Source organism: Serratia sp. 14-2641 (genome assembly GCF_001692375.1).
Classification (GTDB): domain Bacteria; phylum Pseudomonadota; class Gammaproteobacteria; order Enterobacterales; family Enterobacteriaceae; genus Chania; species Chania fonticola_C.
This window is the reverse complement of record NZ_LXKR01000028.1, coordinates 115,529-173,199: the sequence shown is the minus strand read 5'-3', so window position 1 is coordinate 173,199 and position 57,671 is coordinate 115,529. Positions and strand designations below refer to the sequence as shown.

Genomic DNA, 57,671 nt, shown 5'->3' with positions numbered 1-57,671 from the left:
ACTACCTAAAAATACGTAAGGTGTGGGGAGTTTTTTTGACGCAGCGCGCCCCGAGCACGCTGGGTAAGTGTGAATTTAACGCAGCTGATGTTGCAAGTGAGAGATCAATGTCGAATAAACCGTTCCATTATCAAGATCCGTTCCCGCTGAAGAAAGACGATACCGAATACTATCTGCTAAGCCGTGACCACGTTTCCGTCGGCGAATTTGCCGGCCAGGAAGTCCTCAAGGTTGACCCGCAAGCCCTGACCCTGCTCGCCCAGCACGCTTTCCACGACGCCTCGTTCATGTTGCGCCCTGCGCACCAGCAGCAGGTGGCGGATATCCTCAATGACCCCGATGCCAGTGAAAACGACAAGTACGTTGCGCTGCAATTTTTGCGTAACTCAGAAATCGCCGCCAAGGGTATTTTGCCAACCTGCCAGGATACCGGCACGGCGATCATCATGGGTAAAAAGGGCCAGCGCGTCTGGACCGGTGGTGGGGACGAAGAAGCCCTGTCGCGTGGGGTATACAACACCTTTATCGAAGACAACCTGCGCTATTCGCAAAACGCCGCGCTGGATATGTACCAGGAGGTCAATACCGGCAGCAACCTGCCTGCGCAGATCGATCTCTACAGCGTAGATGGTGACGAGTATAAATTCCTGTGTATCGCCAAGGGCGGTGGTTCGGCCAACAAAACCTATCTGTATCAGGAAACCAAGGCGCTGCTGTCCCCAGGTAAGCTGAAAGACTATCTGGTCGACAAGATGCGTACTCTGGGCACCGCGGCCTGCCCACCGTACCACGTGGCCTTCGTGATTGGTGGCACTTCGGCGGAAGCCACGCTGAAGACCGTGAAGCTGGCTTCAACCAAATACTATGATGCGCTGCCAACCGAAGGCAACGAACATGGCCAGGCGTTCCGCGATGTGGCACTGGAAGAGGAACTGCTGAAAGAAGCCCAGAATTTGGGCCTGGGTGCACAGTTTGGCGGCAAATACTTTGCCCACGATGTGCGCGTAGTGCGTTTGCCACGCCACGGCGCTTCTTGCCCGGTGGGGATGGGGGTTTCCTGCTCCGCCGACCGTAATATCAAAGGCAAGATCAACCGTGAGGGGATCTGGCTGGAGAAACTGGAGCATAACCCAGGTAAATTTATTCCACAGGAACTGCGCCGCGCGGGTGAAGGGGAAGCGATCAAGGTGGACCTGAACCGCCCGATGGCCGATATTCTCAAGCAGCTGTCACAGTATCCGGTGTCTACCCGTCTTTCCCTGAGCGGCACCATCATCGTTGGGCGTGATATTGCCCATGCCAAGCTGAAAGAGCGTCTGGATCGTGGCGAAGGTTTACCGCAGTACGTTAAAGATCACCCGATCTACTACGCGGGCCCGGCCAAAACGCCAGAAGGCTATGCTTCAGGTTCTCTGGGGCCAACCACGGCAGGGCGCATGGACTCCTATGTCGATCTGTTGCAGTCACACGGCGGCAGCATGATCATGCTGGCCAAAGGTAACCGCAGCCAGCAGGTGACGGATGCCTGCCACAAGCACGGCGGATTCTATCTTGGCAGCATTGGTGGCCCGGCGGCGGTGCTGGCACAGCAGAGCATCAAGAGCCTGGAGTGTGTGGAATATCCTGAATTGGGTATGGAAGCTATCTGGAAAATCGAAGTGGAAGATTTCCCGGCCTTTATTCTGGTGGACGACAAAGGGAATGATTTCTTCCAGAAGATCCAGGAATCTCAATGCACGCGCTGTGTGAAGTAATCTGATTGATAGCCGCCCCTGGTGGGCGGCTTGTACTTTGAGTAACAAGCTGTGATGTTTGTGATGAATTCGTCAACCTTTGTAAAATAGTGTCGTCGCTTTGGACGCTCTAAATAAATCTGTATACCATTGCCGTGGACAATTTTGGCTAGGAAGAGTAATGGTGACGCAGGAAACGCATATCAAAGAATTACTGGTCTGGATAGAAAATAACCTACGCAATCCACTATCACTCGATATTGTTTGCGAAAAATCCGGCTACTCGAAATGGTATCTGCAGCGCATGTTCCGCCGACAGACCAACCTGCCACTTGCTGCTTATATCCGCGCCCGTCGCCTCTATCTGGCGGCCTTTTCATTACGCTTTACGCAGAAAAGCATTCTGGATATTTCGTTGGAATATCAGTTCGATTCCCAACAGACATTCTCACGCTGTTTCAAAAAACATTTCTCTGTCACACCTAGCGCCTACCGTAAGGCCCAGAATTGTGATTTCAGCCATCTGGTGCAATCGCTGTCGCTGAATCAACCTAGCGATATCTCTATTGATTATGTTGAGGTTAAACCAGATAGCTACTCGCTGGCCGGTCAGTATTATTCTTATCACATCGAGATTGAACAGTTGGGCGAATCCCACGCGGCAATTCGTGATGGAATAAAGGATCGTTTTTGTGACGAGTTTAGTTTAAATCCAGACAAACTTTATGCGCTAACCAATTTTACGCCGGATGGTGAACGGGTGAAGGTCGACTATTTTGTTGCGGTTGATAAAGCGATCGCCAAAGGTAAATCGTTGCCGGAACTTCCGGAAATCAGCGGCGGTTATTGTCGCTTTCGCTATGCTGGCAAACCGGTGGCCCTTCACGAACATATTGCCAGCGTTTATACCAAACTTCTGCCGCAGTTTAATCTGGTACGCCGGGAAGGGTACGATATTGCGCAGCATAGCTACTCGCTCGATGGTGACGAAGAGCTGTACCTGGAATATGAGTATCTCATCCCAATAGTGCCAGACAAAGCCTTCGCAGAGAAAACCAACCCGCGCTCCTGATTGCCGTTGCGGATGTAAATACCGCCCGAAACGGGCGATAATCAAAGACCTCGATCAGTGTGAACCAATCTCCCGTAACGGTTTCCCTGCCATCAGATTTCGCTCGATATGTTCCAGAGAAATATTTTTGGTTTCAGGTATCAGGGCAATGGTAATGAAGATAAAGACCAGGTTCAGCCCGGCATAGATCCAGAAGGTATGCGCGCTGCCCAGGCTGTTGAGCATCGTCAGGAAGGTGGCCCCCACGATCATGTTGGCGATCCAGTTTACCGTCGTTGAGCAGGTGATACCGAAATCACGGCCCTTAAGCGGTTGGATCTCTGAACACAATACCCAAATCAGCGGGCCGGCACTCATGGCAAAACCGACAATAAACATCAGCAACATCAGTATCGCGAAGTATTGAGCCGCAGGCGTATTCATGCCGATATTCATCATGGTACCCAATGTCCCCATGCCGATGGCCATCACCAGGAAGCCCAGCTTCAGCGTAGGTTTACGGCCCCAACGATCCACCAGGCCGATGGCAATAAAGGTTGCCAGCACGTTTACTAACCCGACGATCACCGTTCCCCACATTTGTTGCGCTGTACTGGCAAAACCGGCCAGATCGAAAATTTTCGGCGCGTAATACATAATGACATTCATGCCGGTGAACTGCTGCATAACCTGAAGCAATACGCCAAGATAGACCGCACGGCGGAAATTCTTGTTGTCTTTGAACAGTGCCCAACCGCTTTGCTTGATTTTCAGGCTTTCACGGATCTCATCCAGTTCGGCTTTCGCCTGTTCGGTCGTATCTCGCAGCATTTCCAGCACTTTCCTGGCTTCTGCATCACGTCCACGTGACGCTAACCAGCGAGGGCTGCGGGGCAGGAAGAACACGCCAACGAACAGCAACAAAGCCGGAAGGGTGATAATACCCAGCATCCAGCGCCATGAACCGCTGTAGCTGAAAGCCGTATCGGATAGATAAGCCCCCAGGATCCCTATCGTAATCATTAGCTGGTACATGGAAATCATGCTGCCGCGAATGCGTTCAGGCGCGATTTCAGAAAGGTACAGCGGGGCAGTGAAGGATGCGATGCCTACTGCCAGGCCGAGCAGAACGCGGGAAACCAGCAGAATGTCGTTGTTGGGGGCGAAAGCAGAGCAAAGCGAGCCAATGACAAACAGCACGGCGCCAATCATCAGGCTGTATTTGCGCCCCAGCCGGTAAGAGAGCCAGCCACTGCCGACAGCGCCAACTGCTGCACCGAACATCATTGAGCTCACCACCCATTCTTGTTGCTGGGAAGTGATTTGGAATTCATGAGCAATAAAAGGTAATGCTCCGGCGATCACGCCGATATCCAGCCCAAACAATAAGCCTGCCAGTGCTGCCAGAAAACAGACAAAGAAGGTCATTTGGGCATTCGATCTGCCTTTACTTGTTGATGATGTACTCATAACGGCCTCGGTTAACCAGATAGATGATTCGTTAATAGGCAATGTTATTGGTCTAGGTGATGATTTAACGTGCTATCGATCACATTTAGTGTAATCGGTTACACTCAATGTGTTTATGGCTTATGATTTAACATCATGAATATGAGATATTAAACTATGGTTTAAAATAGTATTGGTGATTTTATATGCAAATTTGTGTAATCGCTTTCATTTTGACCGGCCAATGATTTGTCATAGCCGAAGGATCGCGTCAGGTATTTAAATGGGTTGGCGGAGTTGGTTCTTCTGCTGCACGATATCGGCCATCACGGCCAGCGCGATCTCCGCCGGAGTTTTACTGCCAAGCGGCAGGCCGATCGGCGCATGGATACGGCCGAGTTCCTGTGGGCTGAATTCGGCGATCTGTTGCAGCCGCTGGCGGCGGCGATCGCTGTTCCGTTGGGAACCCATCGCGCCGATGTAAAACGCCGGGGTGTAGATCGCCTCCATCAGGGTTAAATCATCCATACGCGGATCGTGGGTCAGCGCCACAATCGCGGTGTTGGCGTGGCAACCGCCTGCCTCAATGAATTTGGCTGGGAACTGGCGTAGCAAGGTGATATGTGGTTTGAGCTGTGTGGCGAAGTTTTCCAACGCTTCCGGGCGGTTTTCGCATACCAACACTTCAAAGCCGAGTGCGCTGGCAAAGTCGGCGCAATACAGCGCGACGCTAGAAAGCCCGGCAATCAGCAGCCGAGGAGCGGCGGCGATGTGCAACTGGATCTCCTGTTGGTTGCGCACGACCTGGGTGGCGCTGGCAAAGCTGGTGGTTTCCAGCGCGCTACAGGCATTGGGCAAGGTCAGGTGCTTGACCAGGGCATGATGGCCAGCCAAGGCCTCGGCGATATTACGCAAGTAGCTAATGCTGGCAGGGCCTGCGGGCAGATGCTCGATCAATACGTCCAGCACGCCACCACAGGGCAGCGCCACGCTGGGGGTTAGCCCGCCAGCACCATAGCGGATCACCTGACTGGCGGCTTGATATTCCCCCTCAGCCAGACGGCGTAAGAAGTCTTCTTCCACGCAGCCACCGGATAACGATCCACAATAGTGTCCGTCGCGGGTAGCCACCATCAACGCGCCTGGAGAACGTGGTGATGAGCCGTACGTGTTCAATACGGTACACAGCCACACCGGCTGCTGTTCCAGCCAGTTGATTGCCTGGCCGACTACGGTGATATCAAGGTGTTGCATTAATTAATGGACTCATTCGCTACTAGCTGGGAAGGGAGATCGATATCTTGCACGATGCCCGGTTGGTCGAGATGGAGTAGGTAAACCTCCCCGTGACTGCGTAGCAGCTCTCGCGCACCATTATCGCCATGCAATGCACACAGTTGTTTGCGCAAAATGGCGGTGAACCCCACTGGATGGCCGGGTTGGTGCTGGAAACTGGGGCGAACGATGTTGTGTTGGCTCAGCGCGGCTGCTACCTGCACAAAGATCTGCGGCGAGACAAAAGGCATATCCGCTAAATGGATCAACCAGCCGTTCCAGTTTGCGGTTGCGGCAACGCCAGCGGCAATAGATTCACCCAGCCCACCGCTGGCCAGTACGGTGCAGGGAACCTGATATGCGGCACAAACCTGTTGCACCGGCAGGTTTTCTGGCCGGGTGACAACCTGCACCGGTAAACCGGAGGCTAGCGCCTGTTGCAGCGTATGTTCGAACACCGTCTTGCCCTGTAATAGGGCGTTAAGCTTGTTGCCACTGCCACCGGCCTGAATAAAACGCTCACCCCGCCCGGCGGCGGTAATCACGATACCTGTCGTCATCTCTTTTGCCCGCGTTTGCGCAAATCAGCCACACTATAGATGCATTACATGTTTCCAAGTGTTTCATTTTATGAAAACAAAATGTTAATACTCACATAATTTTGGTTATAAGCTTATGATTATAACGTCTTCGGCAAGGTTACCAGCGGTTGCGCAACAAAACCGATAAAAAACGACTTACCTCCAGCCTTCGGGTTAAGGCGCTAATGCCTGCATCTAGATGTTAGGGGGTAGATAAGAACGTAAAGGATATTTTATGAGCAATTTCAACCCGTCACGACGCCGTTTTATCAAGGGTGCCGTGATAGCGGGGGTGTCAGTCTACCTCGCGCCTCTTTACAGCCGCGCTTATGCCGCGCTGTTTGAGCAGAAGATCCTGCAATCGCCCAACTGGGATGCGCAGACTAAACGCATTCGCTACCGTATCGATGGCCGCTCCAAGGTCATGGGCCAGAAAGTGTTTGCCCGCGATATTCGTGCCGTTGATATGCCACACTGGCCGCAGCAGCAGGCTCATGCCTTTATTCTGCGCGCCACGAAAGCCGATCGTCTGTTTACCGGTATCGATCTCTCCTTGCTGGGTGACGATCTGCAACCGGATCGGATAGTGACGGCGGAAGATCTTGAGCGTGATGGTTTGGCCTTCCCGGCGTTTTATGGCGATGACATGCTGCTGCCCACAGGGAAAACCCCAGCCTATCTCGGCCATGCGGTGGCAATCCTGATCTATCATGATTTTGCTCGTTTCCGCTTTGCCAAAGACAAGCTGAAATTCCACGACGAAGTGATCCAGTATGGTACTGAAACCGGCCCGTTACAGCGCGATCCATGGGGCAGCTTCCGCTACGTGCGCGTCGGGGGCGAAAAGCCATTCGATGACGATCGCTTCTCCAGCCTGAAAGATACCCCTATCTTCCCACTTTCGATGCGCAGACATCTGCCGGTGTGGCCGGAAGGGCGTGAGGGCGGCAAGCTGGATCAGGAAGGCATGTATTACGCCGGGATGATTGCCGACCAACTGCAAACCCCACCGCAGGACTGGTTGGTAATGTCACGCCGCTATACCACGCAATCCGTTGATACTTCGGCCCTGGAGCCGGACAACGCCAATGGCTGGTTTGATACCGCCAGCCAGACCCTGCATCTGGTGATCCCGACCCAGTCCCCGCAGGAGGTAGCGGACGAAATGCCACGCATGTTGGCCAAACGTCATCAGCCGGTTAAACAGCTAATCCTGCACCCGTGCTACACCGTGGGTTACGGCTCGAAAGATCACTATAACTTCCCGTATTACGGTGCGGTTGCCGCGCTTTACGGTGACGGGCTACCGGTGCGGCTGGCTAATGACCGCTATGAGCAATTCCAGACCTCGATCAAACGCCATGCCTTCGATATGGATTACCGCATTGCGGTAGACAAACAGACCGGCGTATTGCAGGCCTTCCAAGGGGCAATGACCGCCGACGGTGGTGGGCGCTGTAACTTTACGCCATCGGTAGTGATGGTGGGGGCTACGGCGGCACAGTCGATTTACTACTTCCCGAAAAGCGATCTTTCCTCGGTCGGGCTGGCCTCTCGTGCCATCGATGCGGGTTCCGCACGCGGTTACGGCACGTTGCAAAGCATGGCCGCCACCGAGATGATGATGGACGAATTGGCACAAGAGCTGAAGCTCGATCCGATCGAGTTTCGTTTGCGCAACGTGCTTAAGTCCGGCATGAAAAATACCCAGGGTGCAATCCCGGCAGGGGCTATTCGCGCCGATGAAGTGCTGGTGAAAGCCTCACAACATGAGATGTGGCGCAAACGAGCCGAGCGTAAGGTGGAGTTTGAGAGTAAGAATCCTGGCAAACGCTATGGCGTAGGCTTTGGCTGCGTGCAGAAAGATTTTGGCACCGGGGCTGAAACCTCCTTTGCTCGTGTGGAGTTCAGCGAGGACGGGCGTATCTCGCTGTATCACAGCGGGGCCGAAATGGGCACCGGCATGTCAACATCGCAGTCGGTGCTATGTGCACAATGGCTGGGGAAACCGGCAGATGAGGCTCATTTCTCGGTGACCGATTGGTCCCTGTTGCCGATGGTGACCAGCGGCGATCCCTACACGATGTCGCAGGATGAGCAGGACAAGCTGCAAACCAACCCGAACTGGACACCAAGCTACTGTTCTCCTTCCAGCGCCAGCAATTCCGCTTACTATTTCTCGCACAGCACGCGTGAAGCGGCCCGGCTGGTGTTTGAACAGGGGCTGTGGCCTGCCGCGCTGTCTATCTGGCAGTCGGGTATAGGGGGTGGCCAGGCGGCACCGCTGGTGGTGCGTAAAGAAGATGCTCGCTGGGTGGAAGGTGGCCTGACGGCGGCCGGTATGCAGATATTGCCGTTTGAGCTGTTGGCGAAGAAAGCCTATCAGATGGGCAACCTGACCGGCGCGGTGGTGCATGTCTTCAACCGCTGGCAGTGGGCGGAAGCGGACTTCAAGCTGAATAATCACAGCGAGCGCCTGCCTGTCGACGGCTTGTCGATACGCACTGGCCATGGCGAGTTTAGCGCTCTGGAGCGTGAGCAGGTTTATTACCCGCCAACCCAGCGTAATAACGCCGCTGTGACCTATTACAGCGCCGTCGGTACGCTGACGGAAATAGCGGTGGATATCGCCACCGGCAAGGTCGAACTGCTGAATCATCATTCGATCATGGAGTGTGGCAACCTGATCGTGCCTGAGCTGGTTTCTGGCCAGTTGCAGGGCGGTTTGGCGATGGGGATCGGCCATGCGCTGCATGAGTATTTACCGCTGTACGAAGATGGGCCGGGTAACGGCACCTGGAACTTTAACCGTTACCATTTACCGCGCGCCAGCGATGTGGCGGTCTGGAAACAGACCGGTGACATCCTGCCTGCGCTGTCGGAAACCGATCCGCCGAAAGGAATGGCGGAAGTCGTCATGATCCCGGTGGTCGCTGCACTGGTTAACGCCATTGCCCATGCCACCGGTCATCGTTTCCGTGATTTGCCCGTCCGTGCCGAAAATATTCTTGAGGTGTTACCATGAGCATTAAAACCCAACCCATTACCCTGACCATTAACGGCAAACAATATGGCCCTATCGAGGTACCGGAAGGGCTGATGATGATCGATTTTCTGCATGAATATCTCGATCTGACTGGCTCACGTCTCGGCTGCGGGCAGGGTATTTGCCACGCCTGCGTGGCGATCCTCGACCATCCAAGTGGCACCAGCGAAGAAATCCGTACCTGTATCACCGGTGCTCACTTTTTCAATGGCAAACAGGTACGCACCATCGAAGGCGTTGCGCAGGTGGATAATCAGGGCGAAGTGGTTGAACTCTCGCCTATCCAGCAGTCGTTCCTCGATCACTACAGCTTCCAGTGTGGCTATTGCACGCCGGGCTTTGTCAATGCGGCCACCATCTTTGTCGAGAAGCTCAAGCGTGAGCCAATCCTGCGTGACCAGTTGGAAGGCGCGATTGAGCAGGCGTTGGAAAACCATATCTGCCGCTGTACCGGCTATGTCCGTTATTACGAGGCGGTGCGTGACGTGGTGCTGAAAACCCCAGGCCTGCTGAAGGAGACGGCGTAATGAAAAAACGTCTCGCATTGTTGATTGTGCTGATTGCGGCGATTGTCATCGCTGTGCTGTGGTGGCGGGAAAACCGCAGCTACGACGGCCCAGTCCAGCAGGTTACCGCCAGCAGCGAACAGATTGCCCGTGGGCGTTACCTGACGCAGGCTGCCGACTGTGCCGCCTGTCATACCGCCGCTGGTGGGGCACCGCTGGCGGGAGGCTATCCGCTGGATACCCCGTTCGGCACCATTTATGGCAGCAACTTGACGCCTTCTGCCGATCAGGGTATTGGCCGCTGGACCAAGGATGATTTCTTCCTGGCGTTGACGCAGGGGGTGGCTCCGGGTGGCCGCCATCTGTACCCGGCGATGCCTTATACCTCCTACAAAGGCATTTCGCGTGAGGATGCGGATGCTATTTATGCCTATCTGATGTCGCGCCCGGCTGTGGATGTGGCCATTCCAGCCAACGATATGCCATTCCCGTTCAACCAGCGGATGGCGTTGATCGGTTGGAATTTGCTATTCCGCAACAGCGATCCGTTACCGGCCAGCTCGCAGGGGAACTCCGCCGAATGGCAGCGTGGCCGTTACCTGTCTGACGTGCTTGGCCACTGTGGTGAATGCCATACGCCACGGGGCATGCTGGGGCAGATGGAACTGAGCAAGCCGATGCAGGGCGGCGATCTGGGGCGGTTTATCGCGCCGGATATCACGCCACAGGCTTTGGCTCAGCGCGGCTGGACGCCAGAGGATCTAAGCCGTTTCCTCAGCACCGGGTTAGCGCCGCAGGGCTCGGCGTTTAGCGAAATGCACATGGTCGTCGATCTCAGCACTCGTCATTTGACGCCGGAAGATCATCGGGCGTTGGTGACCTACCTGATGGGCGACAAGCCACCACAGCCGGTTGCCGCTAAAATCGGGCAGGGCAGCGATGCCGGGCGTATCACCTATCTCGATCAGTGTTCCGCCTGCCATGAGCGTGATGGTGCAGGTATACCGCATGTTGCGGTAGCGATGCGTGATAACGCCACGCTGCGCCAACCAGACGGCAAGAACCTGATCGTTTCGGTGCTGGACGGGCTACCAGCGCAGCAGTTCCCCGGCAACGAAAGTATGCAGAGCATGCCGGGCTTTGCCGATCGTCTGGATGATGCGCAAATTGCCGAGCTGGTGAATTACCTGCGTGTCACTTGGGGTGGGCTGCCAGCGGATATCACCGCAGAGCAGGTGAAGGCTCTGCGCAACGCCCATTAATAGTGAAGAAAAACAATAGGCCCGCATGCGGGCCTATTGATCGTCAACAACGATATCAGTGGGTATTGGTCGCGCTTACAGCACGTTGCCCGCGCTGCTTGATGAAGTAACCGATGCCAAGAATAGCGAGCCATACTGGGATCAGCAGCACGGAAATCTGGATCCCCGGTGTCAGATACATGATCACCAGAATGGCGGCCAAAAAGGCCAGGCACAGATAGTTACTGAACGGATACCAGAAGGCCTTGAACTTCGGCTCGACGCCTTCATGGTTTTTCGCCTTGCGGAATTTCAGGTGTGCCAGGCTGATCATCGCCCAGTTGATCACCAGGGCAGACACCACCAGCGCCATCAGCAGCTCAAAGGCACGGCCTGGGATCAGGTAGTTAATCAGCACGCACAGCGCGGTTGCCAACGCAGAGAAACCGATGGCAACTACCGGCACACCGCGGCTATCCACTTTCAGCAGGGCTTTCGGGCCATTACCTTGTTTGGCCAAACCGTACAGCATGCGGCTGTTGCAATAGACGCAGCTGTTGTAGACCGACAGCGCAGCCGTCAGCACCACGATATTGAGCACCGTTGCGACCATATTGCTGTTCAGCGCATGGAAGATCAGCACGAACGGGCTGCCGCCTTCGACCACTTTGCCCCACGGATAGAGTGACAGCAGAATAGTCAGCGAACCGATATAGAACAGCAGGATGCGGTAGATCACTTGGTTGGTGGCTTTCGGGATGCTTTTTTCCGGGTTATCGGCTTCGGCGGCGGTAATACCCACCAGCTCCAATCCACCGAAGGAGAACATGATCACCGCCATCGCCATGAGCAGCCCCATGGTACCGTTCGGGAAGAACCCACCCTGGGCCCACAGGTTGGTGACGCTGGCTTCCGGGCCGCCGAGGCCGCTGAACAGCAGGTAGGCGCCAAAGACGATCATGCCGATGATGGCGACTACTTTGATGATGGCGAACCAGAACTCCATTTCACCATAGACCTTCACACTCGACAGGTTGATGGCGTTGATGGCCAGGAAGAACACGGCAGCGGAGATCCAGGTTGGGATCTCCGGCCACCAGTACTGCACGTAAATGCCCACCGCGGTCAGTTCCGCCATGGCAACCAGCACGTACAGCACCCAGTAGTTCCAGCCGGACGCGAAACCGGCAAAGTTCCCCCAGTATTTATAGGCGAAGTGGCTGAAAGAACCGGCCACCGGCTCTTCTACCACCATTTCACCCAGTTGACGCATGATCAGGAAGGCAATAAAACCGCCAATTGCATAACCAAGGATGACCGACGGACCGGCCATTTTTATTGTTTGAGCGATACCGAGGAACAGGCCGGTACCTATTGCGCCACCTAAGGCGATCAGCTGGATATGGCGGTTTTTCAGGCCGCGCTTTAGCTGGTCGCCATGCTGTTGACCATCCATCAATGAAACCCTCTGTGCTGACATAATGCTCATTACCGTAAAGTAATGATTACGATGTGTGTTGTTTTTTGTTTACGACGTTATAGCTATAAATTCCACGGCGTCGCTACCGTTTGGCAGAGAATAATGGTATGTGCGAAAGTTTGCACCTGCTTTGTTGTTCGAATGATGAAGATTGCAGCAGTTTAGGCAACAAAATGCGGGTTGTGTGACGAGCGGGGGGATTGCGTGCACGAAATAAGCAATAACTCACAGAATTGGCAAAAATAATCGCCATTGTTGTTGTTTTTTTGTTAACGGAGAGGGGCTGGGTAAGCGGTAGTAAAGCGAAAATAACCCTTAATCTCCTTGCCATATAACCCCGGCATTCTTCTAACCAGAGGTTTCACAAAAGTTAAATTCGGCGACTACCTCGTAAATGGTATTACCAACGCTGAGTTGCCGGTTTGCAAAGGCTTATGGATTGAAGTGTTAAAATGTGCGGCATTCATGATTTCGATCAAGGCCCATATGGACAGGAGGTGAATACTTTGTTACTTTACCGTCACGTTTTTGAAATTGGTATTACCAATTGACTCCGGGCACTTCGCAGAGAAGAAATCACCCATGGCCTACAGCAAAATCCGCCAACCCAAGTTGTCAGATGTTATCGAGCAGCAGCTCGAATACCTGATCCTCGAGGGTACGCTACGTCCAGGCGAAAAGCTGCCTCCAGAGCGCGAGCTGGCGAAACAGTTTGATGTTTCCCGTCCTTCTCTGAGAGAGGCAATTCAGCGTCTGGAAGCTAAAGGGCTGCTCCTGCGTCGCCAGGGAGGCGGCACCTTTGTACAAACTAATCTGTGGCAGAGCTTCAGCGATCCGCTGGCTGAACTGCTGGCCGATCACCCTGAATCACAATTCGACCTGCTCGAAACCCGTCATGCCCTCGAAGGTATCGCTGCCTATTATGCGGCGTTGCGTGGGACTGACGAAGATCTGGCGCGCATCCGCGACTGCCATCATGTGATCCAGCAAGCTCAGGACAGTGGCGATCTAGACGCCGAAGCCGACGCGGTCATGCAATACCAAATTGCCGTGACCGAGGCTGCCCACAACGTTGTGTTACTCCATCTGCTGCGCTGTATGGGCCCGATGCTGGAACAGAACGTTCGTCAGAACTTTGAATTGCTCTACTCGCGCCGTGAGATGTTGGCAACAGTGAGTAGCCATCGCGCCGGGATCTTTGAGGCGATTGTGGCACGCGAACCTGAAAAGGCCCGTGAAGCCTCGCACCGCCATTTGGCGTTTATCGAGGAAATTTTGCTGGATCTCAGCAGGGAACACACCCGGCGTGATCGATCGCTGCGGCGTCTCCAGCAACGCAAGGATTAAGAGTGGTTCTCTTCAAGGCACACCAGCTTGTAGAGATAAAGCTCGGAGTGCTTAGTTAAGTACTTAAGCGGCAACCAAACTGATGAGCCTGTCTTCGTGCGTTTTATGACAGAACGCACGAAGACAGGCTCCAAACAAACCATTAGACAGATAAGGAATACCACCATGTCAGAACGTTTAAACAATGACGTGGATCCGATCGAAACCCGCGACTGGCTGCAGGCGATCGAATCGGTCATCCGTGAAGAGGGTGTTGAACGCGCTCAGTTCCTGATTGATCAGGTGCTGGGAGAAGCCCGCAAGGGCGGTGTTAGCGTTGCAGCGGGTGCTGCGGCTAACAACTACGTCAACACCATCGCGGTAGAAGACGAACCGGCATACCCGGGCAACCTGGATCTGGAGCGTCGTATTCGTTCTGCTATCCGTTGGAACGCCGTGATGACCGTATTGCGTGCTTCCAAGAAAGATCTGGATCTGGGCGGCCATATGGCTTCCTTCCAATCTTCTGCGACCTTCTATGAAGTCTGCTTTAACCACTTCTTCCGTGCTCGCAACGAGAAAGACGGCGGCGATCTGGTTTACTTCCAGGGCCACATCTCTCCGGGCGTTTATGCACGTGCCTTCCTTGAAGGCCGCCTGACCGAAGATCAAATGAACAACTTCCGTCAGGAAGTGCACGGTAAAGGCCTGTCCTCTTACCCGCATCCAAAACTGATGCCTGAATTCTGGCAGTTCCCGACCGTCTCCATGGGTCTGGGCCCGATCAGCGCCATCTATCAGGCCAAGTTCCTCAAGTATCTGGAACACCGTGGTCTGAAAGACACCTCTGGCCAGACCGTTTATGCCTTCCTGGGCGACGGCGAGATGGACGAACCAGAATCCAAAGGTGCGATCACCATCGCAACCCGTGAGAAGCTGGACAACCTGGTCTTCGTCATCAACTGTAACCTGCAACGTCTGGACGGCCCGGTCACCGGTAACGGCAAGATCATCAACGAGCTGGAAGGCATCTTCGCAGGTGCTGGCTGGCAGGTGCTGAAAGTGATCTGGGGCGGTCGTTGGGATGAACTGCTGCGTAAAGATACCAGCGGCAAGCTGATCCAACTGATGAACGAAACTCTGGACGGCGACTACCAGACCTTCAAATCCAAAGATGGCGCTTACGTGCGTGAGCACTTCTTCGGCCGCTTCCCAGAAACCGCCGCGCTGGTCAAAGATATGACCGACGACGAAATCTGGGCGCTGAACCGTGGTGGTCACGATCCGAAGAAAGTCTTTGCTGCACTGAAAAAAGCGCAGGATACCCAAGGCAAACCAACCGTGATCCTGGCCCATACCATCAAAGGTTACGGCATGGGTGAAACTGCGGAAGGTAAGAACATCGCTCACCAGGTGAAGAAAATGAACATGGAAGGGGTTCACCACTTCCGCGATCGTTTCAACGTGCCAGTGGCCGATGCCGATATCGAAAAACTGCCATACATCACCTTCGAGAAAGAGTCCGAAGAGTACAAGTATCTGCACGAACGCCGTCAGGCGCTGCAAGGCTATGTACCGACTCGTCTGCCGAACTTCACCGAGAAGCTGGAAATGCCAGCTCTGGAAGATTTCAGCTCACTGCTGGAAGAGCAGAACAAAGAAATTTCTACCACCATCGCCTTTGTGCGTGCCCTGAACGTGATGTTGAAGAACAAGTCGATCAAAGATCGCCTGGTGCCAATCATCGCCGACGAAGCGCGTACCTTCGGTATGGAAGGTCTGTTCCGTCAGATCGGTATCTATAGCCCGAACGGCCAGCAGTACACCCCGCAGGACCGTGAGCAGGTTGCATACTATAAAGAAGACGAGAAAGGCCAGATCCTGCAGGAAGGTATCAACGAACTGGGTGCAGCCTCTTCCTGGTTGGCCGCAGCGACTTCCTACAGCACCAACGATCTGCCAATGATCCCGTTCTACATCTACTACTCCATGTTCGGTTTCCAACGTATCGGCGACCTGTGCTGGGCAGCGGGTGACCAACAGGCGCGTGGCTTCCTGATCGGCGGGACTTCAGGGCGTACTACCCTGAACGGCGAAGGTCTGCAACACGAAGATGGCCACAGCCACATTCAGTCTCTGACCATCCCTAACTGCATCTCTTACGATCCGGCTTACGCGTATGAAGTCGCGGTGATCATGCATGACGGCCTGGTGCGTATGTACGGTGACGCGCAAGAAAACGTCTACTACTACCTGACCACGCTGAACGAAAACTACCACATGCCAGCCATGCCGCAGGGCGCAGAAGAGGGTATCCGTAAAGGTATCTACAAGCTGGAAACTCTGGAAGGTAGCAAAGGTAAAGTACAGCTGTTGGGCTCCGGTGCGATCCTGCGTCATGTGCGTGAAGCTGCGCAGATCCTGGCGAAAGACTACGGCGTGGGTTCTGACACCTACAGCGTAACTTCCTTCACCGAACTGGCGCGTGATGGTCAGGACTGTGAGCGTTGGAACATGCTGCACCCAACCGAAACCCCACGTGTGCCTTACATCGCTCAGGTGATGAACGAGGCGCCAGCGGTAGCGTCTACCGACTACATGAAGCTGTTCGCAGAGCAGGTTCGTACTTTCGTACCAGCCAGCGATTATCGCGTACTGGGTACTGACGGCTTCGGTCGTTCAGACAGCCGCGAAAACCTTCGTCACCACTTCGAAGTTGATGCTTCCTACGTGGTGGTTGCTGCTCTGGGTGAACTGGCTAAACGCGGTGAAATTGAAGCTTCTGTGGTCGCTGATGCGATTAAGAAATTCGACATCAACCCAGAAAAAGTTAACCCGCGTCTGGCATAAGAGGTACTGAACAATGTCTATCGAAATCAAAGTGCCGGACATCGGTGCAGATGAAGTTGAAATCACCGAGATCCTGGTGAAGGTTGGCGATAAGGTTGAAGTTGAACAATCGCTGATCACCGTGGAAGGCGACAAAGCCTCCATGGAAGTGCCTTCGCCGCAGGCTGGCGTGGTGAAAGAGATCAAAGTTGCCGTCGGTGATAAAACCGAGACGGGCAAACTGCTGATGATCTTTGAAGCAGAAGGTGCGGCCGCTGCCGCACCAGCCGCCAAGGCAGAAGAAAAACCGGCCGCGGCTCCTGCCGCTGCCGCAGCCAAAGACGTTGAAGTACCGGACATCGGTGCGGACGAAGTTGAAGTCACCGAGATCCTGGTGAAAGTTGGCGATACCGTGACTGCCGAGCAGTCTCTGATCACCGTAGAAGGCGACAAGGCTTCTATGGAAGTGCCTGCGCCATTCGCCGGTACCGTGAAAGAGATCAAAATCAACACCGGTGACAAAGTGAAAACCGGTTCCCTGATTATGGTCTTCGAAGTGGCTGGCGCGGCTTCTGCTGCCCCTGCTGCTGCGGCTACCCAGGCGGCACCGGCTGCTGCCCCTGCGGCAAGCGCGGCGAAAAACGTCGAAGTGCCAGACATTGGCGGCGACGAAGTAGAAGTGACCGAAGTGATGGTGAAAGTGGGCGATAAAGTTGCCGCTGAGCAGTCACTGATCACCGTTGAAGGTGACAAGGCTTCTATGGAAGTTCCGGCTCCGTTCGCGGGCACCGTGAAAGAAATTAAAATCGCAACCGGGGACAAAGTGAAAACCGGTTCTCTGATCATGGTGTTCGAAGTGGAAGGCGCTGCACCAGCACCTGCCGCTGCTCCGGCCCAGAAAGCAGAAGCTGCTCCGGCTCCAGCCAAGCAGGAAGCTAAAGCGGCTGCACCTGCTGCTGGTAAAGGCGAGTTCGCTGAAAACGACGCCTACGTTCACGCTACCCCAGTCATCCGCCGCTTGGCGCGTGAGTTTGGTGTTAACCTGGCGAAAGTGAAGGGCACCGGTCGTAAAGGCCGTATCCTGCGCGAAGACGTTCAGGCTTACGTGAAAGACGCGGTCAAACGCGCCGAAGCCGCTCCTGCCGCTACCGGTGGTGGCCTGCCAGGCATGCTGCCGTGGCCGAAAGTGGACTTCAGCAAGTTTGGTGAGATCGAAGAAGTTGAACTGGGCCGCATCCAGAAAATCTCTGGTGCCAACCTGAGCCGCAACTGGGTGATGATCCCGCACGTGACTCACTTCGACAAGACCGATATCACCGATCTGGAAGCGTTCCGTAAGCAGCAGAACGACGAAGCTGCCAAGCGTAAGCTGGACGTGAAGTTCACCCCGGTGGTGTTCATCATGAAAGCCGTTGCCGCTGCCCTGGAGCAGATGCCACGCTTCAACAGCTCACTGTCCGAAGACGGCCAGAAGCTGACGCTGAAGAAATACATCAACATCGGTGTGGCGGTAGATACGCCAAATGGCCTGGTGGTTCCGGTATTCAAGGATGTGAACAAGAAGAGCATCACTGAGCTGTCCCGTGAACTGATGGCGATCTCCAAAAAAGCGCGTGACGGTAAGTTGACCGCAGGCGAAATGCAGGGCGGTTGCTTCACCATCTCCAGCCTGGGCGGTATCGGGACTACTCACTTCGCGCCGATTGTTAACGCGCCGGAAGTGGCTATCCTGGGTGTCTCCAAGTCTGCGATGGAGCCGGTCTGGAATGGTAAAGAGTTCACGCCGCGTCTGATGATGCCAATGTCGCTCTCCTTCGACCACCGGGTGATTGACGGTGCTGATGGTGCGCGCTTTATCACCATCATCAACAACATGCTGGCCGACATTCGCCGTCTGGTGATGTAATGAAAAAAGGGCGCAGCATGCTGCGCCCTTAGTAATTCAGTAGCAGTTTTGTCGGGTTTTGCATGACTCGACAGAATTGTTGGGACACGGGTCACTCGAACACGCTTTGCAGATTATTAACAATTCTGTAAACTGCTCGCGGTGTATGCGTCCCGGTGGATGAAGGGCGTTATGAGATCGACTAGCAATAAAAATGACGTCTGACCCGCCGGACAAAACAATTAAGAGGTCATGATGAGTACTGAAATTAAAACTCAGGTCGTGGTACTTGGGGCGGGCCCTGCAGGTTACTCTGCTGCTTTTCGTTGCGCTGACTTAGGTCTGGAAACCATTCTGGTTGAGCGTTACTCCACTCTGGGTGGTGTTTGCCTGAACGTGGGCTGTATTCCTTCCAAAGCACTGTTGCACGTTGCCAAAGTGATCGAAGAAGCCAAAGCGTTGGCCGAACACGGCATCGTTTTCGGCGAGCCGAAAACCGACATCGACAAAGTGCGCGTCTGGAAAGAGAAAGTCATCAATCAGCTGACCGGTGGTCTGGCTGGCATGGCTAAAGGCCGCAAAGTGAAAGTGGTCAACGGCCTGGGTAAATTCACCGGCGCCAACACGCTAGTGGTTGAAGGCGAGAATGGTGCAACCACCATCAACTTCGACAATGCCATCATCGCCGCAGGCTCCCGTCCGATCCAACTGCCATTTATTCCTCATGAAGATCCACGCGTGTGGGATTCCACCGATGCACTGGCGCTGAAAACCGTTCCAGAGCGCATGCTGGTTATGGGCGGCGGTATCATCGGCCTGGAAATGGGCACCGTATACCATGCACTGGGTTCACAGATCGACGTGGTTGAAATGTTCGACCAGGTGATCCCGGCTGCAGATAAAGACGTGGTGAAAGTCTTTACCAAGCGTATCAGCAAGCAGTTCAACCTGATGCTGGAAACCAAAGTGACCGCGGTAGAAGCCAAAGAAGACGGCATCTACGTCACGATGGAAGGTAAAAAAGCCCCTGCAGAACCACAGCGTTACGACGCGGTGCTGGTAGCGATCGGCCGTGTGCCGAACGGTAAACTGCTGGACGCTGGCCAAGCCGGTGTAGAAGTTGACGACCGTGGCTTTATCCACGTCGACAAACAGCTGCGTACCAACGTGCCGCACATCTTCGCGATTGGTGACATCGTTGGTCAACCGATGCTGGCACACAAAGGCGTGCATGAAGGCCACGTAGCTGCCGAAGTTATCGCCGGTATGAAGCACTACTTCGACCCGAAAGTGATCCCATCTATCGCTTACACCGAGCCAGAAGTGGCATGGGTAGGGATGACCGAGAAAGAAGCCAAAGAGAAAGGCATCAGCTACGAAACGTCCACCTTCCCGTGGGCAGCTTCAGGCCGTGCTATCGCTTCTGACTGTGCAGACGGTATGACCAAACTGATCTTCGACAAAGAAACGCACCGTATCATCGGTGGCGCGATTGTCGGCACCAACGGCGGCGAGCTGCTGGGTGAAATCGGTCTGGCGATCGAGATGGGCTGTGATGCGGAAGATATCGCGTTGACTATCCACGCTCACCCAACCCTGCACGAATCCGTAGGCCTGGCAGCAGAGATCTACGAAGGCAGCATCACCGATCTGCCAAACCCGAAAGCCAAGAAGAAGTAATTTCTGCGGTTGATCAGGTTGATAAGCGGCTCCTGTAAAGGGGCCGTTTTTATTTGGTGAGTAGCGGATAAAAGGCCGCTCAAAGAGCGGCCAGTAGCTTACTTGTTCTGGAGTACGACGTTGAAGATCAGTTGGTTGCCGGAAACTGACCAGCCACCTTTACTGACGCCAAACACCGATCCCAGTACAATGAGCAGGATAATGAGTGATCTCCCTTTCATTGCGCGTTCCTTGTGGAACCACGACCACCGCGACTTCACCGGAAAAATCCCGGCGGAACAAGCGTTCGTCAGCGCTTGTATCGCAGTAGTTGCAGCACTGTTCTCAAGCCCGATGACCGGCTGCTAAACCGGCAGAACAGACCCAAAATCAGGGTACATAAAAAAAAGGGTTTTTGCATCCCAATGGTTGATTTTTTAACCGTCTTTACGCACAATGATCCTGTTCGTCAGCGTTTGTATCGTTCTTAACGATATAAGAAATCCGTTCGGTGCCTGCTAACACCGCGCGGATACAAAAGAACCGTCTTTATGGCGGTTTTTTTGTGCCCAATGCCCGCCAATTTCCCCCAACCCTATCAATAACCATTGTAAAAGTATGGACGTTATGTTGTGCTCATTGGGCTGAGATTGCTGTTGTGCCGTAACGAACCCAAGCCCGTCCCGCCTGCTTTGCAGCCGATTACGCTGCGGTCAACGATTCAGCAAAGATTTAATGTTGCTTTTATGTGAACGAATTAACAACCGATTCAAATCCTGATATGCTGGCTGGGCGGAACCGGGCACTGTACCTTACTTACAGTCCAGGATATCGACAGCAGTGCCCCGTCAAATATCGCCGTGCGCTAAACCCGGTTTGAATATAAAACGCCAGGCACAATAAATGACAATGAGAGCGAGGAGAAAGTCGTGCTAGAAGAATACCGTAAGCACGTGGCCGAGCGTGCTGCAGAGGGCATCGTCCCTAAGCCATTAGATGCGACACAAATGGCAGCGCTGGTTGAATCATTAAAAAATCCGCCAAAAGGCGAAGAAGAATTTCTGTTAGACCTGCTGATTAACCGTGTACCACCGGGCGTCGACGAAGCCGCCTATGTCAAAGCAGGTTTTCTGGCAGCCGTTGCCAAAGGCGAAGCCACTTCTCCCCTGGTTACCCCCGAAAAAGCCATTGAACTGCTAGGCACCATGCAGGGCGGTTACAACATTCATCCGCTGATCGACGCGTTGGATAACGAAAAGCTGGCACCGATTGCTGCCAAGGCACTTTCCCACACGCTGCTGATGTTTGATAACTTCTACGACGTAGAAGAGAAAGCCAAAGCCGGTAATCCACACGCCAAGCAAATCATGCAGTCCTGGGCCGATGCCGAATGGTATCTGTCACGCCCACCGTTAGCGGAAAAGATTACCGTGACCGTGTTCAAAGTGACTGGCGAAACCAACACCGACGATCTGTCACCCGCTCCGGATGCCTGGTCACGTCCAGATATCCCACTGCATGCGCTGGCAATGCTCAAGAGCGAACGTGAAGGTATTTTCCCGGATCAGCCGGGTAGCGTTGGCCCAATCAAGCAGATTGAAGAGCTGAACAAGAAAGGTTTCCCGCTGGCCTACGTCGGTGACGTGGTCGGTACCGGTTCTTCCCGTAAATCTGCCACCAACTCGGTGCTGTGGTTTATGGGCGACGACATCCCCTACGTGCCGAACAAGCGTGGCGGTGGTGTGGTGCTGGGCGGCAAGATTGCGCCAATCTTCTTTAACACTATGGAAGATGCCGGTGCGTTGCCGATCGAAGTGGACGTCTCCAACCTGAACATGGGCGATGTGATCGACATCTTCCCGTATAAAGGCGAAGTGCGTAATCATGAAACCGGCGAACTGGTTGCCAGCTTCGAGCTGAAAACTGATGTGCTGCTGGACGAAGTGCGTGCTGGTGGCCGTATCCCACTGATTATCGGCCGTGGCTTGACCACTAAAGCGCGTGAAGCGCTGGGCCTGCCGCATAGCGAAGTGTTCCGTATTGCCAAGCCGGTAGCGGCTAGCAGCAAGGGCTTCTCGCTGGCGCAGAAAATGGTTGGCCGCGCCTGTGGCGTTGCTGGTGTTCGCCCCGGTGAATACTGCGAACCTAAGATGACCTCGGTAGGTTCACAAGATACCACCGGCCCGATGACCCGTGACGAGCTGAAAGATTTGGCTTGCCTGGGCTTCTCTGCCGATCTGGTGATGCAGTCGTTCTGTCATACCGCCGCGTACCCGAAACCGGTGGACGTCACCACTCACCATACACTGCCAGACTTCATCATGAACCGTGGTGGCGTTTCGCTGCGCCCTGGCGATGGCGTGATCCACTCCTGGCTGAACCGCATGTTACTGCCGGATACCGTCGGCACCGGTGGCGATTCCCACACCCGCTTCCCGATCGGCATTTCCTTCCCGGCAGGTTCTGGTCTGGTGGCCTTTGCTGCAGCTACCGGCGTAATGCCGCTGGATATGCCTGAGTCGGTGCTGGTGCGCTTCAAAGGCAAAATGCAGCCTGGTATCACCCTGCGTGATCTGGTGCATGCTATCCCTTACTACGCGATCCAGCAGGGCCTGTTGACCGTAGAGAAGAAGGGCAAGAAGAACATCTTCTCTGGCCGCATTCTGGAGATCGAAGGTCTGCCGGAGCTGAAGGTCGAGCAGGCGTTTGAGCTGACCGATGCCTCGGCAGAACGTTCCGCCGCCGGTTGCACCATCAAGCTGGATAAGGCACCGATCGCCGAATATCTGAGCTCTAACATCGTACTGCTGAAGTGGATGATCTCCGAAGGTTATGGCGATCGCCGTACCCTGGAGCGTCGTATTCAGGGGATGGAAAAATGGCTGGCGGATCCGCAGTTGCTGGAAGGCGATGCGGATGCAGAGTATGCCGCAGTGATCGAAATCGATCTGGCGGATATCAAGCAGCCAATTCTGTGTGCGCCGAACGATCCGGACGACGCGCGCCTGCTGTCCGACGTGGCCAACAGCAAGATCGACGAAGTGTTTATCGGTTCCTGCATGACCAACATCGGCCACTTCCGTGCGGCGGGTAAACTATTGGATCAGCATAAAGGCCAACTGCCAACTCGTCTCTGGGTGGCTCCGCCAACTAAGATGGACGCAGCGCAACTGACTGAAGAAGGCTACTACAGCGTCTTTGGCAAGAGCGGGGCGCGTATCGAGATCCCTGGCTGTTCACTGTGTATGGGTAACCAGGCACGCGTAGCGGACGGTGCGACCGTGGTTTCCACCTCGACTCGTAACTTCCCGAACCGTCTGGGTACCGGAGCCAACGTTTATCTGGCCTCCGCAGAGCTGGCTGCAGTGGCTTCACTGCTGGGCCGTCTGCCAACGCCTGATGAGTATCAGACCTATATGGCACAGGTCGACAAGACGGCGGCGGATACCTATCGCTACCTGAACTTCGACCAGTTGACACAGTACACGGAAAAAGCCGACGGTGTGATCTTCCAAACCGCGGTGTAATTCGGTACTGAGTTAGCATCATCACGGGGAGCCTTTGGGTTCCCCGTTTTTTTGTGATCATCTCGCGCTTTTATTGATATTAACTGATTGATTAGTATTGTTTTGATGAAATCATTACTCTCAGGCTAACAAACCATCCCCCTGCTTGATTGATGGCGCTCTCCTAGACTCTTACTCTAACCGTACTAAACCGAACCAAATAAACTCAGGAGGTTGAGGTATGTCGCTTCATCAAAGCCCCACGCGCGTTTGGGATACCCGGCGGCAGGAAAAAAAACGCCGTATCGCGAGTGTGCAAGGGCAGTCGCAGGGCAAAGTGATCCCCACCGCCGATCTGACCAGCGTGCTGGAAAAACTGCTGGTTTCTGGCGATCGGGTGGTGTTGGAAGGCAATAACCAGAAACAGGCTGATTTTCTCTCCCGTATGCTCGCCGAGGTCAACCCCACCAAGGTTCACGATCTGCATATGATCATGCCAAGCGTTGGCCGCGCCGAGCATCTGGATATTTTTGAAAAGGGCATCGCTCGCAAGCTCGATTTTGCCTTCTCTGGTACCCAGAGCCTGCGCATTTCCCAACTGCTGGAAGATGGGCAGCTCGAAATCGGTGCCATCCACACTTATATAGAACTCTATTCCCGCCTGTATGTGGATCTGGTGCCGAACGTGGCGCTAGTGGCCGGGTTCAAGGCCGATCGTCATGGCAATCTGTACACCGGGCCAAGTACCGAAGATACCCCGGCACTGGTGGAGGCCACCGCGTTTAAAGACGGCATCGTCATCGCTCAGGTCAACGAACTGGTCGACGATGAAACGGATCTGCCAAGAGTTGATATCCCCGGTTCCTGGATCGATTTTGTGGTGGTGGCAGACAAGCCGTTCTTTATTGAACCGCTGTTTACCCGCGATCCGCGTCTGATCAAACCCGTGCATGTGTTGATGGGGATGATGGCGATCAAAGGCATCTACGCCAAACATCAGGTGCAATCGCTGAACCACGGTATCGGTTTTAACACCGCCGCCATCGAGCTGCTGTTACCTACCTACGGTGAGCAGCTGGGCCTGAAAGGTAAAATCTGTAAACACTGGACTCTGAACCCACATCCAACCCTAATCCCGGCGATCGAAAGCGGTTGGGTTGAGACCGTGCACTGCTTTGGCGGTGAGCTGGGGATGGAGAATTACATTGCCGCTCGCCCGGATATTTTCTTTACCGGTAGTGACGGCTCCATGCGTTCCAACCGCGCGTTTTGCCAGATGGCCGGTCAGTACGCCGTAGATATGTTTATCGGCTCCACCTTACAGATCGACGGTATGGCTCACTCTTCTACCGTGACCCGTGGCCGCCTCTCCGGTTTTGGCGGCGCACCGAACATGGGGCACGATCCACACGGTCGTCGCCACGCTACGCCTGCCTGGTTGGATATGATCGAAGAGCCGGATCCGTTGGCTCGTGGCCGCAAGCTGGTGGTGCAGATGGTGGAAACCTTCCAGGCAGGTGCCAAACCGACCTTCGTAGAAAAACTCGATGCCGTCGATGTGGCGCAAGAATCTGGCATGCCGTTGGCTCCGGTGATGATTTACGGCGATGACGTGACCCACGTGCTGACCGAAGAGGGCATCGCTTATCTGTATCGTGCACGCTCGTTGGAAGAGCGCCGCGCTATGGTGGCTGCGGTAGCCGGTATCACCGATATCGGGCTGGGTGTGGACGCAAAACGCGTGGCTGAACTGCGCCGTGAAGGAAAAGTGGTGTTCCCGGAAGATCTCGATATTCGCCGCACCGATGCTTCGCGTTCTTTGCTGGCCGCGGGCAGCGTAGCGGATCTGGTCGAGTGGTCCGGCGGCCTGTATAACCCGCCAGCTAAATTTCGGAGCTGGTAATGAAACTTTCCCCCTGTTTAATCGCCTCTGAAGCGGATCGGGTTGCTGCACGATTGGCGGAGCTTGCCACGCAGGCGCTAGTGGATGAGGCGCGCCTCAGCCCGAAACCGGGGCTGGTGGATGCCCGGGGCTCCGGTGCGCATCAGGATCTGACGCTGGCGTTGATGGAACGTTCGGCTCACAGTCTGAAGCCGGTCTTCCATCGGCTGGCGATTGCCGGTTGGCAGCGTCCAGCCGATAGCGCGTTACGCCAGGAAGTTGGCCGGATTGGTCGGGAAGGTGAACAGCGGATGATGGCAGCCACTGCTGGTGTTAACACGCATCGCGGGGCGATCTGGGCGATGGGCCTGCTGGTGACGGCGGTAGCCATGCAAGGGGGGAACGCAACACCATCCAGCAGTTGCGTATTAGCCGCCCAGTTGGCGCAATTGCCGGATCACGCCAGCCCGAAGGTGTTCAGTAAAGGCTTGCGAGCCACTCAACGCTATCAGGTTCCAGGCGCAAGGGAAGAGGCCCAGCAAGGTTTTCCGCATGTGATGCAACGGGCGCTGCCGCAGCTGTGGCACAGCAGGAACCAAGGGGCCAGTGAGCCAGCTGCGCAGATCGATGCGCTGATGGCCATCATGACCACCCTGAGCGATACCTGTGTGTTGTCGCGCGGTGGGCTAACGGCGCTGAAAGCGATGCAGCAGGGGGCCGCCGAGGTACTGCATGTTGGAGGATATCAACATCCGGCAGGGCAGGCGGCGTTGGCCAAACTGGAACAACGGCTATTGGCGAGCAACGCTTCACCCGGTGGCGCGGCCGATTTGCTGGCTGCGGCTCTGTTCCTCGATCGGGCTACGGCCCGCTGAATAATCAATCCAGAGGATGTTATGGAACATATCGATTTGAGTTATCCGGCCAGCATTACGCTGCCGGGTAAGGCACTGACCGGAGTCGTGGGCTCCGGTGACATGGAGGCTCTGTTTGAGCCTGCGGCTGACGGTACGCTGACGGTGGCGATAAAAACCTCCGTAGACGGTAGCCGTCAGCGTTGGCAGCACCTGTTTGAACGCTTGGCGTCATTGCGCGATTTACCTGCCGGACGGTTAGAGATTAACGACTTCGGCGCTACGCCGGGGGTGGCTCGGTTGCGTATCGAACAGGTATTTGAGGAGGCCGCCCATGCGTGATGATCTCAGCTTTATCGAACTCAGCGCCCGGGAGCGCGCTCGCAATCTGCTGGACAGCGGCAGTTTTCGTGAACTATTGGGGCCATTTGAGCGCATTACTTCACCTTGGCTGGAGCCACAAGGCATAGTCACCCAGGCCGATGACGGCATGGTGGTCGCCAAAGGCACCATTGACGGTCAACCGGCAGTGGTAGTGGCGGTAGAAGGGGCGTTTCAGGGCGGCAGTATGGGGGAGGTTTCCGGTGCCAAGATGGCCGCGGCCCTGGAACTGGCGGCAGAAGATAACCGCAACGGCATTGCGACTCAGGCAGTATTGCTGCTGGAAACCGGTGGCGTGCGTTTGCAGGAAGCCAACCTGGGGCTGGCCGCGATCGCGGATATTCATGCGGCGATTGTCGATCTGCGCCGATATACCCCGGTGGTGGGCATTATTGCTGGAACCGTGGGCTGCTTTGGCGGGATGTCGATCGCGGCAGCATTATGCAGCTACCTGATTGTCACCCGTGAAGCGCGCCTGGGCTTAAACGGCCCACAGGTAATTGAACAGGAAGCCGGTATCGAAGAATACGATTCCCGCGATCGGCCTTTTATCTGGAGCATGACCGGTGGCGATGTGCGCTATCGCAGCGGCTTTGTCGATGAAGAAGTCCCTGATGCGTTACATGCGGTCAAGGCTGCGATGACAGGTTGCCTGCAACGCGGCGTGCCTGCTCAGCACCGTTCCGACAATTATCACTACTACTTGCCGAAACTGTCGCAATTCGACACCCGCCAGCAGGCGGACTCGGCGGTCATTGCTCAACTGTTTGCTGCGGAGGATCGGGTATGAGTACGTCATCATCAAGCCGTGGAGAATATTGGTTCTCTTTGCTGACGGCTGGTGCCGAGCAGCGCCAGGGGCAGTGCGCCTCGATCCGAGTCGCGGACGCTGAACTAGAGGGCCAACCGGTGCGTTTTATCGCCGTGGTGCCGGATGCAAATAACCATTACCCGCGCGCCGCACGCGGTGAAGTAGGTTTGCTGGAAGGTTGGACGTTAGCCCAGGTAGTCAGTGAAGCGGTCGCGGCTGACGTTGGTAAAGCACAAAAGCGCGCCATCGTGGCGGTGATCGATGTGCCAAGCCAGGCCTACGGGCGTCGGGAAGAGGCCTTTGGTATTCATCAGGCGTTGGCCGGTGCGGCCGGGGCTTATGCCAAGGCTCGGCTGGCTGGTCACCCGGTGATTGGTTTGATCGTCGGGAAAGCCATGTCCGGCGCGTTTCTGGCGCACGGCTATCAGGCCAACCGCTTGATCGCCTTCAACGATGTTGGCGTGATGATCCATGCGATGGGCAAAGAGTCTGCAGCGCGCATCACGTTACGCTCCGTAGAGGCGCTGGAGAAGCTGGCAGCAACCATTCCACCGATGGCCTATGACATCGAGCATTACAGCTCACTGGGCCTGCTGGAACAGTTACTGGATATCCGTGACCCGCTGCAGGCCAGTGAGCAGGAGCTTAATCTGGTGCGCCACTCGGTGGTTCAGGCGATTGCTAAAACACGCAGTGAAGGCGTTGGTTTAACTAACCGTCTGGGGGCAGACAACCGCCATAGCTCTTCGCTGGTGCGTGAACGTATGCGCGCAGAGTGGTAATGCCACGCTAGCCATTTTTACGTCAGAGTTCAGGAACAAAATACGACCCGCCGGGAGGGCGCATGTGATGCGTTCCGACCCGGCATAAAGCTTCACCTGCATATAACAATATAACTAACACCATCGCACCTGATCTGACTGATTTTTTCTTTTTAACAGGTGATTTATGACATACGTAATTATTCATGCCTTGGCACCGATTTTTGTCATTATGCTGCTGGGCTTTTTTGCCGGTAAGGCAAAAATGGTCGATAACCAGAACGTTTCATTACTCAACATCTTCGTGATGGATTTTGCCCTACCGGCGGCCCTGTTCGGTGCCACCGTACAAACGCCTTGGGCGGGGATCGTTGAGCAGTCGCCGCTGATCGTGGTGTTGGTGCTGGCGATGTGGATCACCTATGCGGCGATCTATTTTACCTGCACCGGGATCTTCCATAAGTCTCCGCAGGATGCCGCGGTGCTGACGCTCACCGTGGCGTTGCCCAACTATGCCGCGCTGGGCCTGCCGATCCTCGGTAGCGTGCTGGGGGAAACGCCGGGAACCTCACTGTCCGTGGCGGTGGCTATCGCCTGTGGTTCGGTATTGATGACACCGTTCTGCCTGCTGATCCTTGAGCGTGAGAAGGCCCGTACAGCCGGTGGGGTTCAGGGTTCCAGCCTGGGCATGTTGCCGGTGCTGATGTGGCGCTCGGTAAAAAAACCGATCGTCTGGGGGCCGCTGCTTGGGGTGGTGCTGTCGGCGATAGGCGTTCATATGCCTGAAATGGTGCTGGCTGCGATCAAACCGCTTGGCCTGTCGGCGACGGCGACGGCGCTGTTCCTGACCGGCGTGATCCTGTCTGCCCGTAAGTTGCAGATCAATGGCCCGGTGCTGCTGTCGAGCGTAACCAAACTGCTGATCCAACCGTTTATTGCCTGGGGGTTGGTGCTGGCATTGGGCCTGCACGGTAGCGTGGCCATCACCGCTATTTTGATGATCGCCCTTTCTGCCGGTTTCTTCGGTATCGTCTTTGGTAACCGTTTTGGCGTGCAGTCGCCGGATGCCGAAGCCACGTTACTGATCAGTTCCGTGTTGTGTATCATTACCTTACCGCTGTTTATCACCCTGACCTCAGGGATGTAACTGGAGCAACCGATGATTCGCCCGCATGACCTGATTTGGATTAGTGACCGTTCTGCCCTCAGCGCCGACCAGGCGTTACCGGAGTGGGTGAGCCAGCAGTGGCGCACCTCATTACCGCTGGTGGTGCGGCGCGATGTTCAGGGCAACGGGCGGATCCCTGTGGGGATCCGGGGCATGAAACGCAGCCAGCGCGCGGCAGCCTGGGTTAGCGCAGAGGCTATCCGGCGCGTAGTAACGCCGGAGTCTTTGGTGAGCGAGCCGCTGGCGTTGCTGCACTCGAGCTTTGTTTCCCAGCCTCCGGTGCAGGCGCTCATAATGCTGGCTCAACGGCCTTGGCTGTGGGGCTGGGGCGTGACCGGCAGCTGTGGTTATGCGCTGGCGACCGAAATCCCGGTGATGCATGCCGACAGCGATCTGGATCTGTTGGTTCGCTGTCCGCAGCCTGCCAGCCTTGATGAGTTGCAGCGGCTGGCGCAGTGGTTGCAGGCGCTGCCTTGCCGCGCCGATGCCCAAATAGAAACACCGCTCGGCGGCTTTGCCCTGAGCGAATGGCTGCGGGATGGACGAGCGATGCTGAAAACCGCTGAGGGGCCGTTGGTGACGACGGATCCATGGGCCAGCTCTCAGGAGATCTGATGAAGATTTTATTTACCTTTCCCGGTCAGGGGCCGCAGGTGCCGCAAATGCTGCACCAACTGCCGGTCAATGAAACTACCCAGCGGTTGTTAAGCGAGGCTTGCGCTGTTCTTGACCAGGACGTATTGGCGTTGGACAGCGCCGAAGCCTTACAGAAAACCCGGGCAGTACAGCTGTGCCTGCTGATAGCCGGTGTGGCCTACGCGCGGGAATTACAGCAGCACGGGGTCGAGGCTGACTTTGTCAGTGGGTTATCCATCGGCGCTTTTCCGGCCGCAGTGATCGCTGGGGCTTTGGCATTTCCCGATGCCGTCCGACTGGTGGCGTTACGCGGCCAGCTAATGGAGGAGGCTTACCCTGCGGGATATGGCCTGGCGGCGATTGTTGGTTTGCCGTTACGCCAGGTGGAAAGGCTGATAGCAGAGGTCAACAGCGCTGAGCTACCGGTCTATCTGGCCAATATCAATGCCGAAGACCAATTGGTGATCGCGGGTAGCGAAGCCGCAATGGTGCAGGTCATGGCGTTGGCGAAAACCGCCGGTGCGGCGAAAACCCAGCGTTTGGCGGTGAGCGTCCCTTCCCACTGTGCCCTGTTGGCACAACCGGCGGAAAAGCTGGCGCAGGCTATGAAGCAGGTAACCATCAATCGGCCGCAGGTTGCGTATCTCAGCGGCAGTAGCGGGCGCGTGTTATGGCAGCCGGAGCGGATTGCTGACGATCTGGCCTTCAATATGGCCCGCACCGTGCGCTGGCATGAGGCGATGGTGGCGGCCTACGAACGGGAAGTCCGTCTGGCGATCGAAATGCCGCCGGGCGCGGTATTAACCGGCTTGACCAAAAAAGTGATGGAGCAGGGGGAAGCGCTGTCCCGTTGCCAACTGGGGCTGAACGCGGTCTGCGGCATTGTGGCCAAATATCGGCGCGATTAAACCGGCCCTTCACCGCGTGCGTACATACGGCCTTCCGCCGTCAACGCCAGCAGGTTCGGATCCTGCTGCTGGTTACGGTTGAACACCAGCGCGATGGTTTGACGCATTTGGTACTGTTCGCACAGCGGCAGTAATTTCAACGTGTGTTCATACATCTTCTTCATTCGCCCTGGCACCAGCGTGTAGCCCACCCCGGCCTGCACCAGACTGAGCATTGAGAAAATATCATTCACCCGGGTGACGATTTCCGGTTCAAAACCGGCAATCTGAAACGCTTCGCTAAAGCCGTGATAAGTGGCGAAGCCTTCGGTCAGGGAGACAAACTTCTGGCTGCGAAAGTCTTGCAGGTCTGCCGTGCCATCGCTGTTTAGCGCCGAGGCTGCCGGTGCGGCAAGATAGATATCATCCTCAAACAGTGGCAGGATCTCAAAGCGCAGCGGATCGATTTGGCTGTCCGAAACCGAAATCAGGATGGCATCCAGCAATTGGTTCTCCAACTGGGCCAGCAGATCCTCATTCGATCCCATCGTCAGGCTGATCTCCATGGCTGGGCGGCGTACTTTCAGCCCCATGATCAACCGTGGAATGGTTTCCAGCGTCAGTGAGTAGAGCGTGCCGATACGCATGCGTTGCTGGCCAAACCCCGCCTTCAGCCGAGTTTCTTCGATGCCTTTGTAGGTGAGATCCACGATATCGCGGGCGTATTCTGCCAGCGTTTGCGCAGCGGGCAGGGGCAGCAGGTTGCGTCCTTTATGAATAAACAGCGGGCAGCGAAAACCCTCTTCCAGAGTATGTAACGCACGATGCACGCTAACGTTGCTCAAGCCAAGCTGTTCTGCGGCTCGGCCGATGTTTTCCTTCTCCATAAACGCCAGAAAGATTTCCAATTTTTTCAGGGTGATTTCGCTGTCGATCATCGGCTCAGGCTTGGGTAAGGGCTAATGAGAGCCATGATAACAACAATTGCCCGTCCATAGCAGGCACAGAGAGCCTTCCCAAGCCCAAGGATAAACCGTTATATTGCGCCGCAGTTTATTTGGCTCAATCGATCAACTTTGCGAGCGCCCACTGAGATAGTGGCGAATTAAGGGTTACACTTATAAAAAAGCTCAGGAGGGCATGCTATGGATTACGAATTTCTGCGTGACGTAACCGGTCAGGTGGTGGTCAGATTTTCGATGGGGCATGAGGCCATCGGCCATTGGATTAATGAAGAGCTCAACGGTGATTTTAACCTGCTGGACCGTATCGAAGCTGGTGCGGCAGGGGTCAAGGGCAGTGAGCGTCAGTGGCAGTTGGAAGGCCATGAATACACGTTGCTGATGGACGGTGAAGAGGTGATGATCCGCGCCAACCAGTTGGAGTTCGAAGGCGACGAAATGGAAGAGGGGATGAACTACTACGACGAAGAGAGCCTCTCTTTCTGCGGTATCGAAGACTTCCTGACGGTGCTGAAAGCCTACCGCTCGTTTATGCTCAACTACTGATTAACCAGACGGGGGCAGGATGCTGCTCCCCTTGTGAGTCCCAGGTGGCCGATTCTCGGCCGCCTTTCCTCCCTTCTGTAATGATTAAATAAAATCAAATAATCATGTTACTGATTTTTTAATCTGCGACACAGCGCCGATTTTTTCTTTTTTGATTTTATATAATCATTTTGATTAAAATAAATCACAATGACGAGGGTAGGATGAAAATTAAGGCGACAATAGAGAAAATCCCTGGGGGGATGATGGTCGTCCCGCTGGTGCTTGGCGCAATGATCAACACCTTTGCTCCACAGGCGCTGGATATTGGCGGCTTCACCACGGCACTGTTCAAAAACGGTGCGGCTCCACTGATTGGTGCTTTCCTGCTGTGTATGGGGGCCGGTATCAGCTTCAAGGCGGCTCCGCAGGCACTGTTGCAAGGTGGCACCATTACCTTGACCAAACTGCTGGTTGCCATGGCCCTGGGGCTAGGCGTTGAGCATCTGTTTGGGGCGGAAGGTATTTTTGGCCTGACCGGTGTGGCGATCATTGCCGCAATGAGCAACTCCAACGGCGGCCTGTATGCGGCGTTGGTCGGCGAGTTTGGTAATGAGCGGGACGTAGGGGCGATTTCGATCCTATCCCTGAATGACGGGCCGTTCTTCACCATGATCGCGCTGGGTGCGGCAGGTATGGCGAATATCCCATTGATGGCGTTGGTGGCGGTGTTGGTTCCCCTGCTGGTAGGGATGATGTTGGGTAATCTGGATCATCAGATGCGCGACTTTCTCACCAAGGGTGGCCCAATCCTGATCCCATTCTTTGCCTTCGCGCTCGGTGCTGGCATCAATCTGGAAATGTTACTGCAAGGCGGTATGGCCGGGGTTCTGCTTGGCGTGTTGACCACTTTTGTCGGCGGTTTCTTTAATATTCGCGCCGATCGACTGGTGGGGGGCTCAGGTATTGCTGGTGCGGCAGCATCGAGCACTGCCGGAAATGCGGTGGCGACGCCATTGGCGATTGCCCAGGCGGACCCTTCGTTAGCTAGCGTCGCGGCTGCTGCGGCCCCGTTGATTGCCGCTTCGGTGATCACCACCGCCATACTGACCCCGATTCTCAGTTCTTGGGTGGCGAAGCGTAATGCCGCTAAGGGCGTAGCGCTGAAGGAGACAGCATGAAGATGATCGTGATTGCCGATGATTTTACCGGAGCTAACGATACCGGCGTGCAATTGGCAAAAAAGGGTGCGCGTACCGACGTGGTGCTCAACGAACTACCGCAGTCTACCCGGCGCACGGATGTGCTGGTGATCAATACCGAAAGCCGGGCGTTATCTCCTGCAATGGCCAGCGTCAAGGTGAGTGAAGCCTTGCGGGCGTATTGCCAGAGCGATACGCCGCCCCTGGTGTATAAAAAAATCGACTCGACCTTTCGCGGTAACGTGGGGGCCGAGATCGAGGCGGCGATGGTCGCCAGCGGTGCGCAGTTGGCAATCGTGGCCGCTGCCATCCCCGCGGCGGGTCGGGTAACGCTGAATGGCGAATGCCGGGTTCACGGCGTCCCGCTGGTGGAAACCGAGTTTGCCAGCGATCCGAAAACGCCGATCGTGTCTTCTCATATCAAGACCTTGATTGGTTTACAGACGACCTATCCGATCCACGAGTTGGATTTGCAGAGTGTACGCAGTGGCGAGCTAGGCCGCGAGTTGCCGCTCCTGAGCCACAATGGACCGGCGATTGTGGTGATTGATGCCGAGACGGATGGCGATCTGGCACAGTTGGCGCAGGCCGCCCAGCAACTCAGTTGCCGTTATTTACTGGTGGGCGCGGCCGGATTGGCAAATGCGTTGCCAGCCAGCAGCTACCTGGCCGCTCGCCAACGCCTGCCCGTGCTGGTGGTTGCCGGTTCGATGAGTGAAGCCACCCGGCAGCAGATTGTGTTTGCCGCAGAAGAGAAGTCACTGGGTATTTTAGATATTGATGTCGAAGCCTTGTTGCAACCGAACAGCCAAGCTGCGGTAGACGAAATTATCCGCCAGGCAGCCAGCGTCCTGCGGGATCGGCAGCACTGCGTGCTACGCACCTGTAGAGATGCCGATGCTCGCCGGATGATCGATACGTTGTGCGAAAAGCATGACCTTTCGCGCCAGCAGTTGGGGGACAAAATCAGCCAGACATTAGGCTCCATCACCTTGGCGATTATCAATCAGGCTCAGATTGGTGGCTTGTTCCTGACCGGCGGCGACATCGCCATTGCGGTTGCGAGAGCGCTGGGGGCGGAAGGTTACCGTATTACCAGTGAGGTTGTTCCTTGTGTGCCCTGTGGCACTTTCGTCAACAGCGAGATCGACGATCTGCCGGTGATCACCAAGGCCGGCGGATTTGGCGGTGCTTCAACGTTGCGGGATGCACTTTATTTTATTGAGGAGATGTACAGTGGCAAATAACACGATTGCGGTCACCATGGGCGATCCGGCAGGCATTGGGCCAGAAATTATCATTAAGGCGCTGTCTGAAGGTGAGTTGGCGGGAACGCCAGCTGTCGTGGTGGGCTGTCTGCAAACGTTGCAACGTATTCAGGCATTGGGGATCGTGCCAAAGGTCGAGTTGAGGCCGATCCAGCAGGTTTCGGAGGCACGCTTCGCGCCCGGTATTATCAACGTGATTGATGAGCCGCTAGAGGACCCCGCAGCGCTGACACCAGGGAAAGTGCAGGCACAAGCGGGCGATCTGGCTTACCGATGCGTAAAGCGTGCCACCGAACTGGCCATGGCGGGTGAGGTAATGGCCATCGCCACGGCGCCGCTGAATAAAGAGGCGCTGCATCTGGCCGGGCATCTGTATCCAGGCCATACGGAGTTGTTGGCAAAACTGACCCACAGCCGGGATTATGCGATGGTGCTGTACACCGATAAGCTGAAGGTGATCCATGTTTCCACCCATATCGCCCTGCGCAAGTTCCTTGATACGCTGAATGCCGAACGGATCGAAACGGTGGTGACGATGGCGGATACCTTCCTCAAGCGCGTCGGTTTTAAACATCCAAGGATCGCGGTCGCGGGCGTTAACCCCCACGCGGGTGAACATGGCCTGTTTGGCGATGAAGAGATCAACATTGTCAGCCCGGCGATTGCGGCAGTAAAACAGCGTGGGATCGATGTTTCAGGCCCGTGCCCCCCGGATACCGTCTTTCTGCAGGCTTATGAAGGCCAGTACGATATGGTGGTCGCCATGTATCACGATCAGGGGCATATTCCCCTCAAGCTGCTGGGCTTCTACGATGGGGTTAACATCACGGCGGGCCTGCCGTTTATCCGGACTTCTGCCGACCACGGCACCGCGTTTGATATTGCCTGGACAGGTAAAGCCAAGTCTGAGAGCATGGCGATCTCGATTAAATTAGCCACTCAGTTGGCGTGATACCACGGACGTCATGAAGCCACAAACTCGCCAGGACCAGATTCTGGAATACTTGAAAGCTCATAATCTGGTCACCGTTGAGCAATTGGTCAGCGCTATCGATGCTTCTCCTGCCACCATCCGGCGCGATCTGATCAAGCTGGATGAGCAGGGGATCATCAATCGCAGCCACGGCGGCGTGGCCCTCAACCGTTTTATCCCTGCACAGCCCACCACTAACGAAAAGCAGCTGCGTAACCCGCAGGAGAAGCGGGCGATCGCCCTGTATGCGGCCACGATGGTTAAAGCCGGTGACGCAGTGGTGCTGGACGCAGGCACCACTATGCTGGAACTGGCGCGGCACTTGACTCACCTCCCGCTACGGGTGATCACCGCCGATCTGCATATCGCACTGTTTCTCTCAGGATTTAAACAGATCGAAGTGACCATCATTGGTGGCCGTATTGATGACAGCAGCCAGTCCTGCGTCGGCGATCATGGGCGCAGGTTGCTGCGAGGGATCTACCCGGATATTGCGTTTGTCAGCTGTAACTCGTGGAGTCTTGAGAACGGTATTACCACCCCAACCGAAGAAAAGGCGGGCCTGAAGCAGGATCTGATGGCCAATGCCCGCCAGCGGGTGCTGTTGGCTGATAGCAGTAAATACGCTGCCTACTCGTTATTCTGTGTGGCGCCGCTTGGCAGCCTGACGGATATCGTCACCGATAAGGCGCTACCTGCCACAGCACAGCAGCAATTGGCAGATTTACCCGCAGCCTTGCATCTGGTGTGACTGACAGGGCAGCCTCGGCTGCCCTGTATCTCAACATTACAGGTGCGGAATATTGCGCCCGTAGTAGATCTCCTGCATCTCTTTCCACAGCAGATCGGTGATCCTTTTCCGTTCCGCCTCGCTCAGTTCGTGCGGCCTGGCGTTGAACAGATAGTGCTTCAGATCGAAATCCTTCAGCAGCATCTTGGTGTGAAAGATGTTCTCCTGATACACGTTCACATCCATCATGTGGTACAGCGCTTTCATATCCTCAGACATAAAGTTCTGGATCGAATTGATCTCATGATCGATGTAATGCTTCACACCGGCTACATCGCGTGTGAAACCGCGTACGCGATAGTCCATGGTGACGATATCGGATTCCAATTGGTGGATCAGATAGTTCAGCGCTTTGAGCGGTGAAATCACGCCGCAGGTAGAGACTTCAATATCGGCCCGGAAGGTACACAGGCCACCTTCTGGGTGGCTTTCTGGATAGGTGTGAACACAGATATGGCTTTTATCCAGATGTGCTACCACCGTCTTTGGCAGCGGCCCTGGGTGCTCAGAGGTATCCACGTCTTTCGGATCGACCGGCTCTTCGCTCATAAGAATGGTGACGCTGGCGCCTTGTGGTTCGTAGTCCTGGCGGGCGACGTTGAGAATATTGGCGCCAATGATCGAACAGGTTTCACTGAGGATCTCGGTCAGGCGGTTGGCATTGTACTGTTCGTCAATGTAGGCGATATAGCCATCGCGATCGTCTGCGGTTTTGGCATAACAAATATCGTAAATACAAAAACTCAGGCTTTTGGTCAGGTTATTGAAGCCGTGCAGTTTGATCTTTTGCAATTAGATTTAGCCCCTATCTTCTCGCTTAACGTGAAACGTTCAGTGCATTGAGCAAATACTGCGGCAGGGCAAAGCTGCCAGCGTGAATTGCCGGATTGTAGTAGCGGCAGTCTAAGCCACTTTGATGAAAGCGTTGTTGCAGCGTGGTGACATCCAACTGGCGCAAAGCCGGATTTTGGCTGGCCCAGGCAAAGGTCATGATGCCGCCGTAATAGGTCGGGATCGCTGCCTGATAGAAGCTGACGTCGTTAAAATACTGGCTGAGCTTGGTGTGGCTGTTGACCGCTTCGTCCTGCTGCAGGAAGCAGACGCCGTTCTGAGCTACGAAGATGCCACCCTCGTTGAGGCAGCGTGCGCAACCTTCATAGAACGCCGAGGTAAACAGGCTTTCACCGGGGCCGATTGGATCGGTACAGTCAGAAATAATCACGTCGAATTTTTCGTCGCTCTGGCTGACGAAATTGACGCCGTCGTCGATCACCAGTTTGAAGCGAGGATCGTCATAGGCACCGGCGTTGTGATTAGGTAAGTATTGGCGGCAAAATTCCACCACGCCCGCGTCGATCTCAACCATAGTGATCTGTTCAACGTCCTGATGACGGCAAACTTCACGCAGCATAGCGCCATCGCCACCGCCGATAATCAGCACTTTCCTGGCCTGGCCATGGGCCAGCAACGGCACGTGGGTCATCATTTCGTGATAGATAAACTCATCGCGTTCGGTAGTCTGCACCACGCCATCGAGAGCCATCACGCGGCCCAGCACCGGGTTTTCAAAGATCACCAGATCCTGATGCTCGGTTTTCTCACGGTAAAGCACCTGCTCTACTGAGAAGTACTGGCCAAAGTTGGCATGTAGCGTTTCATACCAAATCTCTTTCTGGGTCATGTGCGGGTTACTCCGTAATAACAACCATGAAAAATGAGCGCAACATCATAAACCCTCCGTGTGGCAAATTACAGCATTGTCGGCAGGGCAACAGATAGGCGATAGCAAACCCTGCCAGCTATCGTTGGCAAGGCTGAGAGAAAGCAGGGGGAAGTTAGTTGGCGTAGGCCAGAAGGCTCAGGGAGTCGCGCGCCAGAGATTTGCACTTATTGGGGGTAGGAATAGCGATGCCGCTGAGATCGCGGTAGCTGTCTTCACCCAGGGATTTCATATTAAAGCTATTATAATTAGTCAAATCCCAACGGTTTTGCTGGGCGAAGTACACGATGGCGCGTTTGATTTGCGCGTTAGGCAAATCATTGTAGCCACAGTCGTTTTTTAGATAGACAAACACTGCGGTCAGATCGGCGAGATCTTCCGCTTCGGATTCATTTAGCGCCAGGCTGGCATTGGAAAAGCCCAGCATAGTCAGCAATAGCATTAACAACGTTGTTTTTTTCATCATGAAATAGACCTGTTCAATATCTGCTGACGTTACCACACTTGACTGTAAAGGCACCAAATTAATTATGTGGGCTTAACATACCTTAATAGTAGCTCTTGACCTTCCACTAAGGGGAGGGTTTAGGCTGCGGATCTTAAGCTTTCGATCACTGAGAAAAGGGAACCAGCGATGTTACGCCGTGATTTTATCAAACTGACCGCCGCAATAGGTGCCGCAAGCGCCTTGCCATTATGGAGCCGTGCCGCCTGGGCAGCCGATCGCCCAGCCTTGCCGATCCCACCGATTTTGACGCCAGATGCGCAAGGAAAGATCGCGTTGGCGCTGCAAACCGGTGAGATGAACTGGTTGCCTAACATGGCTACCCGCACCTGGGGGATCAACGGTGCGTTGCTTGGCCCAGCGGTCCGTTTGCAACGGGGTAAGCCGGTGACGGTGGATATCAGTAATAAACTGCCAGAGGCCAGCACGGTACACTGGCACGGTTTAGAGATCCCCGGCAATGTCGACGGTGGCCCACAAGCCTTGATCCAACCAGGCACCACCCGCACGGTGAGTTTCACTGCCGATCAGCCAGCGTCTACCTGCTGGTTCCATCCTCATACGCATGGCAAGACTGGCCAGCAGGTGATGATGGGATTGGGCGGATTGGTGCTGCTGGAAGATGAAGAAAGCAGCCAACTGCCCTTGCCGAAAACCTGGGGAACAGATGATATTCCCGTGATCCTGCAAGATAAGCGCCTGGGCAAAGACGGCCAAATCGAATATCAATTGGACATCATGAGCGCGGCCGTGGGTTGGTTTGGTGACCGTATGTTCACCAACGGTGCTGCCTATCCGCAACACATCGCGCCACGCGGCTGGCTGCGTCTGCGTTTCCTGAACGGCTGTAACGCCCGCTCGCTTAACCTGTCCACCAGCGACAATCGCCCATTATACGTGATTGCCAGTGACGGTGGCTTCCTGGGCGAACCGGTGAAACTGACCGAACTTCCGATGCTGATGGGCGAGCGCTTTGAAGTGTTGGTCGATGCCTCCGATGGCAAACCGTTCGATATCGTTACCTTACCGGTGAAGCAGATGGGCATGACGCTGGCCCCGTTCGACCAGCCGCTGCCGGTATTGCATATTCAGCCATCGCTGGCGCTGGGCGTGAAATCCATGCCGGACAGCCTGGTGAAATTGCCTGCGCTGCCATCGCTGGCCGGGGTGCAGGAACGCTGGTTGCAACTGATGATGGATCCTAAGCTGGATATGCTGGGGATGCAGGCTCTGATGGATCGCTATGGTCACCAGGCGATGGCTGGGATGAGCATGGATCACGGCAATGCCGCTGGCAACATGGCAGGTATGGACCACGGCAACATGGCGGGAATGGACCACAGCAAGATGGATCATGGCAGCAAGCCGTTTGATTTCAGCCATGCCAACACCATCAATGGCAAAGCCTTCGATATGACCAAGCCCGCGTTTGAGGCCAAGCGTGGCAAATACGAGAAATGGACCATTTCCGGCGAAGGCGACATGATGCTGCACCCGTTCCATATCCATGGCACCCAGTTCCGCATTCTGTCGGAAAACGGCAAGCCACCGGCGGCCCACCGGGCAGGATGGAAAGATACGGTGCTGGTAGAAGGTTGGCGCAGCGAAGTGCTGGTGCGCTTCAATCATCTGGCCAGTGCCGATCAGGCCTATATGGCCCACTGCCACCTGCTGGAACATGAAGATACAGGGATGATGCTAGGCTTTACCGTAGCCGATTAAATTATCCCAGGCTGCGGCTAACCACGCCGCAGCGTGTAAAGTGGTGACGCGCTCGCGTCGCCACCGCCCGCCAGCTATGCTAAACTCTGCGCCCTTCTTCCGGCAACTGACCTGAAAACTATGAAACACACTGTAGAAGTAATGATTTCCGAGCAGGAAGTTAAGACCCGTATTGCTGAACTTGGCCGCCAGATCACCGAAGACTACCGCGATAGCGGCAGTGACATGGTGCTGGTCGGGTTGCTGCGTGGCTCTTTCATGTTTATGGCCGATCTGTGCCGCACCATTGAGGTGCCGCATGAGGTCGATTTTATGACCGCTTCCAGCTACGGCAGCGGCATGTCTACCACCCGCGACGTGAAAATCCTCAAAGATCTGGATGAAGACATCCGTGGTAAAGACGTATTGATCGTCGAAGACATCATCGATTCCGGCAATACCCTGAACAAGGTGCGCGAGATCCTGGCGTTGCGTGGGCCGAAGTCTTTGGCGATTTGTACGCTGCTGGACAAGCCTGAGCGCCGTGAAGTTGAAGTACCGGTGGAATATGTCGGCTTCCCGATCCCGGACGAGTTCGTGGTGGGTTATGGCATCGATTACGCCCAGCGTTATCGCCATCTGCCTTACATCGGCAAAGTGGTGATGCTGGACGAATAATCCGGCCGGGGGGCAGCAGGGCGCTGACCCCCTATACCCGTCGTCTTTCAAGCTGCAGCGTTGTTACCTGCACTTACCCACCCCAGTCACTTACAATAGTAAGCTCCTGGTGATGAGTAAGCTTGTCGCCTAGCTGCAGCTTGAAATCCATAGGGTATATAAGGCGCTAGAACAGGCCTTTCTCTTGCTTGAGTGTGGCTATCGCTTTGCGGTAGCCCATCTCCAGGCTCTCACGGCTGGTGGCGGTGACTTCCAGATCGTGCAGACGACCGTCCTGGATCCCGTACACCCAACCGTGGACCATCACTTTCTGGCCGCGTTTCCAGGCCGACTGCATGATGGTTGAGTGCCCCAGGTTATACACCTGCTCAATCACGTTGATCTCGCACAGTACGTCCAGACGTTGTTCCGGTTCCAACTCGCCGAGCAGGGAACTGTGCTTGTACCACAGATCGCGAATGTGCAGCAGCCAGTTGTTGATCAACCCCAGTTCCGGGTTCTCTACTGCCGCTTCTACCCCACCGCAGCCCAGGTGACCACAGATGATAATATGTTCGACTTCCAGCACGTCGACGGCATATTGCACCACTGACAGGCAGTTCAAATCGGTGTGGATCACCAGATTGGCGACGTTACGGTGAACGAACAGCTCACCCGGCTCCAGGCCGGTCAGGCGCTCGGCGGGCACGCGGCTGTCTGAGCAGCCGATCCACAAGAATCGCGGTTTTTGCGCTTGAGCCAAACGTTCAAAGAAGCCAGGATCTTCCTTGTTGATGTTAGCGGACCAGGCTTGGTTGTTGGCGATAAGCCTTTCGATTTCTTGCATGGCGGTTATTGGCCTGTTATGAACGAATTGCGTTGATGTAATATATGGCAAGCGTCACAATTTGGAAATCGGAACAGTTAAGCAATTTTCTGCCCTATGGATATGCGCACGGATTCAACTCGGTAATCGGGCCGCTGATGATAAACTCCCTCTTAGACAAGTTCGGCAGCCAACTCCATCACAAGGTACTCTCATAACTTATGAATTATGCACTGGAAATAGCGCAGCTGACCAAAACCTACGCGGGTGGCGTCAAGGCATTGCGCGGTATCAATCTGAACGTGGAGGCAGGGGACTTTTATGCCCTGCTGGGGCCGAACGGCGCCGGGAAATCCACCACCATCGGCATTATCAGTTCGCTGGTCAACAAGACGGCGGGCACGGTGCGAGTGTTTGGTTACGATATCGATAAGGATATCGTTAACGCCAAGCGTCAGCTCGGGCTGGTGCCGCAGGAATTCAACTTTAACCCGTTTGAAACCGTGCTGCAGATTGTGGTCAACCAGGCGGGATATTATGGCGTGGAACGCCGCGAGGCGATGGCGCGGGCAGAAAAGTACCTCAATCAGCTCGATCTCTGGGGTAAACGTAACGAGCGGGCGCGTATGCTGTCTGGCGGGATGAAACGCCGCCTGATGATTGCCCGTGCGCTGATGCATCAACCCAAACTGCTGATCCTCGACGAACCGACTGCCGGGGTGGATATCGAACTGCGTCGCTCGATGTGGGGCTTCCTCAAAGAGCTGAACGCCCAGGGCACCACCATTATCCTGACTACGCACTATCTGGAGGAAGCAGAAATGCTGTGCCGCAATATCGGCATCATCCAGAACGGTGAGCTGGTAGAAAACACCTCGATGAAGGGGCTGTTGGCCAAGCTGAAGTCCGAAACCTTCATCCTCGATCTGGCGGCAAAAAGCCCATTGCCCCATCTTGAGGGTTACCACAGCCGTTTGACGGACACCTCCACGCTGGAAGTGGAAGTGATGCGTGAGCAAGGTCTGAACGGTCTGTTCACCCAACTGAGCGCGCAGGGGATCCAGGTCCTGAGTATGCGTAACAAGGCCAACCGGCTGGAAGAGCTGTTCGTCAACCTGGTGAACGGCAATGGAGAACAAGCATGATGCATTTGTATTGGGTGGCCTTGAAAAGCATCTGGGCCAAAGAGATCAACCGCTTCGCCCGCATCTGGATCCAGACGCTGGTACCGCCAGTGATCACCATGACCTTGTATTTCATCATCTTTGGCAACCTGATTGGGTCGCGTATTGGTGAGATGCACGGTTTTGATTATATGCAGTTTATCGTGCCGGGCCTGATCATGATGGCGGTGATCACCAACTCTTACGCCAACGTGGCGGCGTCGTTCTTCAGTGCCAAGTTCCAGCGCAATATTGAAGAGCTGCTGGTGGCACCAGTGCCGACGCACGTGGTGATTGCCGGTTATGTTGGCGGTGGCGTGGCGCGTGGTATCTGTGTGGGGATCCTGGTGACAGTGATCTCGCTGTTCTTCGTTCCCCTGGTAGTCCATTCCTGGTGGGTGATCGCGGTGACGCTGCTATTGACGGCGATCCTGTTCTCGCTAGGCGGTTTGCTTAATGCCGTGTTTGCCAACACATTCGACGATATCAGCCTGATCCCGACCTTTGTGCTGACGCCGCTAACCTATCTGGGCGGGGTATTTTACTCGCTGACGCTGTTACCACCGTTCTGGCAGGCGGTCTCCAAGCTGAATCCGATCGTCTACATGATCAGCGGTTTCCGCTTCGGTTTTCTGGGCATTTCCGACGTGCCGTTAGCGCTGACCATGCTGGTGCTGGTGGCGTTCATTGCGGTGTTCTACGGGTTGGCCTGGTATCTGATTGAGCGTGGCCGCGGCTTGCGTTCATGATGTCATTTCCCTCCCCCCGTTGCCGGGGGAGGGAGTTTATTGATTTAGCACATACATCACTTAAATCCATAGAATTAAGGTAATAAGCCCTTTCTCCCGGCGATTTAAATCGTGCTATGCTGGCGCTCCACATTTTCTTCATTTTTTCATGACGCACTCGTAAGCAGAACAAACCATGCAGCCTCAACATAAGATAGCAGCAGGGCTACTCGGCATTGTTATGTCGTTGTTGGCACCGGCGGCGTTGGCGGATTTGCTGTCAGAAGACAGCGCTATTCAAGCCCAATACATGGAAGTGCAGCGTAACAGCGAGGTTTATTCGTTGATCGGTGAGCATGTGATCCCGGTCGGTGAAGTGAAAAAAGGGCAACTGATCCAGATGTTCCCGGCGGATGCGGAATATTACGAGCTTAAGTTTGGCTACGGCACCGGCTTTATCGATAAAAACGACGTTCGCGCCATCAGCAAAACCCGTAAGGTGAAGGACGATCTGGGGGATCTGAATAAACCGCTGACCAATCAGAATCTGATCACCCAGCGTGCAATTAACGTCTATACGGCGGCGGATAACAAAAGTGAAATCTTTGGCGTACTGGAAGAGAACCTGCGCTATCCGATTATCGGCAAGCTGAAAGATCGGCTGAATAATACCTGGTATGAGGTCAATATCGGCGATCGTCTGGGATTTGTCAGCGAGTTGGACTGCGAAGTCGACAACGGCATTCCGGTGCTGACCTATCATCACCTGCTGAAAAACGAAGAGAACAAACGTTTCCGTAATACCTCAACCACCACCTCGGACGTGGCCTTCAGCAACCAGATGACCTATTTGAAGCAGACGGGTTATGACACCATCTCGATGTATCAGCTGGAAGCCTACCTGAATAATCAGATCAACCTGCCGGGCAAAGTGGTGGTGCTGACCTTTGATGATGGGTTGAAGTCGGTTTATCGCTATGCCTATCCGGTACTGAAGGATTACGGTTTCCGCGCTACGGCGTTTATCATCTCTTCGCGTATCAAACGTCATCCGCAGAAATGGAATCCGGATTCGCTGCAGTTTATGAGCATTTCAGAGCTGAAAGAGATCCAGGATGTGTTTGATATCCAGTCACACACCCATTTCCTACATCGTACCGATGGCAACCGTCGGCCGATCCTGCTCAGCCGTTCACTGCACAATATCGAATTCGACTTTGAGCGCTCAAGACGGGCGTTAGAGCAGTTTAATCCGCATGTGCTGTACCTTTCCTATCCATTTGGTGGTTATAACCAAAAGGCGATCCAGGCGGCAAAAGATGCCGGGCTGCATTTGGCCGTGACCACGGTGCAGGGGAAAGTGAAGCCGGGTGATAATCCTTATACTTTGAAACGGCTGTATATCCTGCGCACTGACTCCATCCCCACCATGGCGGAGCGGATAGCCAACAAGCCTGGTGCGTTACCGGGTGTGACGGTAACAGAATAGAGAGAAGACGGGCGCTGAAAGCGCCCGATTTTTTAGGCAACCTGAACGGGGACGGCTTTTGCCTTGCGTTGCAGGTGGTTGTCACCTTCGAAGTAGGCGACTTTAGGGTGGTGCTGGCGGGCATCGGCGTCGCTCATCTGCACGTAAGAACAGATGATCAGTTTGTCACCCACACAGGCACAGCGGGCGGCCGCACCGTTGACCGAGATAATGCGCGAACCGCGTTCGGCGGCGATGGCATAGGTGGAGAAACGTTGGCCGTTATCCACGTTGTAAATATCAATCGCTTCGTATTCCAAGATCCCGGCGGCTTCCAGAAAATCCTGGTCAATGGCGCAGGAACCTTCGTAGTGCAGGTCAGCCTGAGTCACTTTCACCCGATGCAGCTTGCCTTGCAACATAGTACGTATCATAGCGTTACCTAACTGAATATCGGCCTTTTCAGGCGGCTGAAGAAGAACTGCTTCCTTGCACTATTTATCGTCACCGAAAACCCGGCCAGTCTACTGCCAACCGGGTAAGAACGACAACGACTGTATAATAAATGGCTTACTGCGTCAGATCGACCTGCTGATTATCGATCAGGCGAGCTTTACCCAACCAGGAGGCCATCAGCACCACGGCCCGGCGGCTTTCTACGCCCAACGGTTGCAGCGTGTCTGCATCGCGAATAAACAGCTCGTCTGGGGTGAAACCTGCTGCGCGCAGCTTTTCGGCCGTCTGCGCCAGCAACTCTTCAATGTGGCGTTCGCCGTTGCTGAGCTGCTCTGCCAGGGCGTTCATGATTTTGCTCAACTGTGGCGCGATCTTGCGTTCTTCTGCGGTGAGATAGCCGTTGCGAGAGCTTAGCGCTAGCCCGTCTTTGGCCCGCACCGTCGGCACGCCAACGATATCAATGTCATAGCCCATATCCGCCACCATCTTGCGGATTAACGCCAACTGCTGATAGTCCTTCTCGCCAAAGCAGGCCAGATCTGGCTGGATCAGATTGAACAGTTTGCTGACGATGGTGGAGACACCGCGGAAGTGGCCCGGACGGCTGGCGCCTTCCAGCATGGTGGAGATCACCGGTACATCAACGCTGGTGTGCTCTTCCAGCCCTTTGGGGTAAATTTCGGCCGGGGCAGGGGCGAAGATCAACTCGACATTACGGCGATTGAGCTTTTCACAGTCTTCCTGCAAGGTGCGCGGATAGCGCTCCAGATCGTCTGCACGTTCGAACTGCAGCGGGTTAACGAAAATGCTCACTACCACCACGTCGGCACGGGCGCGGGCTTCTTCCACCAGCGTCATATGGCCTTCATGCAGATTGCCCATGGTGGGCACCAGCGCAACGCGCTTGCCTTCTTGCCGCCAGCGGCGGATCTGTTGGCGCAGCAGTGGCAGGGTTTCGATAATTACCATTCCATAACTCCTCGGTGTTGAGGGATAAACTAGTTAGCTATCAATCGTGGCCGGTCACTCAGTTGAACGAGTGCTCTTCGTCGGGATAAATACCTTGCTCGACTTCCCGAATATACAGCTGCACGGCGCCGCGAATATCGCCGCCCTGCGCCAGAAAGTTTTTGGCAAATTTAGGGGTATGGCCGCCGGTGATCCCCAAGGCGTCATGCATCACCAGGATCTGGCCATCGGTAGCATTGCCGGCACCAATACCGATCACCGGGATCGACAAGGCTTCAGTAACCTGGCGGGCCAGTTCGGTCGGTACGCACTCCAGCACCAGCAGTTGCATACCGGCCAGCTCCAGATTCTGGGCGTCGATCAGCAGTTGCTTGGCCGCCAACTCATCGCGCCCCTGCACCTTGTAGCCGCCAAATACATTGACGGATTGTGGCGTGAGGCCAAGATGGCCACAGACGGGGACGGCGCGCTCCGTGAGCATTTTCACCGTTTCGCAGAGCCAACTGCCGCCTTCTATTTTGACCATGTTGGCCCCAGCGCGCATCACCTCGGCCGCGCTTTGGCAGGCTTGCTCTGGCGTGGCGTAACTCATGAAAGGCAGGTCGGCCAACAGCAGGCTGGCTGGTGCCCCACGGCGTACCGCGCGGGTATGGTAAGCCACGTCGGCCACGGTTACCGGCAGCGTTGAGTCATGCCCTTGCAGCGTCATCCCCAGCGAGTCGCCGACCAGCAATACTTTAATACCTTGTTCTTCAAACAGCTGGGCAAAGCTGGCATCGTAGGCGGTAATAGTCGCAAACTTGCGCTGCTCCTGCTTCCACTGGCGTAAATGGCTCACGGTGGTAGGTTTCATCACGACGTCTCCTGAAATATCCGCGCAGCCTGGATCCGTAGCACGGTGGTAAAAAGTGTTGTCATTCTACTGTAACCCTTCAGGGGTGGGTAGCTCCGATGCTGATGGTTAAGATGTTCTTAAGAAGCTTATGATGTAATGGTCTGTCTAGAGGGAGAGCCCATGAGAATTCTGTTGATTGAAGACGATAAACTGATCGGTGATGGCATCAAGGCGGGCTTGACCAAGCTGGGGTTTAACCTCGACTGGTTCACCGATGGCATCGTCGGTAAGAATGCCCTGGACAGTGCACCTTATGATGCGGTGATCCTCGATCTCAGCTTGCCAGGGTTGGACGGGTTGGATTTGCTGCGCCAGTGGCGTCAGGCCGGGCAGGATGTGCCGGTGCTGATCCTGACCGCGCGTGACGCGTTGGAACAGCGTGTCAACGGGTTGCAGAGCGGAGCCGATGATTACCTGTGCAAGCCTTTTTCCCTGACGGAGGTTGCCGCGCGTTTACAGGCGTTGATCCGCCGCCGCCATGGGCAACTGACGCCCCAACTGGTCCACGGCAACCTGGTGTTTGATGCCGCATCCCGCAGCGTGAGCTGCAACGGTGAGCCCGTGACGCTGACCCCGCGCGAACTGGCGGTGCTGGAACTGTTTCTGCACAACAAGGGGCGCGTGCTGGCACGGCCGCTGATCCAGGAAAAACTGTATAACTGGGATGATGATGTGAGCAGTAACGCGGTTGAGGTTCATATCCATCATCTGCGGCGCAAGCTGGGTAACGGCTTTATCCGCACCGTACATGGCGTGGGCTACACGTTGGGGGATGAGCCGTGAAGTCATTGAGTTTGCGGTTGCGACTGATCCTGATCTTCAGCCTGCTGGCATTGCTGACCTGGTCCTCCGCCAGCGTAGTGGCGTGGATGATGACGCGTCACAATATCAACGAAGTGTTCGACACCCAACAGATGCTGTTTGCCAAACGGCTGGCGACTGCCGATCTGGGGGATTTACTGGCTAATCAGCAAGTGCGCAGTCTGCCGAAAACCAAGAAGATGCTGAATCACGGTAAACGCGGAGAGCAGGACGATGATGCGTTGGCGTTCGCCATCTTTTCCCACGATGGACGCATGCTGCTCAATGACGGTGAGAACGGTGAGGATTTTCAGTTTGACGGCGAGCGGCAAGGGTTTGTCGATGGTCAACGCAAAGGAGATAGCGACAGCTGGCGGTTGCTATGGCTCACGAGCCCGGATGGACGTTACCGCATTGTGGTCGGCCAGGAATGGGATTATCGGCATGATATGGCGTTGGGGTTGGTGATGGGGCAGTTGCTGCCCTGGCTGGTGACGTTGCCGATCCTGATGTTGTTGATTGCACTGATGGTAGGCCGCGAGCTAAGACCGTTGCGTGAGGTGGCCGCCAGCCTGCGTAAACGAGCCCCAGACGACGCTACGCCGCTGAATGTACACCAGGTACCTAGCGAGGTGCGTCCGCTGGTCGAGGCGCTGAATACGCTGTTTACGCGCATTAATAGCCTGTTGGTGCGTGAGCGTCGGTTTACTTCGGATGCTGCCCATGAGTTGCGCAGCCCATTGGCCGCATTGCGGGTACAGACCGAGGTGGTGCAACTGGCGGGAGACGATGTGCCCATGCGTGAACATGCGGTGAACAACCTGACGCTAGGTATCGATCGAGCCACGCGCCTGGTGGATCAACTGCTCACCTTGTCCCGGCTGGACTCGCTCGCCGATTTGCACGATCTGGCCTTGGTCGACTGGTGCCAATTGGTGCCGATGACCCTGGCGGAGCTGGATCGACAGGCGCATACCTCCGGGATCACACTGCGTTACCAGCAGCAGGGCGAACCTCCTGCATTATCGGGCCAGCCGCTGCTGTTATCGCTGTTGGTACGCAATCTGGTGGACAATGCGGTACGTTACACTCCGGCCGGTGGCACGGTTACGGTCACGCTTAGCCAGCGGCAACTGACGGTGGAGGACGATGGTCCTGGCGTCACGGCTGAGCATCTGGAAAGACTGGGGGAGCGCTTTTATCGCCCACCGGGGCAAGAACAGACGGGAAGCGGGCTGGGCTTGTCTATTGTGCAGCGGATTGCCAGCCTGCATGGGCTACGTGTTAGCTTTGCCAATCGGCAGGAGGGTGGGTTTATCGCAACAATAACCTTGTCTGGGAACGGTATTCAAGCCTTGGGCTGATGCCACAGCGTCATGCCGTTTTTTGGCACACGTTGCAGGCATTCTGCCAGCGTTTCACCATCTGGGAAGACCAGATCCGGAGCGATATCCGCCAGCGGGTAGAGCATAAATTCACGTTGTTTCAGGCCATAATGGGGCACGGTGAGACGATCGGTGTCGATCACCAGATCGCCGTACAGCATCATATCCAGATCCAGCGTGCGAGGGCCCCAGCGTTCATCTTTGCGCACCCGGCCCTGATTACGTTCTATCGCCTGGGTGTGATCGAGCAGCTGTTCCGGTGGCAACTGGGTATCCAGTGCCACCACCGCGTTGAGATAATCCGGCTGGTTCTGTGGCCCCAGCGGTTTGGTACGGTACAGCGGCGAACAAGCGATCAGACGGGTGCGTGGAATATGCTCCAACGCCTCCAACGCGGTATTCACCTGTTGCAAAGGTTGCGCCAGATTGCTACCCAGCGCGATATAAACGCGGATCATTATGCTCCTTCGTTATTTGGAGACCTGCGGCGTGGGCGGCGTTGACGAGCCCGACGCGGTGCCGGATCTTCGCCTAGCGTGCTCAACATGTTTTTCTGGCGGGCCGCGGTGGCCACCTGGAACTCATCCCACCATTCGGCAAGACGCAGCATCTCCGGGTTGTTTTCCACTTCGGCACGCAGTGCCAGCAAATCATACGCCGCGCGGAATTTAGGGTGTTCCATCAGCTTGTGCGCACGCTTGCCCTGACGACGGGACAGGCGTAACTGCAGTTGCCAGATGTCACGTACCAGTGTAGTGATTCGTTTGGGGATTGCCAGTGAACGGCACTCTTCGTCCAGCACGTCGTTCATGGCCAGCGCAAAGGCGTCGTAATAGGCCAGGCCGCTTTCCTGCGCCAGTTTCTGTGCGTGCTCCAGCAGTGGGTACCACAGCATGGCGGCAAACAGGAACGCCGGGTTGACGCGCTTGTCGTTTTGCAGGCGGTGATCGGTATTTTTCAATACCTGCTCCAGAATGCGCTCCATCGGCGTGTCGTGATTCGGCGTGAAGTTGCGCGCGATCAATGGGAACAGCGGCTGGAACAGCTGATATTCACACAGCTTCAGGTAGGTCTGGTAACCGTAACCCGTTTGCAGCAGCTTCAGCGCCTCTTCAAACAGGCGTGCAGGTGGGATTTCGTGCAGCAGCGAGGCCAGGCGTGGAATAGGCTCGGCGGTTTCTTCGCTGATGGTCATATCCAGCTTGGCGGCAAAGCGCACCGCGCGCAGCATCCGCACCGGATCTTCGCGGTAGCGGGTTTCCGGATCGCCGATCAGGCGGATCACGCCCTGTTGCAGATCGCGCAAGCCACCGACGTAATCACGCAGGGCAAAGTCGGCTACGCCGTAATACAGGCTGTTGATGGTGAAATCACGGCGCTGGGCATCGTCTTCGATGGTACCGAAGATGTTATCGCGCAGCAGCATGCCGTTCTGGGCCTGCTGGGAGGAGTTCTTGTCAGATTCCTGACTCTGTTCGTGGTGGCCACGGAAGGTGGCGACTTCGATGATTTCCGGCCCGAACATCACGTGCGCCAGCCTGAAACGGCGGCCGACCAGGCGGCAGTTGCGGAACAGTTTGCGCACCTGCTCTGGAGTGGCGTTAGTGGTAATGTCGAAATCTTTCGGCTTTTTGCCGAGCAACAGATCGCGTACACCGCCGCCGACCAGATAGGCTTCGTAGCCGGATTTATTCAGGCGATACAGCACTTTCAGCGCATTTTCGCTGATATCTTTGCGCGAGATCGCATGTTGATCGCGGGGGATAACGGTCATTGAGCGCGTTCCCTCTGCGGCTACAAATGGCGGGCGTTTACGCGGCGCTGGACGGCGGGCAGGTGTCTCCCTGCCGCTCTCGGTGGAGCGCGGTGGCGTTGTGGCTAACGGTTCTGCAGGCGCGCTTTCTTCGCGGACTTGGTTTTTATCGCTGGCCGGCGCATCTTCGCGGGTCAACTTGTCATCGCGGATTAGTACCTTACGGCAGAAATTGGCTACTCGGGTAAAAATGGTACACCTCGATAGTGACGGATAAAAATGGCGCTAACAAAAAAATAGCGGCTAATCATAGCTTACCCCAGCTGTTTTGAGAATGCCGTTGTGTTTTCACACTGCGGGATCGCTTGCTGACGTGGCACATTTGCCAACTGCCAATGCTCAACCGCCCAGCTCAATAATAACGGCAGATCAAGATCTTGCCAGTTTTCCGGCAGCGGTTGGCGCAGAAACTTCAGGGCAGCAACCAGTACTGGCCGTGGATCGCCAGTGGGCAGCGCGGGGGCGTGATTTTGCTTCGACAGTTTAATGCCGTTGTTCCCCAGCGCCAGTGGCAAATGCACATAGGTGGGAACCGGTGCCTGTAGTTGCTGATACAGCGCAATCTGGCGCACTGTGGGTTCGATCAGGTCGGCACCGCGGACGATTTCGGTCACGCCTTGAAAATGATCGTCGATCACCACCGCCAGATTGTAGGCAAACAGGCCATCGCGGCGGCGGATGATGAAATCTTCCTGTGCCAGCGCTGGATCGGCCCGAAGCTCGCCCTGCAACCGATCGTGGAAGGCATATACCGGGTTTGATTGACGTAAGCGGATCGCGGCACCCTGCGGGCCAAGCCGTAACTGGCGGCAATGGCCATCGTACAAACCGCCGATCTGCTGGATGCGGCTGCGGGTACAGGTGCAGTAATAGCTGAGATCCTGGCGTTGTAGCCAATCAAGGGTCGCACGGTAAGCTTCAGAGCGTTGGGATTGATAGATGACCTGGCCGTCCCAGTGGAGACCATAGTGTTCGAGTGCGGATAAGATACGCCCGGCAGCTCCGGCGACTTCGCGCGGAGGGTCGATATCTTCAATACGTACCAGCCATTGCCCGCGTTGAGCACGAGCCTGGAGGTAGCTTCCCAGAGCGGCAATCAGCGAACCGAAATGCAGATCCCCGGAAGGCGATGGGGCAAAGCGCCCCACATAGTGACTTGCTAGCATATCTGAAGGGATTGCTTCCCTTAACTCTGTGCGGCGCGCGTTATTGGCACGCGCCGCAGGAGGTAACAACTGCTTAGCCGGCCATCTGCTTTTCGCGGATTTCGGCCAACGTCTTGCAGTCGATGCACAAATCGGCAGTCGGACGCGCTTCAAGGCGACGAATGCCAATCTCCACGCCGCAAGACTCGCAGAAGCCGAAATCATCGTCTTCTACTTTCTTCAGCGTTTTCTCGATCTTTTTGATCAGTTTGCGCTCGCGGTCACGGTTACGCAGTTCGAGGCTGAACTCTTCTTCCTGAGTGGCACGGTCTGCCGGATCGGGGAAGTTAGCTGCCTCTTCTTGCATATGCGACACGGTACGATCGACTTCGTCCCTGAGTTGGTTGCGCCATGCTTCAAGGATGCGCCTGAAATGCGTCAACTGGGCGTCGTTCATGTACTCTTCGCCCGGTTTCTCTTGATACGGCTCCACCCCAGCGATGGCGAGAATGCTCAAGGACGAGGTTTTACGGGTTTGCCCTTCTTGCATATTGCTTCTCCTACATACACACGCACTATACCCTTTAATGCTAGTAGGGTATGTCGAATCCCCAATACGGGGGAAAAACAGGCCGCTATAAATAACAGAAGGGAAGAGGGATGGCAATTATTCCTGTCGCCTGCTTGACAATGGTGTGAAGGAAGGCGTATTTGGCGAAGCAATATCCGGTTGTCGATTTATTTGTGCCCGGCACCGCTAGCCAATAAAAAACGGTAACTTAGCGCTTAGCGAGATACCGTCAGGTGATAATTTTGCCCCGTAACAAACAACTTCCACTCCCAACTGCTGAACCTGCGCTAGTAGCACCGCATAATGCTCATCTATATGATTTGCTGGGGTGACCCGATCGATGCCGCTGTGTAACACGGCAAAGAACAGCACCGCCCGCTGCCCTTGTTCAACCACGTTTTGCAACTCACGCAGATGCTTCTGCCCTCTCAGCGTTACGGCATCGGGGAAGTAGCCCTGTTGATGTTGCAATAGTGTGACTGACTTAACTTCAATATAGCAGTCAACCCGGTTTTCTGCCTGTAATAACAAATCGATACGGCTGTTTTCGCCGCCATATTTCACTTCGCCGGTGATTTTACTGTAACCGGATAATTCACTGATTATATTCTGTTCAATGGCTTCACGAACCAGAGTGTTGGCCCGCAGGGTGTTGACGCAGATCCAGTCGCCAGCCAGGGTATGCGTCAGCTCCCAACTGTGGGCATATTTGCGTTTGGCGTTGTCCGAAGTGGAGTACCACACGGTGTCCCCTGGCGTAGCACAGCCGGTCATGGCACCGGTGTTGGCGCAGTGCAGGGTAAAGGTTTCGCCTTCAGGGGTGATCACATCGGCCAGAAAGCGTTTGTAGCGCTTGATGAGCGTGGCCGGTTTTAGTGGTGGGTCAAAGATCATGATTTATCCTGTGGGCCGAGTGGCCACTGCGCTAATTCGTGATAGCGGGTGCGGCCCTGTTCAAACGACGATTGGTAGAGAGAGAAATGGTTGGCGTTGAACGGCCACCCCGGCGTGCCAGGAGGAATAGCGACCGGTTGGGTTGCTGCCCGCAATAACGTGATATGGGGATGAAATGGCAACGGGCTTTGATAACAGCCGCTGCGGGCCGCTTGCGAACGCAACAACTCTGCCAACTGCAACAGCGCGCGTGGGGGGCGTTTGCTGCCCAACCACACCACTCCGGGGCGCGGCCAGTGGCCAAGATCGTCCAGATTGAGGCTAAAACCCGTCTGTGCGATACGCCCTGCCTGCGTTTTTAGTGCCTGTTCTTTCTGTGCGCTGACCTCGCCGAGAAAGGCCAGCGTCAGATGCAGATTGGCGGCGGCTACCGGGCGGCCATCTTCGGGTTTAAATGCCTCGGCACGCCAGCGGATCACCTGCTGCTGCAAGGCATTGGGTAGCGACAAGGCGAAGAACAGGCGGCGCGAGCTGGACATGAAACCCCGGTAAATGAATGAAATGTTGAGCCTAATGCTACAATGTGCGCTGTCCATTAACTACCCCATGGAGAGTTTTGTGTCCTCACTGCCCGTCAGCGCGGTTCTTGATGAGCTGCTTGCCGCACTGCAATCTGCCCCGCAGGTGTTGTTGCATGCCCCCACCGGTGCCGGGAAATCCACCTGGCTGCCGTTGCAGATCCTGGCAAAAGCCGGGCTGCCGGGGCGTATCATCATGCTGGAACCACGGCGGCTGGCGGCAAAAAACGTCGCTTATCGCTTGGCGCAACAGCTGGGTGAAGAACCGGGCCAGACCGTGGGATATCGCATGCGTGCCGAGAGCAAAAGCGGGCCACAGACGCGGCTGGAGGTGGTGACCGAGGGCATTCTCACCCGCATGTTGCAGCAGGATGCTGAACTGCAGGGCGTCTCGCTGATTATTCTTGATGAATTCCACGAGCGAAGTTTACAGGCCGATCTGGCGTTGGCCCTGCTGCTGGATGTTCAGCAGGGGCTGCGTGACGATCTGAAATTGCTGATCATGTCGGCGACGCTGGATAATGCGCGGCTGTCACAACTGCTGCCGCAAGCGCCGGTGGTGATGTCGGAAGGGCGCAGCTACCCGGTTGATCGGCAGTACCAGCCATTACCTAGTCACCAGCGGTTGGAAGATGGCGTTGCCTCTGCGGTGAAGCGCTTGTTGTCTGAGCAATCAGGTTCGCTGTTGTTATTCTTGCCCGGCGTGGCGGAGATTAACCGCGTGCAGGAACGGCTCATTGGCGAGGTGCCAGCGGATACCGATCTCTGCCCGCTGTATGGCGCATTGCCGTTGGCACAGCAGCAAAAGGCGATCCAACCGGCGCAGCACGGGCGGCGTAAAGTGGTGTTGGCGACCAATATTGCCGAAACCAGCTTGACCATTGAAGGCATCCGCCTGGTCGTCGACAGCGGGCTGGAGCGCGTAGCGCGTTATGACGTCCGTAATGGCCTGACGCGATTGGTCACCCAGCGCATCAGCCAGGCTTCGATGATCCAGCGCGCTGGGCGTGCCGGGCGCTTGGAGCCCGGAATTTGCTGGCATCTGTTTGCCAAAGAGCAGGCGGAGCGCGCTGCGGAACATGCTGAACCGGAGATCCTGCAAAGCGATCTGGCCAGCTTCTGGCTAGAGCTGCTGCAATGGGGCTGCGTGGATGTGGATCAACTTACCTGGCTCGATCGGCCGCCGTTGGCCGCATTAGCTGCTGCCCGCCGTTTATTGCATACTCTGGCGGCTATCGATGACGGTGAGAAGCTCACAGCCATTGGTCGTCAAATGGCCGGATTAGGTTGCGAACCAAGGCTGGCGGCCATGCTGTGTGCCGGTGCCAAGATGGGGGCCGATGGATTAGCCACTGCGGCGATGTTGGCTGCCTTGCTGGAGGAACCGCCACGCAGCGGGCAGATGGATATAGGCTATTGGCTAGGCCGCCCACAGCCGCATTGGCAACGCCGGGCGGCACAGCTGAGCAAGCGCTTACCGCAAAAAAGTGGGCAGATTGATGCCGATCTGGCCGCTCCTTTGCTGGCGCAGGCATTTGCCGATCGTATCGCCCAACGGCGCGGGCAGGATGGGCGCTATCTGTTGGCCAATGGCCTGGGCGCAGCGATGGATCAGGACGAAGCGCTCTCCAGGGCTCCCTGGTTGATTATTCCCAGCCTGTTGCAAGGCCATAACAACCCGGATGCCCGTATCCTGCTGGCGTTACCGATCGAAATTGATGCGCTGGTGGCGAGGTTGCCCGAGATTGTCAGCAACCAGACCGCCGTCGAGTGGGATGAAGAAAAGGGCACCCTGCGGGCCTGGAAGCGCCAACAGATTGGCCGCTTAACGCTGCGGGCTCAGCCGCTGGCCAAACCGGCGGAAGAGGAACTGCAACAGGCACTGATAAATTGGGTCCGCGCCCAGGGATTGGCAGTGCTTAATTGGGATATCGCTGCCGAACAGTTGCGCCTGCGTTTACACTGTGCCCAGCGTTGGTTGCCAGAGGCCGAGTGGCCGCCAGTGGATGACGAGACGTTGCTCGACACCCTGGAAAGCTGGTTGCTACCGTCATTGAGCGGCGTACGCGATCTGCGCGGATTAAAGCAGGTCAATATCGCTGAAGCCTTGGCCCGCCGGTTAGACTGGCAGCAAAAGCAACGGCTGGATAATGCCCTGCCAACTCATTATGCTGTGCCGACCGGTAGCCGTTTGCCGATCCGCTACGATGCCGATAAACCGCCGGTATTGGCGGTGCGTTTACAGGAGATGTTTGGTGAACAGCGTAGCCCAACGTTGGCTGAGGGTCGCATCCCTGTGGTGCTTGAGTTACTCTCTCCGGCGCACCGGCCATTGCAGATCACCGGCGATCTGGCCGCCTTCTGGCAAGGCGCGTACCGCGAGGTGCAAAAGGAAATGAAGGGGCGCTATCCCAAGCACGTATGGCCAGACGACCCGGCCAATACCGCCCCCACCCGGCGCACCAAGAAATACCAGTAACGAATTCAGATGTTTCTTCTGTTCAGCCAGATGGCTTAGGGACAGATTAAGCGACAAAATAACGGACCCGTCGTCTTTCAAGCTGCAGCGTTGTTACCTGCGCTATCACACCCCAGTCACTTACCCAAAAGTAAGCTCCTGGGGATGAGATAGCTTGTCGCCTAGCTACAGCTTGAAATCCATAGGGTATAGAGTGCTGCAAGCGTGGAGAAGAACCGCAATGGCTGGGGATGACCGCGAGCCCATCGGG

At 55.5% G+C, this 57,671-nt stretch carries 52 protein-coding genes (1 of these 52 cut by a window edge); 33 read left to right on the top strand and 19 right to left on the bottom strand.

Annotated features, from left to right (window positions below; all coding sequences use genetic code 11):
* The first annotated feature begins 107 nt into the window (after positions 1-107).
* Together fumA and A6U95_RS11265 are read left to right on the top strand one after the other, a co-directional pair.
* Complete coding sequence (fumA, locus tag A6U95_RS11270) at positions 108-1,754, top strand: class I fumarate hydratase FumA (RefSeq protein ID WP_024484031.1); 1,647 nt, start codon at positions 108-110, stop codon at positions 1,752-1,754.
* A 160-nt stretch (positions 1,755-1,914) separates the two neighbouring features.
* A complete protein-coding gene (locus tag A6U95_RS11265) occupies positions 1,915-2,805 on the top strand; it encodes a helix-turn-helix domain-containing protein (RefSeq protein ID WP_065684549.1) in 891 nt (296 codons plus the stop codon).
* Between the two features lie 54 nt (positions 2,806-2,859).
* Here the strand turns inward: A6U95_RS11265 and A6U95_RS11260 are convergent, their stop codons facing one another.
* The 3 genes from A6U95_RS11260 to A6U95_RS11250 form a co-directional block, all read right to left on the bottom strand.
* Entirely contained in the window at positions 2,860-4,254 is a 1,395-nt protein-coding gene (locus A6U95_RS11260; RefSeq protein WP_065684548.1) for a sugar porter family MFS transporter, read from the bottom strand.
* A 258-nt stretch (positions 4,255-4,512) separates the two neighbouring features.
* Positions 4,513-5,487: an XdhC family protein gene (locus tag A6U95_RS11255; RefSeq protein ID WP_065684547.1), complete on the bottom strand. Its 975-nt coding sequence runs from the start codon at positions 5,485-5,487 to the stop codon at positions 4,513-4,515.
* A complete protein-coding gene (locus A6U95_RS11250) occupies positions 5,487-6,068 on the bottom strand; it encodes a nucleotidyltransferase family protein (protein WP_065684546.1) in 582 nt (193 codons plus the stop codon). Before A6U95_RS11250 ends, A6U95_RS11255 begins: the two co-directional genes overlap by 1 nt.
* 256 nt (positions 6,069-6,324) lie before the next feature.
* Between A6U95_RS11250 and A6U95_RS11245 the strand changes: the two genes are divergently transcribed.
* From A6U95_RS11245 to A6U95_RS11235, 3 genes are read left to right on the top strand one after another with little or no spacing between them, the layout of a single operon-like run.
* Complete coding sequence (locus A6U95_RS11245) at positions 6,325-9,114, top strand: molybdopterin cofactor-binding domain-containing protein (RefSeq protein ID WP_065684545.1); 2,790 nt, start codon at positions 6,325-6,327, stop codon at positions 9,112-9,114.
* Positions 9,111-9,662 carry a (2Fe-2S)-binding protein gene (locus A6U95_RS11240; RefSeq protein ID WP_065684544.1) on the top strand — a complete coding sequence of 184 codons (552 nt, stop codon included), beginning with the start codon at positions 9,111-9,113 and terminating at the stop codon, positions 9,660-9,662. The genes A6U95_RS11245 and A6U95_RS11240 overlap by 4 nt, the downstream gene beginning before the upstream one ends.
* Positions 9,662-10,903: a cytochrome c gene (locus tag A6U95_RS11235; RefSeq protein WP_024528346.1), complete on the top strand. Its 1,242-nt coding sequence runs from the start codon at positions 9,662-9,664 to the stop codon at positions 10,901-10,903. The genes A6U95_RS11240 and A6U95_RS11235 overlap by 1 nt, the downstream gene beginning before the upstream one ends.
* Positions 10,904-10,958: 55 nt before the next feature.
* Here A6U95_RS11235 and A6U95_RS11230 read toward each other — a convergent pair whose 3' ends face one another.
* Entirely contained in the window at positions 10,959-12,338 is a 1,380-nt protein-coding gene (locus tag A6U95_RS11230; protein ID WP_065684543.1) for an amino acid permease, read from the bottom strand.
* A 606-nt stretch (positions 12,339-12,944) separates the two neighbouring features.
* Here A6U95_RS11230 and pdhR point away from each other — a divergent pair.
* The 4 genes from pdhR to lpdA all read left to right on the top strand — a co-directional run bounded on the left by pdhR (position 12,945) and on the right by lpdA (position 20,082).
* Entirely contained in the window at positions 12,945-13,709 is a 765-nt protein-coding gene (pdhR, locus tag A6U95_RS11225; RefSeq protein WP_021179689.1) for a pyruvate dehydrogenase complex transcriptional repressor PdhR, read from the top strand.
* Between the two features lie 165 nt (positions 13,710-13,874).
* Positions 13,875-16,538 (top strand): pyruvate dehydrogenase (acetyl-transferring), homodimeric type, encoded by a 2,664-nt coding sequence (gene aceE, locus A6U95_RS11220; RefSeq protein ID WP_024528344.1) that lies wholly within the window; start codon positions 13,875-13,877, stop codon positions 16,536-16,538.
* Between the two features lie 13 nt (positions 16,539-16,551).
* Positions 16,552-18,423 carry a pyruvate dehydrogenase complex dihydrolipoyllysine-residue acetyltransferase gene (gene aceF / locus A6U95_RS11215; protein ID WP_065684542.1) on the top strand — a complete coding sequence of 624 codons (1,872 nt, stop codon included), beginning with the start codon at positions 16,552-16,554 and terminating at the stop codon, positions 18,421-18,423.
* 234 nt (positions 18,424-18,657) lie between these two features.
* Positions 18,658-20,082: a dihydrolipoyl dehydrogenase gene (gene lpdA, locus A6U95_RS11210; RefSeq protein WP_021806270.1), complete on the top strand. Its 1,425-nt coding sequence runs from the start codon at positions 18,658-18,660 to the stop codon at positions 20,080-20,082.
* Between the two features lie 98 nt (positions 20,083-20,180).
* On the opposite strand, the gene A6U95_RS31695 is transcribed toward lpdA, so the two are convergent.
* On the bottom strand, positions 20,181-20,303 hold the full coding sequence (locus A6U95_RS31695; RefSeq protein WP_255518680.1) for a hypothetical protein: 123 nt from the start codon (positions 20,301-20,303) through the stop codon (positions 20,181-20,183).
* Here A6U95_RS31695 and A6U95_RS31025 point away from each other — a divergent pair.
* From A6U95_RS31025 to mdcH, 10 genes are all read left to right on the top strand, one after another.
* Positions 20,284-20,430, top strand: coding sequence for a hypothetical protein (locus A6U95_RS31025; RefSeq protein WP_158006212.1), 147 nt, complete (start codon positions 20,284-20,286; stop codon positions 20,428-20,430). The two genes, A6U95_RS31695 and A6U95_RS31025, sit on opposite strands and share 20 nt — an antisense overlap.
* 560 nt (positions 20,431-20,990) lie before the next feature.
* On the top strand, positions 20,991-23,588 hold the full coding sequence (gene acnB, locus A6U95_RS11205) for a bifunctional aconitate hydratase 2/2-methylisocitrate dehydratase (RefSeq protein ID WP_024528341.1): 2,598 nt from the start codon (positions 20,991-20,993) through the stop codon (positions 23,586-23,588).
* Positions 23,589-23,808: 220 nt separating this feature from the next.
* Positions 23,809-25,470, top strand: a complete 1,662-nt coding sequence (gene mdcA / locus A6U95_RS11200; RefSeq protein ID WP_024528340.1) for a malonate decarboxylase subunit alpha — start codon at positions 23,809-23,811, stop codon at positions 25,468-25,470.
* The gene (locus A6U95_RS11195; protein WP_065684541.1) at positions 25,470-26,324 is read left to right on the top strand and encodes a triphosphoribosyl-dephospho-CoA synthase; all 855 of its coding nucleotides are present in this window, start codon (positions 25,470-25,472) and stop codon (positions 26,322-26,324) included. The genes mdcA and A6U95_RS11195 overlap by 1 nt, the downstream gene beginning before the upstream one ends.
* A 21-nt stretch (positions 26,325-26,345) precedes the next feature.
* On the top strand, positions 26,346-26,645 hold the full coding sequence (locus A6U95_RS11190) for a malonate decarboxylase subunit delta (protein ID WP_021806268.1): 300 nt from the start codon (positions 26,346-26,348) through the stop codon (positions 26,643-26,645).
* Positions 26,638-27,474 (top strand): biotin-independent malonate decarboxylase subunit beta, encoded by an 837-nt coding sequence (locus tag A6U95_RS11185; RefSeq protein WP_024528337.1) that lies wholly within the window; start codon positions 26,638-26,640, stop codon positions 27,472-27,474. Before A6U95_RS11190 ends, A6U95_RS11185 begins: the two co-directional genes overlap by 8 nt.
* Positions 27,471-28,277 (top strand): biotin-independent malonate decarboxylase subunit gamma, encoded by an 807-nt coding sequence (mdcE, locus tag A6U95_RS11180; RefSeq protein ID WP_065684540.1) that lies wholly within the window; start codon positions 27,471-27,473, stop codon positions 28,275-28,277. Before A6U95_RS11185 ends, mdcE begins: the two co-directional genes overlap by 4 nt.
* A 166-nt stretch (positions 28,278-28,443) precedes the next feature.
* Complete coding sequence (locus tag A6U95_RS11175) at positions 28,444-29,403, top strand: AEC family transporter (RefSeq protein WP_024528335.1); 960 nt, start codon at positions 28,444-28,446, stop codon at positions 29,401-29,403.
* Positions 29,404-29,415: 12 nt separating this feature from the next.
* Positions 29,416-30,039: a malonate decarboxylase holo-ACP synthase gene (locus A6U95_RS11170; RefSeq protein WP_065684539.1), complete on the top strand. Its 624-nt coding sequence runs from the start codon at positions 29,416-29,418 to the stop codon at positions 30,037-30,039.
* A complete protein-coding gene (mdcH, locus tag A6U95_RS11165) occupies positions 30,039-30,968 on the top strand; it encodes a malonate decarboxylase subunit epsilon (RefSeq protein ID WP_065684538.1) in 930 nt (309 codons plus the stop codon). The genes A6U95_RS11170 and mdcH overlap by 1 nt, the downstream gene beginning before the upstream one ends.
* On the opposite strand, the gene A6U95_RS11160 is transcribed toward mdcH, so the two are convergent.
* On the bottom strand, positions 30,965-31,885 hold the full coding sequence (locus A6U95_RS11160) for a LysR family transcriptional regulator (protein ID WP_065684537.1): 921 nt from the start codon (positions 31,883-31,885) through the stop codon (positions 30,965-30,967). The genes mdcH and A6U95_RS11160 overlap by 4 nt on opposite strands.
* A gap of 207 nt (positions 31,886-32,092) precedes the next feature.
* Between A6U95_RS11160 and yacL the strand changes: the two genes are divergently transcribed.
* The 5 genes from yacL to A6U95_RS11135 all read left to right on the top strand — a co-directional run bounded on the left by yacL (position 32,093) and on the right by A6U95_RS11135 (position 36,628).
* Positions 32,093-32,455 (top strand): protein YacL, encoded by a 363-nt coding sequence (gene yacL, locus A6U95_RS11155; protein WP_021179705.1) that lies wholly within the window; start codon positions 32,093-32,095, stop codon positions 32,453-32,455.
* Between the two features lie 203 nt (positions 32,456-32,658).
* Positions 32,659-33,615, top strand: coding sequence for a 2-keto-3-deoxygluconate permease 1 (locus A6U95_RS11150; protein WP_065684536.1), 957 nt, complete (start codon positions 32,659-32,661; stop codon positions 33,613-33,615).
* Positions 33,612-34,883: a four-carbon acid sugar kinase family protein gene (locus A6U95_RS11145; protein ID WP_065684535.1), complete on the top strand. Its 1,272-nt coding sequence runs from the start codon at positions 33,612-33,614 to the stop codon at positions 34,881-34,883. The genes A6U95_RS11150 and A6U95_RS11145 overlap by 4 nt, the downstream gene beginning before the upstream one ends.
* The gene (locus A6U95_RS11140; protein ID WP_098929827.1) at positions 34,873-35,856 is read left to right on the top strand and encodes a D-threonate 4-phosphate dehydrogenase; all 984 of its coding nucleotides are present in this window, start codon (positions 34,873-34,875) and stop codon (positions 35,854-35,856) included. Before A6U95_RS11145 ends, A6U95_RS11140 begins: the two co-directional genes overlap by 11 nt.
* A gap of 13 nt (positions 35,857-35,869) precedes the next feature.
* Positions 35,870-36,628, top strand: coding sequence for a DeoR/GlpR family DNA-binding transcription regulator (locus tag A6U95_RS11135; RefSeq protein ID WP_065684533.1), 759 nt, complete (start codon positions 35,870-35,872; stop codon positions 36,626-36,628).
* Between the two features lie 36 nt (positions 36,629-36,664).
* Here the strand turns inward: A6U95_RS11135 and speD are convergent, their stop codons facing one another.
* The 3 genes from speD to A6U95_RS11120 all read right to left on the bottom strand — a co-directional run bounded on the left by speD (position 36,665) and on the right by A6U95_RS11120 (position 38,850).
* Entirely contained in the window at positions 36,665-37,459 is a 795-nt protein-coding gene (gene speD / locus A6U95_RS11130; RefSeq protein WP_065684532.1) for an adenosylmethionine decarboxylase, read from the bottom strand.
* A 25-nt stretch (positions 37,460-37,484) separates the two neighbouring features.
* Positions 37,485-38,348, bottom strand: coding sequence for a polyamine aminopropyltransferase (gene speE, locus A6U95_RS11125; RefSeq protein WP_065684531.1), 864 nt, complete (start codon positions 38,346-38,348; stop codon positions 37,485-37,487).
* A gap of 154 nt (positions 38,349-38,502) precedes the next feature.
* On the bottom strand, positions 38,503-38,850 hold the full coding sequence (locus A6U95_RS11120; protein ID WP_037375824.1) for a YacC family pilotin-like protein: 348 nt from the start codon (positions 38,848-38,850) through the stop codon (positions 38,503-38,505).
* Between the two features lie 171 nt (positions 38,851-39,021).
* Between A6U95_RS11120 and cueO the strand changes: the two genes are divergently transcribed.
* The gene (gene cueO, locus A6U95_RS11115) at positions 39,022-40,614 is read left to right on the top strand and encodes a multicopper oxidase CueO (protein WP_065684530.1); all 1,593 of its coding nucleotides are present in this window, start codon (positions 39,022-39,024) and stop codon (positions 40,612-40,614) included.
* 120 nt (positions 40,615-40,734) lie between these two features.
* Positions 40,735-41,271: a hypoxanthine phosphoribosyltransferase gene (gene hpt, locus A6U95_RS11110; RefSeq protein ID WP_071681992.1), complete on the top strand. Its 537-nt coding sequence runs from the start codon at positions 40,735-40,737 to the stop codon at positions 41,269-41,271.
* Between the two features lie 166 nt (positions 41,272-41,437).
* Here hpt and can read toward each other — a convergent pair whose 3' ends face one another.
* The gene (gene can / locus A6U95_RS11105; protein WP_021179730.1) at positions 41,438-42,097 is read right to left on the bottom strand and encodes a carbonate dehydratase; all 660 of its coding nucleotides are present in this window, start codon (positions 42,095-42,097) and stop codon (positions 41,438-41,440) included.
* A 200-nt stretch (positions 42,098-42,297) separates the two neighbouring features.
* On the opposite strand from can, the gene A6U95_RS11100 reads away from it, so the two are divergent.
* The 3 genes from A6U95_RS11100 (at position 42,298) to A6U95_RS11090 (ending at position 45,456) form a co-directional block, all read left to right on the top strand.
* Positions 42,298-43,221 (top strand): ABC transporter ATP-binding protein, encoded by a 924-nt coding sequence (locus A6U95_RS11100; RefSeq protein ID WP_024484343.1) that lies wholly within the window; start codon positions 42,298-42,300, stop codon positions 43,219-43,221.
* Positions 43,218-43,988, top strand: coding sequence for an ABC transporter permease (locus tag A6U95_RS11095; RefSeq protein WP_024484344.1), 771 nt, complete (start codon positions 43,218-43,220; stop codon positions 43,986-43,988). The genes A6U95_RS11100 and A6U95_RS11095 overlap by 4 nt, the downstream gene beginning before the upstream one ends.
* Before the next feature lie 175 nt (positions 43,989-44,163).
* Positions 44,164-45,456, top strand: coding sequence for a polysaccharide deacetylase family protein (locus A6U95_RS11090; RefSeq protein WP_065684529.1), 1,293 nt, complete (start codon positions 44,164-44,166; stop codon positions 45,454-45,456).
* Positions 45,457-45,488: 32 nt separating this feature from the next.
* On the opposite strand, the gene panD is transcribed toward A6U95_RS11090, so the two are convergent.
* The 3 genes from panD to panB form a co-directional block, all read right to left on the bottom strand.
* Positions 45,489-45,869: an aspartate 1-decarboxylase gene (panD, locus tag A6U95_RS11085; protein ID WP_024484346.1), complete on the bottom strand. Its 381-nt coding sequence runs from the start codon at positions 45,867-45,869 to the stop codon at positions 45,489-45,491.
* Between the two features lie 136 nt (positions 45,870-46,005).
* Complete coding sequence (gene panC / locus A6U95_RS11080) at positions 46,006-46,860, bottom strand: pantoate--beta-alanine ligase (protein ID WP_065684528.1); 855 nt, start codon at positions 46,858-46,860, stop codon at positions 46,006-46,008.
* Positions 46,861-46,918: 58 nt separating this feature from the next.
* A complete protein-coding gene (gene panB, locus A6U95_RS11075; RefSeq protein ID WP_065684527.1) occupies positions 46,919-47,713 on the bottom strand; it encodes a 3-methyl-2-oxobutanoate hydroxymethyltransferase in 795 nt (264 codons plus the stop codon).
* 162 nt (positions 47,714-47,875) lie between these two features.
* Between panB and qseB the strand changes: the two genes are divergently transcribed.
* Together qseB and qseC are read left to right on the top strand one after the other, a co-directional pair.
* Complete coding sequence (qseB, locus tag A6U95_RS11070) at positions 47,876-48,538, top strand: quorum sensing response regulator transcription factor QseB (protein ID WP_065684526.1); 663 nt, start codon at positions 47,876-47,878, stop codon at positions 48,536-48,538.
* Positions 48,535-49,920: a quorum sensing histidine kinase QseC gene (gene qseC / locus A6U95_RS11065; protein WP_065684525.1), complete on the top strand. Its 1,386-nt coding sequence runs from the start codon at positions 48,535-48,537 to the stop codon at positions 49,918-49,920. The genes qseB and qseC overlap by 4 nt, the downstream gene beginning before the upstream one ends.
* Here qseC and folK read toward each other — a convergent pair.
* From folK to thpR, 6 genes are all read right to left on the bottom strand, one after another.
* Positions 49,905-50,399, bottom strand: coding sequence for a 2-amino-4-hydroxy-6-hydroxymethyldihydropteridine diphosphokinase (folK, locus tag A6U95_RS11060; RefSeq protein ID WP_024528318.1), 495 nt, complete (start codon positions 50,397-50,399; stop codon positions 49,905-49,907). The two genes, qseC and folK, sit on opposite strands and share 16 nt — an antisense overlap.
* The gene (pcnB, locus tag A6U95_RS11055) at positions 50,399-51,946 is read right to left on the bottom strand and encodes a polynucleotide adenylyltransferase PcnB (protein WP_071681985.1); all 1,548 of its coding nucleotides are present in this window, start codon (positions 51,944-51,946) and stop codon (positions 50,399-50,401) included. The genes folK and pcnB overlap by 1 nt, the downstream gene beginning before the upstream one ends.
* A 62-nt stretch (positions 51,947-52,008) precedes the next feature.
* Positions 52,009-52,920, bottom strand: a complete 912-nt coding sequence (gene gluQRS, locus A6U95_RS11050; RefSeq protein ID WP_024528316.1) for a tRNA glutamyl-Q(34) synthetase GluQRS — start codon at positions 52,918-52,920, stop codon at positions 52,009-52,011.
* A 73-nt stretch (positions 52,921-52,993) separates the two neighbouring features.
* A complete protein-coding gene (gene dksA / locus A6U95_RS11045) occupies positions 52,994-53,449 on the bottom strand; it encodes an RNA polymerase-binding protein DksA (protein ID WP_021179742.1) in 456 nt (151 codons plus the stop codon).
* Positions 53,450-53,656: 207 nt separating this feature from the next.
* Complete coding sequence (gene sfsA / locus A6U95_RS11040; RefSeq protein ID WP_065684524.1) at positions 53,657-54,364, bottom strand: DNA/RNA nuclease SfsA; 708 nt, start codon at positions 54,362-54,364, stop codon at positions 53,657-53,659.
* Positions 54,361-54,903: an RNA 2',3'-cyclic phosphodiesterase gene (gene thpR / locus A6U95_RS11035; RefSeq protein ID WP_065684523.1), complete on the bottom strand. Its 543-nt coding sequence runs from the start codon at positions 54,901-54,903 to the stop codon at positions 54,361-54,363. The genes sfsA and thpR overlap by 4 nt, the downstream gene beginning before the upstream one ends.
* Before the next feature lie 67 nt (positions 54,904-54,970).
* On the opposite strand from thpR, the gene hrpB reads away from it, so the two are divergent.
* Entirely contained in the window at positions 54,971-57,421 is a 2,451-nt protein-coding gene (gene hrpB / locus A6U95_RS11030; RefSeq protein WP_241810654.1) for an ATP-dependent helicase HrpB, read from the top strand.
* Positions 57,422-57,641: 220 nt separating this feature from the next.
* A protein-coding gene (mrcB, locus tag A6U95_RS11025) for a bifunctional glycosyl transferase/transpeptidase (protein ID WP_065684522.1) crosses the window boundary here: on the top strand, positions 57,642-57,671 show its 5' portion. It continues 2,472 nt past the right edge of the window; the window shows 30 of its 2,502 coding nt (coding positions 1-30); it begins with the start codon at positions 57,642-57,644; the stop codon falls past the right edge of the window.

Bases quoted from the DNA above. Each gene is read 5' to 3' on its own strand.
- fumA (WP_024484031.1), top strand. From the start codon at position 108: ATGTCGAATAAACCGTTCCATTATCAAGATCCGTTCCCGCTGAAGAAA.
- A6U95_RS11265 (WP_065684549.1), top strand. From the start codon at position 1,915: ATGGTGACGCAGGAAACGCATATCAAAGAATTACTGGTCTGGATAGAA.
- A6U95_RS11260 (WP_065684548.1), bottom strand. From the start codon at position 4,254: ATGAGTACATCATCAACAAGTAAAGGCAGATCGAATGCCCAAATGACC.
- A6U95_RS11255 (WP_065684547.1), bottom strand. From the start codon at position 5,487: ATGCAACACCTTGATATCACCGTAGTCGGCCAGGCAATCAACTGGCTG.
- A6U95_RS11250 (WP_065684546.1), bottom strand. From the start codon at position 6,068: ATGACGACAGGTATCGTGATTACCGCCGCCGGGCGGGGTGAGCGTTTT.
- A6U95_RS11245 (WP_065684545.1), top strand. From the start codon at position 6,325: ATGAGCAATTTCAACCCGTCACGACGCCGTTTTATCAAGGGTGCCGTG.
- A6U95_RS11240 (WP_065684544.1), top strand. From the start codon at position 9,111: ATGAGCATTAAAACCCAACCCATTACCCTGACCATTAACGGCAAACAA.
- A6U95_RS11235 (WP_024528346.1), top strand. From the start codon at position 9,662: ATGAAAAAACGTCTCGCATTGTTGATTGTGCTGATTGCGGCGATTGTC.
- A6U95_RS11230 (WP_065684543.1), bottom strand. From the start codon at position 12,338: ATGGATGGTCAACAGCATGGCGACCAGCTAAAGCGCGGCCTGAAAAAC.
- pdhR (WP_021179689.1), top strand. From the start codon at position 12,945: ATGGCCTACAGCAAAATCCGCCAACCCAAGTTGTCAGATGTTATCGAG.
- aceE (WP_024528344.1), top strand. From the start codon at position 13,875: ATGTCAGAACGTTTAAACAATGACGTGGATCCGATCGAAACCCGCGAC.
- aceF (WP_065684542.1), top strand. From the start codon at position 16,552: ATGTCTATCGAAATCAAAGTGCCGGACATCGGTGCAGATGAAGTTGAA.
- lpdA (WP_021806270.1), top strand. From the start codon at position 18,658: ATGAGTACTGAAATTAAAACTCAGGTCGTGGTACTTGGGGCGGGCCCT.
- A6U95_RS31025 (WP_158006212.1), top strand. From the start codon at position 20,284: ATGAGTGATCTCCCTTTCATTGCGCGTTCCTTGTGGAACCACGACCAC.
- A6U95_RS31695 (WP_255518680.1), bottom strand. From the start codon at position 20,303: ATGAAAGGGAGATCACTCATTATCCTGCTCATTGTACTGGGATCGGTG.
- mdcA (WP_024528340.1), top strand. From the start codon at position 23,809: ATGTCGCTTCATCAAAGCCCCACGCGCGTTTGGGATACCCGGCGGCAG.
- A6U95_RS11195 (WP_065684541.1), top strand. From the start codon at position 25,470: ATGAAACTTTCCCCCTGTTTAATCGCCTCTGAAGCGGATCGGGTTGCT.
- A6U95_RS11190 (WP_021806268.1), top strand. From the start codon at position 26,346: ATGGAACATATCGATTTGAGTTATCCGGCCAGCATTACGCTGCCGGGT.
- A6U95_RS11185 (WP_024528337.1), top strand. From the start codon at position 26,638: ATGCGTGATGATCTCAGCTTTATCGAACTCAGCGCCCGGGAGCGCGCT.
- mdcE (WP_065684540.1), top strand. From the start codon at position 27,471: ATGAGTACGTCATCATCAAGCCGTGGAGAATATTGGTTCTCTTTGCTG.
- A6U95_RS11175 (WP_024528335.1), top strand. From the start codon at position 28,444: ATGACATACGTAATTATTCATGCCTTGGCACCGATTTTTGTCATTATG.
- A6U95_RS11170 (WP_065684539.1), top strand. From the start codon at position 29,416: ATGATTCGCCCGCATGACCTGATTTGGATTAGTGACCGTTCTGCCCTC.
- mdcH (WP_065684538.1), top strand. From the start codon at position 30,039: ATGAAGATTTTATTTACCTTTCCCGGTCAGGGGCCGCAGGTGCCGCAA.
- A6U95_RS11160 (WP_065684537.1), bottom strand. From the start codon at position 31,885: ATGATCGACAGCGAAATCACCCTGAAAAAATTGGAAATCTTTCTGGCG.
- yacL (WP_021179705.1), top strand. From the start codon at position 32,093: ATGGATTACGAATTTCTGCGTGACGTAACCGGTCAGGTGGTGGTCAGA.
- A6U95_RS11150 (WP_065684536.1), top strand. From the start codon at position 32,659: ATGAAAATTAAGGCGACAATAGAGAAAATCCCTGGGGGGATGATGGTC.
- A6U95_RS11145 (WP_065684535.1), top strand. From the start codon at position 33,612: ATGAAGATGATCGTGATTGCCGATGATTTTACCGGAGCTAACGATACC.
- A6U95_RS11135 (WP_065684533.1), top strand. From the start codon at position 35,870: ATGAAGCCACAAACTCGCCAGGACCAGATTCTGGAATACTTGAAAGCT.
- speE (WP_065684531.1), bottom strand. From the start codon at position 38,348: ATGACCCAGAAAGAGATTTGGTATGAAACGCTACATGCCAACTTTGGC.
- A6U95_RS11120 (WP_037375824.1), bottom strand. From the start codon at position 38,850: ATGAAAAAAACAACGTTGTTAATGCTATTGCTGACTATGCTGGGCTTT.
- cueO (WP_065684530.1), top strand. From the start codon at position 39,022: ATGTTACGCCGTGATTTTATCAAACTGACCGCCGCAATAGGTGCCGCA.
- hpt (WP_071681992.1), top strand. From the start codon at position 40,735: ATGAAACACACTGTAGAAGTAATGATTTCCGAGCAGGAAGTTAAGACC.
- can (WP_021179730.1), bottom strand. From the start codon at position 42,097: ATGCAAGAAATCGAAAGGCTTATCGCCAACAACCAAGCCTGGTCCGCT.
- A6U95_RS11100 (WP_024484343.1), top strand. From the start codon at position 42,298: ATGAATTATGCACTGGAAATAGCGCAGCTGACCAAAACCTACGCGGGT.
- A6U95_RS11095 (WP_024484344.1), top strand. From the start codon at position 43,218: ATGATGCATTTGTATTGGGTGGCCTTGAAAAGCATCTGGGCCAAAGAG.
- A6U95_RS11090 (WP_065684529.1), top strand. From the start codon at position 44,164: ATGCAGCCTCAACATAAGATAGCAGCAGGGCTACTCGGCATTGTTATG.
- panD (WP_024484346.1), bottom strand. From the start codon at position 45,869: ATGATACGTACTATGTTGCAAGGCAAGCTGCATCGGGTGAAAGTGACT.
- panC (WP_065684528.1), bottom strand. From the start codon at position 46,860: ATGGTAATTATCGAAACCCTGCCACTGCTGCGCCAACAGATCCGCCGC.
- panB (WP_065684527.1), bottom strand. From the start codon at position 47,713: ATGAAACCTACCACCGTGAGCCATTTACGCCAGTGGAAGCAGGAGCAG.
- qseB (WP_065684526.1), top strand. From the start codon at position 47,876: ATGAGAATTCTGTTGATTGAAGACGATAAACTGATCGGTGATGGCATC.
- folK (WP_024528318.1), bottom strand. From the start codon at position 50,399: ATGATCCGCGTTTATATCGCGCTGGGTAGCAATCTGGCGCAACCTTTG.
- gluQRS (WP_024528316.1), bottom strand. From the start codon at position 52,920: ATGCTAGCAAGTCACTATGTGGGGCGCTTTGCCCCATCGCCTTCCGGG.
- dksA (WP_021179742.1), bottom strand. From the start codon at position 53,449: ATGCAAGAAGGGCAAACCCGTAAAACCTCGTCCTTGAGCATTCTCGCC.
- sfsA (WP_065684524.1), bottom strand. From the start codon at position 54,364: ATGATCTTTGACCCACCACTAAAACCGGCCACGCTCATCAAGCGCTAC.
- thpR (WP_065684523.1), bottom strand. From the start codon at position 54,903: ATGTCCAGCTCGCGCCGCCTGTTCTTCGCCTTGTCGCTACCCAATGCC.
- hrpB (WP_241810654.1), top strand. From the start codon at position 54,971: ATGGAGAGTTTTGTGTCCTCACTGCCCGTCAGCGCGGTTCTTGATGAG.